This is a genomic window from Staphylococcus shinii (assembly GCF_017583065.1).
Taxonomy (GTDB): Bacteria; Bacillota; Bacilli; order Staphylococcales; family Staphylococcaceae; genus Staphylococcus; species Staphylococcus shinii.
Window position 1 is genome coordinate 1 of record NZ_JAGEVL010000008.1, and the last position, 57,671, is coordinate 57,671.

Annotated in this window: 56 protein-coding genes, 2 tRNA genes and 1 pseudogene (1 of these 59 running past the window's edge); 49 read left to right on the forward strand and 10 right to left on the reverse strand. The window is 33.2% G+C overall.

Features of this window, described 5'->3' with window-relative positions; translation table 11 throughout:
• Nucleotides 1-76 precede the first annotated feature (76 nt).
• The 6 genes from J5E45_RS12270 (at nucleotide 77) to glmM (ending at nucleotide 5,006) form a co-directional block, all read left to right on the forward strand.
• Nucleotides 77-151, forward strand: a tRNA-Gln gene (locus J5E45_RS12270).
• A gap of 3 nt (nucleotides 152-154) precedes the next feature.
• Nucleotides 155-227, forward strand: a tRNA-Lys gene (locus J5E45_RS12275).
• A gap of 476 nt (nucleotides 228-703) precedes the next feature.
• Nucleotides 704-1,609 (forward strand): arginase, encoded by a 906-nt coding sequence (gene rocF, locus J5E45_RS12280; protein WP_069792549.1) that lies wholly within the window; start codon nucleotides 704-706, stop codon nucleotides 1,607-1,609.
• A 272-nt stretch (nucleotides 1,610-1,881) separates the two neighbouring features.
• Nucleotides 1,882-2,688 carry a diadenylate cyclase CdaA gene (gene cdaA, locus J5E45_RS12285; RefSeq protein WP_017722031.1) on the forward strand — a complete coding sequence of 269 codons (807 nt, stop codon included), beginning with the start codon at nucleotides 1,882-1,884 and terminating at the stop codon, nucleotides 2,686-2,688.
• 1 nt (nucleotide 2,689) lies between these two features.
• Entirely contained in the window at nucleotides 2,690-3,622 is a 933-nt protein-coding gene (locus tag J5E45_RS12290; RefSeq protein WP_039069127.1) for a CdaR family protein, read from the forward strand.
• 28 nt (nucleotides 3,623-3,650) lie between these two features.
• Nucleotides 3,651-5,006: a phosphoglucosamine mutase gene (glmM, locus tag J5E45_RS12295; protein ID WP_039069126.1), complete on the forward strand. Its 1,356-nt coding sequence runs from the start codon at nucleotides 3,651-3,653 to the stop codon at nucleotides 5,004-5,006.
• A 295-nt stretch (nucleotides 5,007-5,301) separates the two neighbouring features.
• On the opposite strand, the gene J5E45_RS12300 is transcribed toward glmM, so the two are convergent.
• Genes J5E45_RS12300 through J5E45_RS12315 form a run of 4 tightly spaced genes read right to left on the reverse strand, consistent with a single transcriptional unit; the run spans nucleotide 5,302 to nucleotide 10,456 of the window.
• On the reverse strand, nucleotides 5,302-6,405 hold the full coding sequence (locus J5E45_RS12300) for a mannitol-1-phosphate 5-dehydrogenase (RefSeq protein WP_101051239.1): 1,104 nt from the start codon (nucleotides 6,403-6,405) through the stop codon (nucleotides 5,302-5,304).
• Nucleotides 6,405-6,839: a PTS mannitol transporter subunit IIA gene (locus tag J5E45_RS12305; protein ID WP_039069124.1), complete on the reverse strand. Its 435-nt coding sequence runs from the start codon at nucleotides 6,837-6,839 to the stop codon at nucleotides 6,405-6,407. The genes J5E45_RS12300 and J5E45_RS12305 overlap by 1 nt, the downstream gene beginning before the upstream one ends.
• Before the next feature lie 6 nt (nucleotides 6,840-6,845).
• Nucleotides 6,846-8,876 carry a BglG family transcription antiterminator gene (locus tag J5E45_RS12310; RefSeq protein WP_101051240.1) on the reverse strand — a complete coding sequence of 677 codons (2,031 nt, stop codon included), beginning with the start codon at nucleotides 8,874-8,876 and terminating at the stop codon, nucleotides 6,846-6,848.
• Nucleotides 8,877-8,917: 41 nt separating this feature from the next.
• Nucleotides 8,918-10,456: a PTS mannitol transporter subunit IIBC gene (locus tag J5E45_RS12315; protein WP_039069122.1), complete on the reverse strand. Its 1,539-nt coding sequence runs from the start codon at nucleotides 10,454-10,456 to the stop codon at nucleotides 8,918-8,920.
• A 794-nt stretch (nucleotides 10,457-11,250) separates the two neighbouring features.
• Between J5E45_RS12315 and glmS the strand changes: the two genes are divergently transcribed.
• From glmS to J5E45_RS12340, 5 genes and pseudogenes are all read left to right on the forward strand, one after another.
• The gene (gene glmS / locus J5E45_RS12320) at nucleotides 11,251-13,056 is read left to right on the forward strand and encodes a glutamine--fructose-6-phosphate transaminase (isomerizing) (protein WP_208182293.1); all 1,806 of its coding nucleotides are present in this window, start codon (nucleotides 11,251-11,253) and stop codon (nucleotides 13,054-13,056) included.
• Nucleotides 13,057-13,585: 529 nt separating this feature from the next.
• Complete coding sequence (locus J5E45_RS14410) at nucleotides 13,586-13,789, forward strand: DUF2200 family protein (RefSeq protein ID WP_338061910.1); 204 nt, start codon at nucleotides 13,586-13,588, stop codon at nucleotides 13,787-13,789.
• 47 nt (nucleotides 13,790-13,836) lie between these two features.
• A complete protein-coding gene (locus J5E45_RS12330) occupies nucleotides 13,837-14,619 on the forward strand; it encodes an ABC transporter ATP-binding protein (protein WP_101051241.1) in 783 nt (260 codons plus the stop codon).
• A gap of 67 nt (nucleotides 14,620-14,686) precedes the next feature.
• A complete protein-coding gene (locus tag J5E45_RS12335; protein WP_039069116.1) occupies nucleotides 14,687-15,541 on the forward strand; it encodes an HAD family hydrolase in 855 nt (284 codons plus the stop codon).
• 270 nt (nucleotides 15,542-15,811) lie between these two features.
• Nucleotides 15,812-16,144 (forward strand): annotated as a pseudogene (locus tag J5E45_RS12340) (transposase); the annotation flags it as partial.
• 14 nt (nucleotides 16,145-16,158) lie between these two features.
• Here J5E45_RS12340 and J5E45_RS12345 read toward each other — a convergent pair.
• Entirely contained in the window at nucleotides 16,159-17,256 is a 1,098-nt protein-coding gene (locus J5E45_RS12345) for a hypothetical protein (RefSeq protein ID WP_069792542.1), read from the reverse strand.
• A 131-nt stretch (nucleotides 17,257-17,387) separates the two neighbouring features.
• Between J5E45_RS12345 and J5E45_RS12350 the strand changes: the two genes are divergently transcribed.
• Nucleotides 17,388-18,119: a metallophosphoesterase family protein gene (locus J5E45_RS12350; protein ID WP_039069112.1), complete on the forward strand. Its 732-nt coding sequence runs from the start codon at nucleotides 17,388-17,390 to the stop codon at nucleotides 18,117-18,119.
• A gap of 117 nt (nucleotides 18,120-18,236) precedes the next feature.
• Here J5E45_RS12350 and czrB read toward each other — a convergent pair whose 3' ends face one another.
• Both czrB and J5E45_RS12360 read right to left on the reverse strand, forming a co-directional pair.
• Entirely contained in the window at nucleotides 18,237-19,208 is a 972-nt protein-coding gene (gene czrB, locus J5E45_RS12355) for a CDF family zinc efflux transporter CzrB (RefSeq protein ID WP_039069111.1), read from the reverse strand.
• Nucleotides 19,209-19,228: 20 nt separating this feature from the next.
• Nucleotides 19,229-19,528 (reverse strand): ArsR/SmtB family transcription factor, encoded by a 300-nt coding sequence (locus tag J5E45_RS12360; RefSeq protein WP_017722050.1) that lies wholly within the window; start codon nucleotides 19,526-19,528, stop codon nucleotides 19,229-19,231.
• 155 nt (nucleotides 19,529-19,683) lie between these two features.
• Between J5E45_RS12360 and J5E45_RS12365 the strand changes: the two genes are divergently transcribed.
• From J5E45_RS12365 to J5E45_RS12405, 9 genes are all read left to right on the forward strand, one after another.
• On the forward strand, nucleotides 19,684-20,340 hold the full coding sequence (locus J5E45_RS12365; RefSeq protein WP_039069110.1) for an SDR family oxidoreductase: 657 nt from the start codon (nucleotides 19,684-19,686) through the stop codon (nucleotides 20,338-20,340).
• A 253-nt stretch (nucleotides 20,341-20,593) separates the two neighbouring features.
• Complete coding sequence (locus J5E45_RS12370; RefSeq protein WP_039069109.1) at nucleotides 20,594-21,289, forward strand: FadR/GntR family transcriptional regulator; 696 nt, start codon at nucleotides 20,594-20,596, stop codon at nucleotides 21,287-21,289.
• Between the two features lie 560 nt (nucleotides 21,290-21,849).
• Nucleotides 21,850-22,788 carry a type I phosphomannose isomerase catalytic subunit gene (locus J5E45_RS12375; protein ID WP_039069107.1) on the forward strand — a complete coding sequence of 313 codons (939 nt, stop codon included), beginning with the start codon at nucleotides 21,850-21,852 and terminating at the stop codon, nucleotides 22,786-22,788.
• A gap of 24 nt (nucleotides 22,789-22,812) precedes the next feature.
• Nucleotides 22,813-23,043, forward strand: a complete 231-nt coding sequence (locus J5E45_RS12380) for a hypothetical protein (protein ID WP_039069106.1) — start codon at nucleotides 22,813-22,815, stop codon at nucleotides 23,041-23,043.
• A 284-nt stretch (nucleotides 23,044-23,327) separates the two neighbouring features.
• Nucleotides 23,328-24,308, forward strand: coding sequence for a YeiH family protein (locus tag J5E45_RS12385; protein WP_069792538.1), 981 nt, complete (start codon nucleotides 23,328-23,330; stop codon nucleotides 24,306-24,308).
• A 72-nt stretch (nucleotides 24,309-24,380) separates the two neighbouring features.
• Nucleotides 24,381-25,748 (forward strand): EVE domain-containing protein, encoded by a 1,368-nt coding sequence (locus J5E45_RS12390; protein WP_039069104.1) that lies wholly within the window; start codon nucleotides 24,381-24,383, stop codon nucleotides 25,746-25,748.
• 371 nt (nucleotides 25,749-26,119) lie between these two features.
• Nucleotides 26,120-26,503 (forward strand): thiol-disulfide oxidoreductase DCC family protein, encoded by a 384-nt coding sequence (locus J5E45_RS12395; RefSeq protein ID WP_039069103.1) that lies wholly within the window; start codon nucleotides 26,120-26,122, stop codon nucleotides 26,501-26,503.
• A 33-nt stretch (nucleotides 26,504-26,536) separates the two neighbouring features.
• Nucleotides 26,537-27,400 (forward strand): ribokinase, encoded by an 864-nt coding sequence (rbsK, locus tag J5E45_RS12400; RefSeq protein ID WP_208182294.1) that lies wholly within the window; start codon nucleotides 26,537-26,539, stop codon nucleotides 27,398-27,400.
• A gap of 181 nt (nucleotides 27,401-27,581) precedes the next feature.
• Nucleotides 27,582-28,031: a Dps family protein gene (locus tag J5E45_RS12405; RefSeq protein ID WP_039069100.1), complete on the forward strand. Its 450-nt coding sequence runs from the start codon at nucleotides 27,582-27,584 to the stop codon at nucleotides 28,029-28,031.
• Nucleotides 28,032-28,182: 151 nt separating this feature from the next.
• On the opposite strand, the gene deoD is transcribed toward J5E45_RS12405, so the two are convergent.
• Complete coding sequence (gene deoD, locus J5E45_RS12410; protein ID WP_208182295.1) at nucleotides 28,183-28,893, reverse strand: purine-nucleoside phosphorylase; 711 nt, start codon at nucleotides 28,891-28,893, stop codon at nucleotides 28,183-28,185.
• A gap of 173 nt (nucleotides 28,894-29,066) precedes the next feature.
• On the opposite strand from deoD, the gene deoC reads away from it, so the two are divergent.
• From deoC to J5E45_RS12430, 4 genes are all read left to right on the forward strand, one after another.
• A complete protein-coding gene (deoC, locus tag J5E45_RS12415) occupies nucleotides 29,067-29,729 on the forward strand; it encodes a deoxyribose-phosphate aldolase (protein WP_039069097.1) in 663 nt (220 codons plus the stop codon).
• A gap of 65 nt (nucleotides 29,730-29,794) precedes the next feature.
• The gene (locus tag J5E45_RS12420) at nucleotides 29,795-31,096 is read left to right on the forward strand and encodes a pyrimidine-nucleoside phosphorylase (RefSeq protein ID WP_208182296.1); all 1,302 of its coding nucleotides are present in this window, start codon (nucleotides 29,795-29,797) and stop codon (nucleotides 31,094-31,096) included.
• 11 nt (nucleotides 31,097-31,107) lie between these two features.
• Nucleotides 31,108-32,295, forward strand: a complete 1,188-nt coding sequence (deoB, locus tag J5E45_RS12425) for a phosphopentomutase (protein WP_208182297.1) — start codon at nucleotides 31,108-31,110, stop codon at nucleotides 32,293-32,295.
• A complete protein-coding gene (locus J5E45_RS12430; protein ID WP_039069094.1) occupies nucleotides 32,292-32,645 on the forward strand; it encodes a DoxX family protein in 354 nt (117 codons plus the stop codon). The genes deoB and J5E45_RS12430 overlap by 4 nt, the downstream gene beginning before the upstream one ends.
• Before the next feature lie 238 nt (nucleotides 32,646-32,883).
• Here the strand turns inward: J5E45_RS12430 and J5E45_RS12435 are convergent, their stop codons facing one another.
• Nucleotides 32,884-33,354, reverse strand: coding sequence for an S-ribosylhomocysteine lyase (locus tag J5E45_RS12435; protein ID WP_208182298.1), 471 nt, complete (start codon nucleotides 33,352-33,354; stop codon nucleotides 32,884-32,886).
• A gap of 269 nt (nucleotides 33,355-33,623) precedes the next feature.
• On the opposite strand from J5E45_RS12435, the gene J5E45_RS12440 reads away from it, so the two are divergent.
• The 3 genes from J5E45_RS12440 to J5E45_RS12450 all read left to right on the forward strand — a co-directional run bounded on the left by J5E45_RS12440 (nucleotide 33,624) and on the right by J5E45_RS12450 (nucleotide 36,916).
• Nucleotides 33,624-34,808, forward strand: a complete 1,185-nt coding sequence (locus J5E45_RS12440; protein WP_101051247.1) for a M20 family metallopeptidase — start codon at nucleotides 33,624-33,626, stop codon at nucleotides 34,806-34,808.
• Entirely contained in the window at nucleotides 34,805-36,007 is a 1,203-nt protein-coding gene (gene ldmS / locus J5E45_RS12445) for an L-aspartate--L-methionine ligase LdmS (RefSeq protein ID WP_208182299.1), read from the forward strand. Before J5E45_RS12440 ends, ldmS begins: the two co-directional genes overlap by 4 nt.
• A 243-nt stretch (nucleotides 36,008-36,250) precedes the next feature.
• Entirely contained in the window at nucleotides 36,251-36,916 is a 666-nt protein-coding gene (locus J5E45_RS12450) for a DUF2750 domain-containing protein (RefSeq protein WP_101051249.1), read from the forward strand.
• Nucleotides 36,917-36,993: 77 nt separating this feature from the next.
• Here J5E45_RS12450 and coaW read toward each other — a convergent pair whose 3' ends face one another.
• A complete protein-coding gene (gene coaW / locus J5E45_RS12455; protein WP_101051250.1) occupies nucleotides 36,994-37,791 on the reverse strand; it encodes a type II pantothenate kinase in 798 nt (265 codons plus the stop codon).
• A gap of 300 nt (nucleotides 37,792-38,091) precedes the next feature.
• Between coaW and J5E45_RS12460 the strand changes: the two genes are divergently transcribed.
• From J5E45_RS12460 to atpE, 21 genes are all read left to right on the forward strand, one after another.
• The gene (locus J5E45_RS12460; protein ID WP_039069086.1) at nucleotides 38,092-38,952 is read left to right on the forward strand and encodes a GNAT family N-acetyltransferase; all 861 of its coding nucleotides are present in this window, start codon (nucleotides 38,092-38,094) and stop codon (nucleotides 38,950-38,952) included.
• 109 nt (nucleotides 38,953-39,061) lie between these two features.
• Nucleotides 39,062-39,613, forward strand: coding sequence for a DNA-directed RNA polymerase subunit delta (gene rpoE / locus J5E45_RS12465; protein ID WP_039069085.1), 552 nt, complete (start codon nucleotides 39,062-39,064; stop codon nucleotides 39,611-39,613).
• Nucleotides 39,614-39,928: 315 nt separating this feature from the next.
• Nucleotides 39,929-41,539: a CTP synthase gene (locus J5E45_RS12470; protein WP_039069083.1), complete on the forward strand. Its 1,611-nt coding sequence runs from the start codon at nucleotides 39,929-39,931 to the stop codon at nucleotides 41,537-41,539.
• A gap of 258 nt (nucleotides 41,540-41,797) precedes the next feature.
• Complete coding sequence (fdaB, locus tag J5E45_RS12475) at nucleotides 41,798-42,658, forward strand: class IIb fructose-bisphosphate aldolase FdaB (RefSeq protein ID WP_039069082.1); 861 nt, start codon at nucleotides 41,798-41,800, stop codon at nucleotides 42,656-42,658.
• Nucleotides 42,659-43,135: 477 nt separating this feature from the next.
• Nucleotides 43,136-44,395 (forward strand): UDP-N-acetylglucosamine 1-carboxyvinyltransferase, encoded by a 1,260-nt coding sequence (locus J5E45_RS12480; protein ID WP_039069081.1) that lies wholly within the window; start codon nucleotides 43,136-43,138, stop codon nucleotides 44,393-44,395.
• A gap of 87 nt (nucleotides 44,396-44,482) precedes the next feature.
• The gene (locus J5E45_RS12485; RefSeq protein ID WP_039069080.1) at nucleotides 44,483-44,806 is read left to right on the forward strand and encodes a winged helix-turn-helix transcriptional regulator; all 324 of its coding nucleotides are present in this window, start codon (nucleotides 44,483-44,485) and stop codon (nucleotides 44,804-44,806) included.
• A gap of 146 nt (nucleotides 44,807-44,952) precedes the next feature.
• Entirely contained in the window at nucleotides 44,953-46,380 is a 1,428-nt protein-coding gene (locus J5E45_RS12490) for an aldehyde dehydrogenase family protein (protein WP_039069079.1), read from the forward strand.
• Nucleotides 46,381-46,560: 180 nt separating this feature from the next.
• Entirely contained in the window at nucleotides 46,561-47,877 is a 1,317-nt protein-coding gene (gene rho, locus J5E45_RS12495) for a transcription termination factor Rho (RefSeq protein ID WP_039069078.1), read from the forward strand.
• 144 nt (nucleotides 47,878-48,021) lie between these two features.
• Entirely contained in the window at nucleotides 48,022-48,279 is a 258-nt protein-coding gene (locus J5E45_RS12500) for a type B 50S ribosomal protein L31 (protein ID WP_017722078.1), read from the forward strand.
• Between the two features lie 200 nt (nucleotides 48,280-48,479).
• Nucleotides 48,480-49,079: a thymidine kinase gene (locus J5E45_RS12505; RefSeq protein WP_039069076.1), complete on the forward strand. Its 600-nt coding sequence runs from the start codon at nucleotides 48,480-48,482 to the stop codon at nucleotides 49,077-49,079.
• Nucleotides 49,079-50,155 carry a peptide chain release factor 1 gene (gene prfA, locus J5E45_RS12510; RefSeq protein WP_039069074.1) on the forward strand — a complete coding sequence of 359 codons (1,077 nt, stop codon included), beginning with the start codon at nucleotides 49,079-49,081 and terminating at the stop codon, nucleotides 50,153-50,155. Before J5E45_RS12505 ends, prfA begins: the two co-directional genes overlap by 1 nt.
• The gene (gene prmC / locus J5E45_RS12515; RefSeq protein ID WP_039069073.1) at nucleotides 50,142-50,978 is read left to right on the forward strand and encodes a peptide chain release factor N(5)-glutamine methyltransferase; all 837 of its coding nucleotides are present in this window, start codon (nucleotides 50,142-50,144) and stop codon (nucleotides 50,976-50,978) included. The genes prfA and prmC overlap by 14 nt, the downstream gene beginning before the upstream one ends.
• Before the next feature lie 91 nt (nucleotides 50,979-51,069).
• On the forward strand, nucleotides 51,070-52,113 hold the full coding sequence (locus J5E45_RS12520; protein WP_039069072.1) for an L-threonylcarbamoyladenylate synthase: 1,044 nt from the start codon (nucleotides 51,070-51,072) through the stop codon (nucleotides 52,111-52,113).
• Nucleotides 52,110-52,526, forward strand: coding sequence for a low molecular weight protein arginine phosphatase (locus tag J5E45_RS12525; RefSeq protein WP_069793447.1), 417 nt, complete (start codon nucleotides 52,110-52,112; stop codon nucleotides 52,524-52,526). Before J5E45_RS12520 ends, J5E45_RS12525 begins: the two co-directional genes overlap by 4 nt.
• A gap of 152 nt (nucleotides 52,527-52,678) precedes the next feature.
• The gene (locus tag J5E45_RS12530; RefSeq protein WP_039069070.1) at nucleotides 52,679-53,203 is read left to right on the forward strand and encodes a TIGR01440 family protein; all 525 of its coding nucleotides are present in this window, start codon (nucleotides 52,679-52,681) and stop codon (nucleotides 53,201-53,203) included.
• A 23-nt stretch (nucleotides 53,204-53,226) separates the two neighbouring features.
• Nucleotides 53,227-54,465, forward strand: a complete 1,239-nt coding sequence (glyA, locus tag J5E45_RS12535) for a serine hydroxymethyltransferase (RefSeq protein ID WP_039069069.1) — start codon at nucleotides 53,227-53,229, stop codon at nucleotides 54,463-54,465.
• Nucleotides 54,466-54,483: 18 nt separating this feature from the next.
• Nucleotides 54,484-55,113, forward strand: a complete 630-nt coding sequence (upp, locus tag J5E45_RS12540; RefSeq protein ID WP_017722086.1) for a uracil phosphoribosyltransferase — start codon at nucleotides 54,484-54,486, stop codon at nucleotides 55,111-55,113.
• A 22-nt stretch (nucleotides 55,114-55,135) separates the two neighbouring features.
• Nucleotides 55,136-56,266, forward strand: a complete 1,131-nt coding sequence (wecB, locus tag J5E45_RS12545; RefSeq protein ID WP_039069068.1) for a non-hydrolyzing UDP-N-acetylglucosamine 2-epimerase — start codon at nucleotides 55,136-55,138, stop codon at nucleotides 56,264-56,266.
• Nucleotides 56,267-56,423: 157 nt separating this feature from the next.
• Nucleotides 56,424-56,774: an ATP synthase subunit I gene (locus J5E45_RS12550; protein ID WP_080750309.1), complete on the forward strand. Its 351-nt coding sequence runs from the start codon at nucleotides 56,424-56,426 to the stop codon at nucleotides 56,772-56,774.
• A gap of 27 nt (nucleotides 56,775-56,801) precedes the next feature.
• The gene (atpB, locus tag J5E45_RS12555; protein ID WP_017722088.1) at nucleotides 56,802-57,524 is read left to right on the forward strand and encodes a F0F1 ATP synthase subunit A; all 723 of its coding nucleotides are present in this window, start codon (nucleotides 56,802-56,804) and stop codon (nucleotides 57,522-57,524) included.
• 36 nt (nucleotides 57,525-57,560) lie between these two features.
• Nucleotides 57,561-57,671: the 5' portion of a F0F1 ATP synthase subunit C gene (gene atpE, locus J5E45_RS12560; RefSeq protein ID WP_002482721.1), read on the forward strand. It continues 96 nt past the right edge of the window; 111 of the gene's 207 nt are visible here — the first part of the coding sequence; the start codon lies at nucleotides 57,561-57,563; the stop codon falls past the right edge of the window.

The following is a 57,671-nucleotide window of genomic DNA, read 5'->3' on the forward strand; positions in this document are numbered from 1 at the left end:
AAGTGGCTAAACGCGGCGGACTGTAAATCCGCTCCTTCGGGTTCGGCAGTTCGAATCTGCCCCCCTCCACCATTTATGGGCTATAGCCAAGCGGTAAGGCAATGGACTTTGACTCCATCACGCGCTGGTTCGAATCCAGCTAGCCCAGCCATTAGAGCCATTAGCTCAGTTGGTAGAGCATCTGACTTTTAATCAGAGGGTCAGTGGTTCGAGCCCACTATGGCTCACTAGTAGCACTTCTCACAAGAGAAGTGCTTTTTTTGTATATAAGATAGAAATCACTTTTAAAAGGCTCTATACTAAACAGGACTGATATAAAAATCAGTCCTGTTTTTTGATACCAAAAAAGCGCAAAAATCTCTATAATTTAAATGTCCTACCAAATAAACTAAGGAGAGATTATGCGCCTATGAATTATTTTATATCAAAAACACTTGGAATTGAAGACCCTAATGTTATTTTCGACAATAAATTTGTTATAGTTAGAAAATTGAATAAAGTATGCTTTTTTATTTATACACTTTACTGTTTTATAAATTAACAAACGTCGATACTGAAAGGGTTTGTTTTGAATGATAAATCACTATATTGATTTTATATGTAAAAAGGGTGATTTGAATGGAAAATGCTGTTTTACCAACGCTTGAAATGTTAAAGTCTTTAGATTATTCTAGAAACAAACGATAACAAAGGGGTTTTAAAAATGAATAAAACAGTAGAAATTATTGGGGCGCCTGCAACATTTGGGCAAAGGAAACTAGGAGTAAATCTTGGTCCAGATGCGATTCGATACGCTGGCATTGAAAAGCGTATTAAAGCTATAGGAATACCTGTTAAAGATTCTGGTAATATAGCTGTTCCTAAATTAGATTTGGAAAAATTTAATTCAGAGCAAGAAGGGTTACGTAATATAGAGGAAATCATAGAAACATCAAACATATTAAGTGATGCAGTATCAACTAGTATAGAACATAATCATTTCCCGCTTGTGCTAGGAGGAGACCATTCGATTGCAATTGGTTCTATATCAGGTATTAGTAAGCATTATAACAACCTAGGCGTTATTTGGTACGACGCACATGGTGATTTAAATGTACCTGAAGAATCACCTTCTGGAAATATTCATGGTATGCCGTTACGTGTACTTGCAGGTGATGGTGATGAGCGTTTGGTGAACATTTCAGATTATTCACCAAAAGTTAAACCTGAAAATATCGTGCTTATCGGTATGAGAGATTTAGATGAGGGGGAAAGGCGTTATATAAAAGAGCATAATATTAAAACGTTTACGATGGCTGAAGTTGATCGAGTTGGTATTAAGCAAGTGATTGAAGAGACAATTAATTATTTAAAATCTAAAACAGACGGTGTTCATTTATCACTTGATGTTGATGCATTAGATCCTGTCGAAACACCAGGTACAGGTACTAGAGTGCTTGGAGGTTTAACATATAGAGAGAGTCATTTTGCATTAGAGTTGTTACATAATTCTAATCTCATTACTTCTATGGATTTAGTAGAGGTTAATCCGCTTATTGATCACAACAATGATACAGCGGAGCAAGCAGTGGGCTTAGTAGGTAGTTTCTTTGGAGAGACATTATTATAATTCACTTAAAATTATGTAGAAAACACTGAGTAATAAACGATTGACTCATTTATAATATAATATTGGAACTGTTGGCTGATATTAGAATATATTTGTTTTGATGTTTCAATGTCAGTCAGTTTTGCTGGGGCGAGATAATGAAATCTTATAAAAACGAGATTTCTAGGGTCGCTCCTTTTTTGATTTTACTAAAATTTGAATACTAAATATGACAGTTAGTGTTATGATTGGTATAATATATAACATGGGAACAGATAACCGGAGGAGATGTTATGGAATTATCCAACTTTTTTGATAACTGGAGTACAGTTAAAATAATTGCAAGTGTACTCGACTTACTCATAGTATGGTATGTACTTTATCTTCTCATTACAGTTTTTAAAGGTACCAAAGCCATTCAACTATTAAAAGGTATTGTTGTAATAGTAATTGGTCAACAATTGAGTAAAATGCTGAACTTAACAGCTACATCCCGTCTTTTTGATTTAGTTATTCAATGGGGGGTATTAGCTCTAATCGTGATATTCCAACCAGAAATTCGACGTGCCTTGGAACAGCTTGGTAGAGGTAGTTTATTTAAACGTTATTCAACTAATTTAAATAGTGATGAAGGCAAGTTAATATCTTCTGTGTCAAAAGCAGTACAATATATGGCTAAACGACGTATAGGCGCATTGATTGTATTTGAAAATGAAACAGGATTACAAGACTATATTGAAACAGGCATTGCAATGAATTCAGAAATATCACAAGAACTATTAACAAATGTTTTCATACCAAATACACCATTACATGATGGTGCGATGATTATTCAAGAAAATAAAATAGCTAGTGCTGCGAGTTATTTACCTTTATCTGATAGTGCTAAAATCGCTAAAAGTTTAGGAACAAGACATAGAGCTGCAGTAGGTATATCGGAAGTATCGGATGCCTTTACTGTGATCGTTTCAGAAGAAACAGGGTCTATTTCTGTTACTTTTGATGGTAAATTAAGAAAAGATATTTCAAATGAAGCATTTGAAGAATTGTTAGCTGAACATTGGTTTGGTACACACTTTCATGAGAAAGGTGTGAAATAATATGTTAGAAAGTAAATGGGGATTAAGATTAATCGCTCTCGTATTAGCACTTGTGTTCTTCCTATCAGTTAACAATATGTTTGGAAATATTTTTAATGCTGATAACTTAGGCCAAAAGTCGTCTGAAACGATTCAAGAAGTTCCGGTACAAGTTAAGTATAATAATAAATCATTATATGCTAGTGAAGTACCTGATAAAGTTGATGTTGAAATTTCAGGTCCTCAGTCACAAGTTTTAAAAGCTGAGAATGGTGAAAATATTAAAGCAGTCCTAGATTTAAGTGGTGAAAAAGCAGGAAAACATACGACGCAATTTCAAGTCAATGGTTTGAATAAGGACATTGATTATAGCGTGAAACCGAAAGAGGCCACTGTGAATCTTGAAGAACGTGTGAGTAAAACATTAAAAGTAGAGCCAGATGTAAGTAATAATGACTTGGATTCAGATTATAAAATTAGCGAACAAAGTGTTTCACCTGAGACTGTTAAAGTGACTGGCGGACAAGACCAAATTGATAAAATTGCATATTTAAAAGCAACATATAAAAACAAAAGTAAAATTGCTAAAAACACTACAGATGTAGCAAAAATTACTGCATTTGATAGAAATCTTAATAAAATTGACGTTTCAATTCAACCGAATGAGGTGAATTTGAGCGTTAAGGTAGAAGATTATAGTAAAAAAGTAAAAGTAAAAACAAAAGCAGTAGGGTCGTTATCTAATGGGCGTGAATTAGACAATATAAATTTAGAAGATGAAGAAGTAGAAATTTATGGTAATAAGGATGACTTAGAAGATATTGATGAAATTACTGCAAATGTAAATTTAGATAACATCTCGGATACGACTGAAAAAAATGTGAAGTTTAAAGTACCTGAAGATGTGACAAAAGTTAATCCGAGTGGTACTACAGCTAAAATTACGGTTAAATAGATTTGTATAAATAAAGGAGATATAAATAATGGCAAAATATTTTGGTACAGATGGCGTAAGGGGAGTAGCAAATAAAGAATTAACACCTGAACTTGCGTTTAAACTAGGGCGCTATGGCGGCTATGTTTTAGCCCATAATAAAGGTGAGAAGCACCCTAAAGTACTAGTTGGTAGAGATACTCGTGTTTCAGGAGAGATGTTAGAATCTGCATTAATTGCAGGACTAATTTCCATCGGCGCGGAAGTTATGCGTTTAGGCGTTATTTCAACACCAGGTGTAGCTTATTTAACACGAGAAATGGAAGCCGAATTAGGTGTCATGATATCTGCTTCTCATAACCCAGTTCCAGACAATGGTATTAAATTCTTTGGTTCTGATGGCTTCAAATTATCAGATGATCAAGAACAGGAAATAGAAGAGTTATTAGATCAAGAAAACCCTGATTTACCTAGACCTGTAGGTGAAGATATTGTACATTACTCTGATTATTTTGAAGGTGCACAAAAATACATTAGCTATTTAAAATCAACTGTTGACGTGAATTTAGATGGAATGAAGATTGCATTAGATGGGGCAAATGGTTCTACATCTTCTTTAGCACCGTTTTTATTCGGTGATTTAGAAGCTGATACAGTGACAGTTGGCTGTAAACCAAATGGTTATAATATTAATAAAGATGTTGGTTCTACACATCCTGAAACATTAGCTAAAGAAGTTGTCGAATCAGAATGTGACTTTGGTTTAGCTTTTGATGGTGATGGTGATAGACTAATCGCAGTAGACGAAAAAGGTAATATTGTAGATGGCGATCAAATCATGTTTATTATTGGTCAGGCAATGAGCAAAAACCATGAGTTAAATAATAATATGATTGTTTCTACAGTAATGAGTAACTTAGGTTTCTATAAAGCCTTAGATAATGAAGGTATTCAATCTAACAAAACTAAAGTTGGAGATCGCTATGTTGTAGAAGAAATGAGAAGAGGTAACTACAATTTAGGTGGTGAACAGTCAGGTCATATTGTATTAATGGATTATAATACCACTGGAGACGGTTTATTAACAGGTGTTCAATTAGCGAGTATTATAAAAATGACAGGTAAAAGTTTAAGCCAACTTGCCAGTCAAATGAAAAAATACCCACAATCTTTAGTTAATGTTCGTGTAACAGATAAATATCGTGTGGAAGAAAATATTGATGTGCAAGAAATAATGACTAAAGTAGAAGTTGAAATGAATGGGGAAGGTCGTATTTTAGTAAGACCTTCTGGAACAGAACCATTAGTGCGAGTAATGGTTGAAGCAGCGACTGATGAAGACGCGCAGCGTTTTGCCAATACAATTGCTGATGTAGTTCAAGATAAAATGGGATTAGATAAATAATTATTATTTAAATTTAACCAAAATCTAAATATTTAATTTAAGTAGCCCAGCACATCAGGAGCAAGCCCAAATCACTGCCATATTATACTAAAAAGATTATAATATATAAATTAAACATTGCTGGTGTTTATTATGTTGAATAAATCAATTGATAAAAGAGGCAACTTTGCTCTGAAAGACCCATGTTATTTTGAAAAATAAATATACAAATATAAATAAACCTTAGGTGAACTATCGCCTAAGGTTTGTATACGTTCTGAGCCGTTGCTATTTTAATAGCAACGGCTTCTTACATTTATAATACATTGTATGCTTGAATGATTTCTTGAGTTAATTGTGCATCTGTTTTAGCAAATTCTTTTAAGAATGCTTCAAGACCATGTTCTTTAATATAATCATTTTTTTCTACTGTTTCTTGATCATTTGTATCATCATATTTTAATAATAAAGCAGCAGTTTTAACTAGTGCCTCATGTTTTAAATTATTTTGGTATAAGTAATTTAATGGCTTAATAATTCTATCTTGTGGTCCTATTTTACGTAATGTACCACGTCCAACACGTGTAACTTCATCAGATAAGTTTGGATTTTTAAAACGCTCAATAATTTTTTCAACATATTGTGTTTGTTCGCTTTCATTAAAACCAAACTGATTCGTAATGTATTGGCTTGTTTCTTCAAGGACACGTTCTAAATCATGCTTAATATCTGAATCATTAACAGCATCTAAGATGGTTGGTTGACCAAAATATCTACCTGCATAAGCCAGATACGCGTGTCCTGTATTGACTGTAAGTAATTTACGCTCAATGTAAGGAGTTAAATTATCTACGTATTTAATGTGATTGAGTTTTGGACCAAACCAAGCATCTTTCTCAATTACCCATTCATAAAAAGGTTCAACCACAACATCTAAAAGGTTATCATTGGTTTGTAATGGAACAATACGATCAACTGCAGCATTAGCAAAGTGGATGTGATCAGGTAGTGGCCCCGTAATATCTAAAATTGCTTTTTCTAATGTATTTGTTGCCATAATTGCATTTTCACATGCAACAATATTAACAGGTGTTTCTTTTTCTGTTAAATAGGGAGCAAATGATTTTGCTATTATAGGTAAGATATTTACACCAACCGCAGTTGTAATTAAATCAGCTTCTAATACTGCTTGTTTTAAACTTTCTGAAGGCTCACCAGAATTGATTGCATCTACATTATGCACACGTGTTGTTGTTTTTGCTTCATCAGCTAAAATGACGTCATATTCATGGTGTTCATCCAAAGCATTAATTATTTCAGCGTTAACATCTGCAAAAGTCACTTTTATATCATTATCAGCGAGAATATAACCGATAAATCCTCTACCTATATTTCCAGCACCGAAATGTAAGGCTTTCATTATGCATCAGCCTCCTCAAAGACTTGTTTGATTTCTTCTGCTGATGATGCTTGAATAATACGTTCTACATTTTCTTCTTCACTAAACGTAATTGCTATTTTGGAAAGTAAGTCTAAATGCTCACCATCTTTACCTGCAATACCTACGACAACTTTAACAACTTCGCCGTCCCAGTCAACGCCTTCAGGGATTTGAATTAAAGTTAAACCTGATTTTAAAACACTATTTTTAGCTTCGTCAGTGCCGTGAGGGATAGCTAAGCCATTACCCATAAATGTTGTTACTACTTGCTCGCGATCTTTCATTGCTTGAATATATGCTTCTGTTACAGCACCACTTGATACTAAAGCTTGACCAGCTTTTTCAATTGCTTCGTTTTGATCTTTAATTGATTGGTTGATAAAAATATTTTCATTGCTAAATAATTCGCTCATTTTTCTTCACTCCATATTTAATAATTTTTGTAATTGCATAAGGTAACTTTGCTTAAGTAACGATTGAAGCTGTTCTGGTTGTTCCATAAATCCATCAATATTGTCTAGATGCTCGACCAATTTTCCTGAGATATCGCTTATGAGTTGTGCCATTGTATCATCAGGGGGAACGAACATACTTAACAAATATCTCACGGAAAGATTGTCATTTTGATTACTATTAAGCAAAATAGGTTCATTTAAAATGGTTATTAATATGAAAGGTTTTTTAATAATCTCACTTTTTAAATGAGGGATTGCGATGGGATAAGGATCTAAGACAAACCCTTGTCGATCCATGTGTTGCTTAATCAGTTCAGCGAATGACTGACCTTCCGTGATGATTTGATGTTCTATTAATGTGTTGGTTAAATAAGTTGTCCAGTTCGAAACTGAAGTATAATCTACATTTACAGAATCAATTATTTCTAGTCCTTTTCTGATGTATGTTAATTTTTCTTCAGGATTTAAAATGTTACTATTATTCGTTTCATATGTTTGAACCTTTGGTTGTTTGTGCTGTGTGTTTAAAAAGGCTGATACGTGATTTATATCTGCGTCAGGGAGTAAAGGATTCACCGTAATATATGGTAAGGCGATATCTAAATCTACAGTGGAAATAATCGCATCAAATTGTGTAGCGTCAATATCATTTAAATCCCCAACTGATGCTTGAGTAGTATTTTGTATGTCACTAAATGTTTGTTGTAACCGTGTTGCCAGTAATCTACTGGTGCCAATACCACTACTACATACTACGAGCACATTGTAAAAGGCATTATTTTGATTTTGTAAAGCACCGCCAAAATGAAGCACAATAAATGCAATTTCACTATCTGGAAAATTAAAATTTGGCCATGTTTGTAATAAAGCACGATGAACACTTTCAAATAGTCTTGGGTACTTATGTTGAATCATTTCTGTTAATGGATTATAAGTTTCAATATTAGCGTTTAAACGGTTAATTGCTGGTATGATATGCAGCTTTAACCCTTCACTTAATGTTTCAAAATCTTCAAATGATTGTTGATAAAAATGTGAAACAGAATGAATAAATTTCTCTATCTTTGATTCGTCTTTACTATCTTTAAATACTTCGGCAGATTCTTTACGTTTCGCACCTCTAAGATGAATTGTGATAAAAGTTACTTCAGCTTGGTTAAACTGAACTCCATAGATATGTTCAAGGTGTAAGCCAAGTGCTTGTGCTACCTCGTGTTCAAAAGAATCTTTAACGCTGTCATAGATATCATCATTTAAAGTTACATATTGGTTATTAAGCATTCGCTCAATACTTAAGACGATGTGTACGGTCAATGTTAAATAACTTGATTCTGTTAAAGAGTAGGGGAGTTGATCTAAATGATCCATTAAAATACGTTCAATTTGAAATATCTTGTCCATATCAACCATTGCCAATTGTGACTGATTGATGGATTGATAAACAAAATGGTTTTCGATAACTGAATAGACACTAGTACTGTTTAGATTGTTGACCATCAGTTGACTCAATAGTTCACGTTTTTTTGATTCAGCACCATGTAATTGAATACCTTCGCCACGTTTTTTTTGTAATGCTAATTGGTATTGATCAAGTTCTCTATCTAATTCATCTAGAAGCTTTGTCATAGTTTGATTAGAGACACCAATTTCTTGTGCTAAAACGTATTGCTTAATAGGTGCATTCGTTTGAATCAAGGCATATAAAATAATTACTTTTTGTTCTTCTTGTGATAGATCTATGGTATTTTCATTTAATAACGCGTGCTTTAGCGAATTTAGCTCCAACTCCGTCGTTTTCAGTTGTATCCCTTTTTTTGTAACTCTTTCAAGGTCAATATCAAATGTAGATAAAAAAGATTCAATAGATTTTAATTCCCTATGAATAGTACGAGAGGATACAGCTAAGTGTTGAGCAATGTCGTAAATAGTGACATATTGACCGTGATATTTAATTAACATTTCGATAATTTCCTTTTCACGTGTACTCAAAAACATAGCCATACCCTCCAGTATTGTTCTATATAGTGGTTGTTTAATTATTTAAGATTTTCAAGTAATTCATCATATCTAGGTGAATTTAAGAAATTATCTACTGAGATATGAATTGCGTTTGGTACTTGTTTAATTGCTCTATCAGTAAGTTTTTTTTGTGTAATAACAAGTTGCGCATCACTTGGCAACTGGTTAATCGCAGTATTTGTTACATCTACGTCTTGTATATTAGCTTTTTTAAATTTATTACGTAGCATGCTTGCTCCCATAGCACTTGATCCCATACCAGCATCACAAGCGAATATTACATGATTTACTTTACTATAATCATGAGCATCTACATTTTCAGTATCGTAATTGTCTAGTAATTCTTCCTCAGACTGTGCGTCTTTATTGTCTGAAGTGGCAGTTGTTGCGCCTGCAGAACTAGCAGCTGTAGTCGCTTTATTATCTTCATTCCCTTTTAACTTAGAAGATACACTTGATTTTTTCCCTTTTGAAGCTTCCATTTTCTCTGTAGCAGCTTCTAGGTCTTCTTCTGGTTCTTTTGTGAATTTTAAAATGATTGCAGCAACGATAAAGGAAACTAGTGCTGCTAGTAGTACACCTATTACCATGTGTAAGAACTCGCCTTTAGGTGCGTTCAACATATATACGATAAATGATCCTGGTGAAGCTGGGCTCTTGAAACCAAAATCAAGTAGAGAATATGTTGCTACGCCTGTCATTCCACCTAAAATTACAGCTACGAATAATAATGGACGCATTAATACATACGGGAAGTAAATTTCGTGAATTCCGCCTAAGAAGTGGATGATACCAGCACCATATGATGTAGCTTTAGCTGTCCCTGTACCGAAAATCATATAAGCAACTAATATTCCTAAACCTGGGCCAGGGTTAGATTCGATTGTATATAATATTGACTGTCCTGCAGAAGATGCTTGATCCGCACCAAGTGGTGTGAAGACACCATGATTAATTGCATTATTTAAGAATACAATTTTAGCAGGTTCTACAATAATACTTACTAATGGCAGTAAATGTGCATGTACTAAAGCTTCTACAGCTAAAGATAAAATATGCATAATAAATTCCATAATTGGAGCTAAGATTTTAAAACCAACAATCGTCATTATGAAACCTAAAATACCAGCTGAGAAATTATTGAATAACATTTCAAATCCTTGTGGTGTTCTTGGTTGAATAAATTCATCCGTTTTCTTCATTAACCAACCAACGAGTGGTCCCATAATCATGGCACCAAGTAGCATTGGAGTGTCTGGTAGAGCAACAATAACCCCCATAGTTGCTACAGCTGCGATAATACCCCCGCGCATCTCATGTAATAAACGTCCACCACTATAAGCAATCAGTAATGGTATTAAATATGAAATCATAGGGCCAGCTAATTGGCTTAAATCTTTATTTGGCCACCAACCGCCATCTATAAATATTGCAGCGATGAACCCCCATGCGATAAAAGCTCCGATGTTCGGCATAATCATACTACTTAAAAATGATCCGAAAGCCTGTACTTTGCGACCAATCCCATTGTTTTCTTTAGTATCTGTTTGTGACATATTATTGCACCTCTTTTTCTCTTTTTATTTATAACTTAATTGTAGGTGGTACTTATGAATTAGACAATATAAACTAATTTCAAATTTGTCACACTGTCTTTGACAATTATGACAATATAGTATAATTACTGCTTAGTGTTTTGAAGCCAGAGTTAAAAGGCTATCAATGCTCAAATTTTTCTATAAATACGAGTCGGTTATTGTATAAAATATAGTTAATATAAGTGTTTAAAATTTAGCCATTACACTTAGTAAGTGTTAATAATATTATTCGTGGTATAAGTCTTTAACTTATAGCCAACTTTATTTTTGTGTTTGTAAATATATTGTTAATAAATTGTTTGCATTACAGATGAATAACATTGTACAATTAATGTTATTGAGAGGAAGGAGGAAAGTTAGAGTTTTAGTCAATTATAGCGCCTGTACAAGCGATGAGGTTACGTATTAACAATTTAAGTTTTAAAACAGAAAGCTTAATAGGTATGTTAATCGAAGCTTGTAGACGAGGAGGATAGTTATCGAACCATCGGCGGATGCTATCCCGGATGTGGCTCATTCGTGAACTTATTAAGGAAAACATTAGGGCAACCTAGTGCACAAAGTTAATAAGATAGCCAAAATTAAATAACTATTATTATAAGGTAATTGAGATAACTATTATTATCAGAAGACCTATTATTATTGATTTAAATAGGGATTAGTCTGTCTATAAGGGTGTTAAATACATTGAACAAGTTCATATGCGCTAAACGTTCAATTATCTCATTACCATTACATTGGAGGAAATTTATATGTGTGGAATTGTCGGCTATATTGGTCAAGATAATGCGAAAGAGTTATTATTAAAAGGTTTAGAAAAATTAGAGTACAGAGGTTATGACTCAGCAGGTGTTGCAATCGTTAATAATGAGGGCACATCAGTATTCAAATCAAAAGGTCGTATTGCAGAATTAAGAAAAGTTGCAGATGGCGAAGATACTGACGGTAATGTGGGAATTGGTCATACACGTTGGGCAACACATGGTGTACCTAATCATGAAAACTCACACCCACATCAGTCTGCAACTGAACGCTTTACATTAGTTCATAATGGAGTAATTGAAAACTATGAAGAACTAAAAAATGAATACTTAAGTGATATCACTTTTATTTCAGAGACAGATACAGAAGTGATTGTGCAATTAGTTGAATACTTTTCAAATACCGGTCTAACTAGTGAAGAAGCATTTACAAAAGTTGTATCTTTATTAGATGGTTCATATGCTTTAGGACTGATTGATAATGAAGATAGAGATACAATTTATGTTGCTAAAAACAAATCACCGTTATTAATTGGAGTTGGTGATGGTTTCAATGTAATTGCGTCAGATGCAATTGCAATGTTACAAGCTACTAATCGTTATAAAGAAATACATGACCATGAAATTGTTATTGTTAAACGCGATGAAGTAATCATCAAAGATCAAGAAGGCAATGTTCAAGAAAGAGAAGCTTATACAGCACAAATTGACGCAGCAGATGCTGAAAAAGGCGTATACGATCACTATATGTTAAAAGAAATTCATGAACAACCAGCAGTTATGCGCCGTATCATCCAAGAGTACCAAGACGAAGAAGGTAACTTGAAGATGGATCCAGAAGTAATTAAAGATGTAGCTGAAGCTGATCGTATTTATATTATTGCAGCAGGTACAAGTTATCACGCCGGGCTTGTTGGTAAAGAGTTTATTGAAAAATGGGCTGGCGTACCAACAGAAGTACATGTTTCTTCAGAATTTGTATACAATACACCGTTACTTTCTGAAAAACCATTATTTATCTATATTTCTCAATCAGGTGAAACAGCAGACAGTCGCGCAGTATTAGTTGAAACAAATCGTTTAGGGCACAAGTCTTTAACTATTACTAACGTACCAGGTTCTACGTTATCACGTGAATCTAATCATACGTTATTGTTACACGCTGGTCCCGAAATTGCAGTAGCATCTACAAAAGCTTATACAGCACAAATTGCAGTGTTATCTATTCTGTCACAAATCGTTGCGAGAGAACATGGTAGAGATGTAGAAGTGAGTTTATTACGTGAATTAGCAAAAGTTACAACTGCTATCGAATCAATTGTTGATGATGCAGATATTATGGAACAAATTGCTACAGATTTCTTAAGAACTACACGTAATGCATTCTTTATTGGTCGTACAGGAGACTATAATGTAAGTTTAGAAGGTGCATTAAAACTTAAAGAAATTTCATATATCCAAGCTGAAGGTTTTGCTGGTGGAGAATTGAAACACGGAACAATTGCATTAATTGAAGAAGGTACACCTATTATTGCCTTAGCTACGCAAGAAAAAGTAAACTTATCTATCCGTGGTAATGTAAAAGAGGTTGTTGCACGTGGTGCAAATCCATGTATTATTTCAATGGATGGCTTGAATAAAGATGGTGATTCATATGTGATTCCTAACGTACATGAATTATTAACGCCACTTGTTTCAGTAGTAGCATTACAGTTAATCTCATATTACGCCGCATTACACAGAGACTTAGATGTAGATAAACCACGTAACTTAGCAAAATCAGTTACAGTTGAATAAAGTAATTTAAATTAAATGTGGCAAACTTAGCATATTGTCATTAATATATATGGACTTATCATTAGTATTTATCACTATTGATAAGTCCTTTTTTTAATTTATAACTTCTCCTTATATGTTATAGCGATAGTACAGCAATTTAATTATAAAAATATCACTTATAAAAAACAGATGAATAATGAAGGATCAACGATATTGGATAAATTAGCAGAGAAAATTATAATGAAATGAATTTATTATAAAAAATAAGTGGATATCAGGTGCAATCATTTGAACATGATTCTAATCAAAATATTTTCAAATGTGTAGTGACTTTATTATGCTAAATAAGACGGTTATAGTGACTTACAGTAAAAGGAAGGATATATTTATGACAAAGACTAAAATTTATAGAATTCGATTTGTTTCGATTTATCCATAGTTAATAAAAAGTAGAGAAAAAAGGCCAAGCAATAGAGGGAACGGATGAAATCATTCGTTAGATAATAGATTATTTCTAAATACAAATAGTTCAATTAATCACTGATGAATAGATTACGAATCATTTATTAATCAGTCCTCCAAATTAAATACTGATAGAACTAAGATAACAGGTAGAATTTATAGTGCTCGTGTTAAAGAAATGAAAATTTCAGTGATGGAAGAACTTAGGTATTTAGATAAAATAATTGATGAGTTAACAAAAGGAAAATCTTTGAATAAAATATTTAGAAAAAGACAGTCAGTGTACTAATATGAAGAATAGTTTATATATTATTACGTATCGGAAAGGAGCAACATATGCTTATTGATCTAAAAAATATCGCACGTAGAAAACAAGGGAAAGAAATAATTAAAAATATAAGTTGGTGTATCAACGAAGGTGAGAAATGGATGCTTTATGGACTTAATGGTGCAGGGAAAACTACATTACTTAATATCTTAAATGCTTATGAACCGAATACATCTGGAGAATTAACACTTTTTGGTATGCAACCTGGTAAAATTGGATATTCTGCAGACAAAGTACGTAATCAGATTGGCTTTGTATCTAGTAGTTTAATGGAACGTTTTCAAGATGGAGAAATCGTACGTGATGTAGTAATTAGTGGGATTTTTAAATCAATTGGTATATTTAAAGAAGTAGAAGACCGCCATGTTGAAATGGCACGCCATTATTTAACGCAGATGGGTATGAGTGAATTTGAATCTCAATATTATGGTTATCTTTCTACAGGTGAGCGTCAAAAAGTATTGATTGCTCGAGCGTTAATGGGGAACCCTAAGTTGCTTATTTTAGATGAACCTGCTTCTGGCTTAGATTTTATTGCGCGTGAGGACTTATTAGATGCGCTTGAACAATTATATCAGCGACAACCTGAATTATCAGTTATATATGTTACGCATTTTGTAGAAGAAATTACAAAAGATATACAAAGAGGTTTTTTGTTAAAAGACGGAACCTGTTATAAACAAGGCCAGATACAAAATGTATTAAACAGTGACACATTAAGTGATTTTTTTAACCGTAGGGTAAGTGTATTATATCAAAATGAACGGTATTCATTATTTTTAAAGCGTTAGTAGATTGCTTAAAACTATAGATAATGACATAATTTAAGATGAAAACATGTAATGGAGGCTTTTATAAATGAAAAATGTTAAAGCGATATTTTTAGATATGGATGGTACAATTTTACATAAAGACAACCAAGTGGATATGGAAACGACCGAGGTTATACAACAATTAAGAACAAAGGGATATAAAATATTTTTAGCTACCGGACGTGCTCATAATGAAATTCATTATTTAGTTCCAGCATCATTTGAGGTTGATGGTATTATTAGTTCGAATGGTACGTTAGGAATGATTAATGATGAAACGTTATTTACCCATAGCTTATCTTTTAATACAGTGAAAGATATTGTGAAACGTGCTCAACAGCAAGAAATTTATTACGAAGTATTTCCATTTGAAGGTAATCGTATTGTACTTGAAGAAGATCAATCATGGGCCACTGCGCTATTTGAAGCAGAAACACCACCAGGAAATGTGGGTGTTTCAGAATGGACTTCTAGAAAAGCCTCACTCAAAGACAAAGTAAATTGGGCATCTGAAATTCCTGATACGACTTTTTCAAAAATATATTTATTTTCGCCAAATTATGACAAAATTACAAATTTTCGCGATCAGTTGATTGGTGAACAACAAGATTTAAAAATTAGTGTATCCAATTCATCTCGTTATAATGCAGAGACGATGGCTTATCAAATTGATAAAGGTACAGGTATTAAAGAAATGATAGAACATTTCGGTATCAATCAAGAAGAAACACTAGTTATTGGTGATAGTGATAATGATAGAGCGATGTTTGCTTTTGGTCATTATACGATAGCTATGAAAAATGCAAGGCCAGAAATTAAAGAGCTGACTATGGATGTTACAACATATACAAATGAAGAAAATGGTGCAGCACAGTACTTAAGAGAACATTTTTTAAAGTAAGTTTTTAATATCTTTTGCCTAACTATCCATACAAATAAATTTTTAAAGACAAAAAGGAAGAGCCTAGGACATAAATCCCAGAAAAATAGCACTCAGACGATTTATTCAATTCATCTGAGTGCTTCTTTTTGTTAATTCAATACTTCGTATTGTTGGCTCGCTTTCATAGGGGACAGCTTCAGCCTATAGTCTTCGGCTTGTCCTGTTCCCTCAAGATTCTCGTCAAAACACGTCATACTTATATGTAATTTTACATTAAGATACTTTTAAAAAATAAAGAGAAATTATAACTGAGAATATTTCAAAGTTTAGATTAATCAAAAGTTTTCGGAACCAGAAACAAAAGGAATCTGCAATCAAAGAAAAAATTGATATAAAACATGTTTTTGGATTTATGAAGGCTATTTTGGGTTACACTCGAATGTCGGTTCGAGGTATAAATAAAGTCAAAATAGCACTTGGCATTCTATTAATGGCACTTAATATAAGGAAAGTAGTAGTAACCATAATCAAAACAATAATGAAAAAAGCAATTTCTATATTGTTTCAATAGAAATTGCTTTTGTTCATTTGTCCAAGAACTTTATGTCCCGGACGCTTTAATTTTGTATGAAAAGTTATTTATCAGATTGATTTAAATTGTTTTTTAAATTTTTTGTTTCATCATTTGCTTTATCTTGAAGTTGATCTGATTTTTGGTCTATATTTGATTTTGCTTTTTCAGTAGTATTAGTTACGCTACTATTTACTTTTGAATCTTGATTATCTGTAATATTTGCGTTCTTTTTCTTATCTTTTTTTGATTTATTATGATTAGACGGTTCGCCATTACGGTTAAAGTATTGAATAATGGCTAAAATATTCACATAATAAACAGCTAATCTAACAATGATAACAATAACATGGACAATATAAATTAAAATCGTAGCCATATTTTGAGAAATACCGCCAGTTAAAATAGAAATTAATTGGCTGATTGGACTAGCTAAGATAATAACGATTAAATTTAATAGTAATAAACCAATGTAGAATTTGAACCATGTTTTTTGACCATTTTTAATGCCTTTAAAACCACGTTTCACTGAATTCCAAGCACCATTTTTAGGTTCTTTGATAAATGCTACAGTATAGTTAATGATAATTATAGCTAACAGCCAATAAACAAATGATTTAATGAAAAGTGTTAACGTACCTGCAATCATTTGGAACGCTAGTGAATAGCCAATCGCGTGGTCTGAATTACTTAGTGGACCTTGTATTGCTTGGAATAATTGAATGATTCCTAATTGAAGCAATTGTGCGATTACTTCACCTAACACCAATGCGATAATGATAAACAATACCGTGATTAATGAAAGTTTTATTGCTTTTAGATATTTACCTTTTGCAAAGACTGAAAATAAATCTTTAAAATTAACCTTGTCTTTATTTAAAGCTTTGTCTATAGTGTATATAGTCCCAGCTATTAAGGGATAGCCTACAAATAAAAATACTAAGATAGGTACAAGTATTGCAAGGACTATTCCAAAAATAGGACCAGCCACTGATTGTTGCATAGCCATTGACATCATTAATTTATATATAGCTGGTTGTAATGGCATAAACGTTAAAATAGTTAAAGCGAATAGTATTATAAAACTTACGATTGTAAACAGTAATACTTTAGCATTTTGGGGTTTTGCATTTTGTAATGCTAATTTATGGAAATTAAACAAATTTTAAGCACTCCTTTTTCGTCATAAGCATACGATATCAAAAATTTTAAGATTTTAAAATAAATAGGTAACAAAATCGATATAAAATGTTAAAATGTCCTAATGAGAAAAAGTTGAAAGGAGATATCATCATGAAATTTGCAATTATAACTGATGTCCATGGTAATTTTGATGCATTAGAAACTGTTCTGGATGATATTGATAGAAGAGAAGATATCAATAAAATATATAATCTAGGTGATAATATTGGTGTTGGACATGAAACGAATAAAGTACTTGATGAAATCTTTGATAGAGATGATATTGAAATCATTGCAGGTAATCATGATGAAGCAGTAATGTCAATTGTAAACGGTACACCTTATCCTGAAGACTTAAAAGATAAATTCTATGAACATCATCAATGGATAGAGAGTCATTTAGATGAAGATTACTATGACAGACTAAATGAGTTACCTCGTGTTATTGAGAAAACATTCTGTCATAAAAAAGTATTATTTATTCATTACGAAATTCCTAATGATCAATTAACAACACCAATTGATGGACAGCCATTCAGTCCTATTGTTGAACCGAATGAAGAGAACATGAAAACACTTTTTGGGGATAAAGACGCAGATTTAATTGTATTTGGGCATAATCATACCGTGCACCTATTTGATGATAAATCAACAATTTATTTCAATCCGGGTTCTGTAGGTTTGAATAATGGTGCATATGCAGTTTATGGAATTGTAACTATAGATGAAAATGAATTTTCGTTTGAACGCGTGAAAGTACCATACGATAATGAAGAATTCATTAGAGGATTTGATGAGAAACAAGTTCCTGCCAAAAAGCTTATTTTTGATAAATTTTTATAAATAAAATGTAAAAAAGCTGATAGCCATATCCTAAGTACGCACCCACTAAAGTCTTAACTTTAAAAGGGAAGGTAACTTATGGAGGCTATCAGCTTTTTAGTGTTATGCATTTAATAGTTAATGGCTATGAGCATGATGATGGTGATGAGACTTTTGTATATCATTGGCTGAACATAGTGTATCACTGTCATGTTTATGATTGTTGGTTTCTAATTGGATAGTCATATGTTGAATATTCAAATGCTGAAGTTTGTGTTCTAATTTATTAAGTAGATTCTCACATTGTTTGACGGACATATCACTAGGGACAACGGCATGACAACTTAACGCGTTCATTTCATTAGAAATAGTCCATATATGGCAGTCATGGACATTTTCAATTTCATTTTCTTCAGTAATTGTAGAAATGACTTCGTTCATATTAATGTCAGTTGGTGTGCCTTCCATTAATATATTTAAAGAAGATTTTGTTATACCTAAACTACTTTTTATTATAAGTATAGAAACGATAATACTGGCGATAGGGTCTGCAATCGTTAAGTTTAAAGTCCATATGAGTATGGCAGCAATGATTGCGCCTACGGAACCTAATAAATCACCCATAACATGTAGGAAGGCGCCACGCATATTAATATTATTGGAAGTGTCGCCGCCTTTGAACATAAATAAAGCGACAATGATATTAACAATAAGTCCAATTACGCTTATAACGAACATCTCTGTTGACTTAACATCTTCTGGGTTGAAGAAGCGGCCAATGGCTTCTACGATGATAACAATGCCGATAATAAAGAGTGTTACACCGTTAAATAACGCTGCCAGTATCTCAAATCTTTTATAGCCAAAAGTTTTACTTTTAGTAGCATTTTTTTCAGCATAGATAAAAGCTAGCAAAGCTACGCCTAAAGATATTGTATCGCTAAACATGTGTAAACCATCAGATAATAGCGCCAAACTATTTGAAACAAATCCTCCGATTATTTCTACAATCATAAAGATTCCAATAATTAAAAAACTAATGAGTAATATTTTTTTATTATTTGTGTGTACATGACCATGTGAATGATCATGACCGTGATGTCCAGACATAATTAGTGCCCACCTTTCAATTATTGTTTATGACTAGCATGATGAATTGCTTGTTTAAGTAATGTAGTAACATGTGTATCATCGATTGTATAAATCATAGATTGTCCATCTCGATTCCCTTTGACCAAGTGGGCTTGTTTAAGTATACGTAATTGATGAGAAACGTTAGATTGACTTAAGTCTAATACATGAGCAATATGACCCACGCTACTTTCTCCTTGAATTAATAGATGCATTATACGTAAGCGATTGCCGTCACTAAGCGCTTTGAAAATATCAGTTACCTGTTCAATCGTTTGTTCATTAAATGATTCTTCCAAAGTAAGCCCTCATTTCTAATATTGATTTAATATATGAATATATGTTCATATATTAATGTATTTTTTAGAAAATGTCAAAGTTAAACAGATTTCGTTTCAAAATAAAACAAAAGTGGTAAAGTCTAATTAATAATTTTTTAAGGAGGCTATAAAATATGAGTACATTAGTTATTGGAGCAAACGGTGGTGTAGGCCAATATTTAGTTAAACAATTAAAAGAGCGTGGAGAGTCATTTACAGCAGGTGTTAGAAAAGAATCTCAAGTTGAAGCGTTAGCTTCAGAAGGTGTTGATGCGATTTTAATCGATGTCGAAGCAGACGATATAGACACTTTAACACAAAAAATTAATGGCTTTGATAAAGTTGTATTTTCAGTCGGATCTGGCGGTAGCACTGGTGCGGACAAGACGATTAGTGTTGATTTAGATGGCGCAATTAAAACAATTAAAGCAAGTGAGACAAACAATGTTAAACAATATGTCATGGTCTCAACTTATGATTCAAGAAGATTAGCATTTGATGCAAGTGGTGATTTGAAACCTTACACGATTGCAAAACACTACGCTGATGAATACTTGAAGCAGGCTGATGTTAACTATACGATTGTACATCCTGGTGGCTTAACAGATGAAGCTGCCACAGATAAAATAGAAGTTGGTGCGTTCTTCGAAGGAAGAGGAACGATACCACGTGAAGATGTGGCTTCCGTTATTAGAGAAGTATTAAATAGTGATAATCTTTTAAATTCAGAATTTCAAATCGTTAGTGGAGATATCTCCATATCTGATGCATTAACTAAATTTAATCAATAATTATGATTAAAATAATGAGTCAATTGGACATAACTAAAGCTAAAGTGTATTTAATATAAAAAAGCAGTAGAAGGAAGATTGTTAAAGACAATTATTCCGACCTTTTTAACTTTTTATAGCGTGTGTTAACGAAATCCTATGTTAAAAGATTAGGTTTCGTTGACACACGCTTTTTTTAGAGCTTTTTGTAGCCCTTTTATAGTATCTTTTAGCGAAAATTTGATACAATGATAGATATCGTTTGGAGGTAATTATGAAAATTTCAAACACGAAAATCTATGAGCAGGTCGCAGATATTATTTTAGAGCAAATTAAAGCTGGCGATTACCAAGTGGGTGACAAACTCCCTTCTATACAAAAGCTTGGAAAGCAATACGGCGTTAGTGTAGCTTCGGTAAGAGAGGCTTTAAATGCTTTGAGAACCATAGGGATTATTGAAATGAAACAAGGTTATGGCACATTTATTAAACAAACAGAGCCTACCTTTTTTGAACTTGGTGACAAATTCACGTCGCTAAGTCAAATCAAAGAATTGTTAGAATTACGGGAAATTGTTGAAAGTGCTACTGTAGAAAAAGCTGCCTTATATCGAACTGAGGAAGATTTGGTGCAACTCAAGCAAGCACTAGTTGAAATGGGTAAAGCTGTAACAGATGGTACTTCTGGTGAAGAAGCTGATTTAGAGTTTCACCTCTCAATTGCAAAAGCAGCCAAAAATACATTATTAGTTGAGCTATTAAATAATATTTCTGAACTAATGCGAAATTCTATGGAAGAAACAAGGAAGATTTTTATTTATAGCAAGCAAAAAACAATGAATAAACTATTAGAGGAGCATGATGTAATATATCAAGCAATTCTAAAGCAAGATGGTGTCAGAGCCGCAGATGCGATGCGTGCACATTTATTAGAGGTAAAAGAAACGATATTAGCTAATTTCAAAGCATAATCGCGAAAAGTGAATCTTAAAGAATAACTCCAAAATGGTTACGCTAAAAAATTTTAGTAGTGTTAGTAAAAGACACAAATTAATTTGCATAAAATAAAAGCCCAAACTTTTCCGAAGTTTGGACTTTATCGCAAATTAAATGTGTTGAAAAAGTAATCAACAATTTCAACTAAATCATAATTAATACATTACCTTATATGTAAAAAACAGATAGAGCACATTACTGTAGCTCCACTATTAATTATAAAATTAATCATGATCAATTAGCAAGCGTTAATTGATTAAAAACTTGAAAGATAAAATAACCGTTCAATAAAATGTCATAAAATGTTATTGAACAAAATATAATAGACTACCTAATTTCATAAAGCATTGATATAATTAAAAGTGGCTTCAAAGTGCTAGTATTGTGAGTTAAGCGTTTATTCTAAGGGGATGAATATGATACAATCACAATGGTTCTGAAAATTTTGAAATGATACGCATATGACAATCATGCAAAAGTATATAAGATAAATATAATAATTAAATTACAACTTAAGAATTTGGAGGTGTGATATATGCCGTTATTTTTAAAGCCAGTATTTCATGAGAAAATTTGGGGAGGCAATCGTTTAAAAGATTATGGATATGATTTACCCAGCGATTATGTAGGAGAAGTATGGGGGATATCAGCACATCCAAATGGTAAGTGTGAAATATTGAATGGTCCATATCAAGGACAAACGTTAGATCAAGTCTGGATTGAGCATCGAGAATTATTTGGCGACTTTCCAAGTCAAGAGTTTCCATTAATGACCAAAATAGTAGATGCGAGAGAATCTTTATCGGTTCATGTTCATCCAGATGACGCCTATGCATATGAAAATGAAAAAGGGCAATATGGTAAATCAGAATGTTGGTATATTATTGATGCTGTAGAAGGTGCAGAAATTATCTATGGATTAAATACAGAATCAAAAGATCTCGCAATAGATAAAATTGAAGAAGAAGATTGTGAAGCATTGTTAAATAAGGTGAAAGTTAAGCCGGGCGAGTTTTATTTTATACCTGCTGGAACAATTCATTCTATTGGAGAAGGTATACTTGTTTATGAAACGATGCAATCTTCAGATGTTACATACAGGGTTTATGATTATGAGCGCACTCATGAGACAGGGGACAAACGTGCGTTAAATAAAGATAAAGCGAAAGACGTAATTGAACTTTCTAATGATAATATTAATATTCCGACAGACACAGAAATTATTGAAAACCATAAAAGAACACAACTTGTGTCTAGTGACTTTTTTACCATTGTAAAATGGAAAATTTCTGGCACTTTAAATTATATGAAACCGAGAGAGTTCGTATTAGTATCTGTACTTAAAGGAGAAGGACAAGTCATTATAGATGGAGAGGTTTATACTTTAAATCAAGGACAGAATTTTATCCTAACTTCCGATGATTTAGATACTATATTTGAGGGTGACTATGAACTAATAGTAAGTTATCTATAGTTAAAACAGTGGGAGAGTATGCACATGTATAAATTTTTATATGTTTCCTTAATTTGTGGCCTATTAGCTGGCGCCGGTACGTTTCTGAAAATACCTATCTTTCCCTCAATGGCTTTTCCAATTATAATCGGTGCGCTTGGTATTATTTCAGCATTAATTACGCTTCCAGATAAAGAGATAAGCGGTATGTTGAAATTTGGCGGTGTATTAATTAATTTGATGCCTATTATGGGGGCGCTAACTTTAGCGCAATGATTTATAATTTTGAGGCTGAGACATAAATTTATGTCTCAGCCTCAAATATTCTGTCATATATATAATTAGATAATATGAAATAGATACATTATTTTATTTCAAATTAACTATTCATATCTATCGTATAAGTATGTGAAATTAATAAATATATATGCCAATTAAATGATGATTTGACTTTTTGATACCTTTTTATAAACTGCTAAAAATTACTTAAACCATTTGAACTTTAAAAGTTTACGATGGATAAATATGTTAAAATAGAATTTAAATTGGGGGTGACAAGATTGGATAAAGTAAGAGGAGTTGTTATGACATTAGTTATCGCGATGGTAGCCACAATCATGGGCAGTAAATTCCCCATAATTGGAAGTGCTATTTTTGCCATAATACTTGGTATAATAATTAATAATGTAATCTTAATTCCCAAAAAATATGAAGCAGGTATTAAATTCAGTAGTAAGAAAATACTGCATTATAGTATTGTAGTATTAGGGTTTACACTAAGCTTTCAATCCATAGGCGTCATTGGATGGAAATCATTACCAATTATTATTGTTACATTATGTGCTGCGTTTTTGGCAGTATTCTTATTGATGAAAATACTTAAAATAAATGAGCATCTCAGTATATTAATTGGTGTTGGTACAGCGATATGTGGTGGTTCTGCTATCGCAGCAACGAGCCCAGTTATCAAGGCGAGAGAAAGCGAAGTTGCTTTTGCAATTTCAACTATTTTCTTATTTAATTTATTGGCTGTTTTTATCTTTCCACCTTTAGGTCACATTATGCATATGAGTCAAAGCGCGTTTGGCTATTTTGGTGGAACGGCTATTAATGATACTTCAAGTGTGATTGCAGCAACATCAAATTATGGTAAAACAGCGTTAGAAACTGGTGCAGTTGTAAAATTAACACGCACATTAATGATTATCCCAGTGGTATTATTTTTTACATATAGAACGATACGTAAAGAAAGAGAAGCACAGACGGATACATCAATTGCTAAAATATTCCCATGGTTTATTGTATGGTTTGTTGTAGCTTCCTTAATTAGTACTATTTTCAATTTTTCACCAATGGTCATTAGCTTTTTCCAACAAGTATCATTATTTTTAATTACAATGGCTATGGCAGGTATTGGTTTGAACGTTAACTTTAATCAATTTAAGCAGGCTGGTTTCAAACCAGTATTACTTGGTTTAGTTACATGGGTTGTAGTGATTGTAACAAGTTTGATTACAATGAAGTTAGTTAACTTACTATAATGTTTGTTCTAAATGATTTTTTTGAATATAATAGGAAAAATAGAATTTTTATATGAGATAAGGAGTATCTAAATGGTAGAGGAAACAAGTTATTTTTGGTTAAACTGCGGTTATAATCGCTGGAATCATAATGAACCAATGGTAGGACAAACGACATTATTTGAATCAGGTGCACAATTTAATCCTTCACAAGGTTTCCGATCCTTTAAACAAGCTAAAGTAGGAGATCGAGTTGTCTTCTATCAAGTACAGATGGATACTGGCTTATTAGGTTTTGGAGAAATTACAAGTGTTCAAACTGGCGCACAAAATAAAATTCGTGTTCATTTTCAGTTGCAAGAACAACTGAAGCCTTTAACAGCTGATTATTTAAAGAGAAGCGAACAATTAGAATTTAGAATGAGTAATATGAAAGAGACACTTTTTAATCAAATTACAAAAGAAGAATTTGAATTAATCGTTAGTTTAGGTAAAGGTGAAACTAAAATTCCTAGATACTTTTTTGTATCAGAAGCACAAGAGTTTGAACCAAAATCATATAATACAATTTATACACATACCTATAACGGGATTAAACGCAATGGTTACCATTTTTATACGCAACTTGAAATCGGTGATAAACTTGTTTTTTATAATAAAAAACGAGACCAATCTGTTATTGGTATAGGTGAAGTCAGTAAACATATACATGAAAAGGCGCCGATACCCGGTAGAACCAATAGTACTGCTATTGAAATTTATTTTGAAAAGGAAATTGAACCTGTATCACTTGGTACATTGAACAAGCATCCTAAATTAAAAAACATTTACTTTTTACAGGAAAATGCTAAACAAGCTATTGCTAGTTTGTCTCAAGTACAATACGAGGCAATACTTGATATGAGCGCAAATGATGGACTGAAATCACAATTTGAGTCCGTTCCTACTGAAAATGTTATTGATAAAGCGCAAGAAGAGTTGAAGCCATTCATTCTACTTGTTGTAGATAAAGGCGAAGGTCTAAAAGCGGCAGAAGACTTGTTACAGAAGACAAACGCGAATCCTGTAATAACAATAGGTCACCCTGATTTTTCTGAAGATATGCTTTATGGTAAATACTTACCAAATGAAACAGGTGCATTATATTATAGAGAAGGATTTATTACTAATCTCATGCCACGTAAAGATAAAAGTTATTTAGTGATAGATAACTTTAATCGAATTGATCCAGATGTATTTCAAGCTTATATCAATGTATTAGAAGGTTATGAAGTAACATTACCGCGATATAATAAAGATGGCACAATGGTAAAATGGTCTAGAAAGAAAGATTCATATTACCACTTTAACCCTAATTGGCATATTGTGGGTGTGACTTATGATAATTTAAATGATATTAAACAAAAGTATACCGAACAATTTTTAAAATACACTAGAATTGTGAAAGTAAATCAAGACTAATGTAAATGACCATCACTTATCACTAAGAGGATACGATGAATTTTTTAACCCTCTGTATACTTCGGAGCATATTAACTGCTGTCATAGTCTTGTCTTTAAAAGCGTTTGAATTATATTAACAACAGTTTAATATTAAGTTGGAATTTTAGATATTTGTATATTTTTTAATCGTGTAATTTAGCTTACAATCGTCTTATTTAAAGACGAGGTAAGCTTTTTTTATTGTGTTCATTTCATAAAATGAACAATATATCATTTATAGTGAATAACGGTATGATTTATTCTATGTAATTTAGGTTATAATAAATATAGGAGAATTTTAATTTATGAATAATTAACTATAAAGTTATATAATATAAGGAGTGGTGAATATGCCAATAGTTTATTATGATAGTAATTGTGTTTATTGTTATAATTATGCAATATGGTTGATACAAAAAGGTTTATCTAGACGGTACCAATTTGCGTCATTGCAAGGTGATACAGCACAGAACCTATTATCAAACTATCCTGAAACTCAACAATATGATAGCGTGATATTGCAAGAAGGAGATCACTTAGAATATAAATCAGATGCAATTACAACATTGATAACTTCATTGACTAATTATAAGTGGTTAGGGGTATTATTACATTTAACTCCTAAATTCATTAGAGATTTAGGTTATCAGTTATTTGCTGACAATAGAAATCATATGTGGAAAACACATTGGCATCAACCAAATGATTACGAAAAATCATTTTTTATTGATTAATGAATTTTAGCTGAAACTACGGAGGATACAATCATGGGGAAAATTATAGTGATAGGTAGCGCATCAATTGATTTGGTAGTACAAACAGAAATCTTACCTGAAGCCGGAGAGACAGTAATGGGGAGCTCTTTTTTTACAAACCCAGGAGGTAAAGGGGCAAACCAAGCAGTCGCAGCAGCTAGACTAAGTAATGAAGTCTATATGATTGGCGCTGTTGGTGACGATGATAATGGCAAACATATTCTATCAAATTTAGAACAGAATAATGTCAATACAACTTATATGGATATTATCGAAAATGAAAAGTCTGGTACTGCACATATCACTTTGTTTGATGATGATAACCGTATCATTGTTGTACCTGCATCAAATAATTATGTGACAGCAGAAAGTGTGCTGCCGAAACTTAAAAATTTTAGTGCTGGAGACATTATTGTAATGCAACACGAAATACCAGAGTCAACGATACAAGCTGTTGTTGATTATGCTATTGACCATGGTATGAAGGTTATATTAAATCCAGCGCCATATCGAAAGTTGGATAAAGCAATAATCGATAAAGTAACGTGGCTAACACCTAATGAAACTGAAAGTGAATTACTATTTGATTATCAAGTTGATGATGCATTAAAAGCATATCCACATAAATTGATTGTTACTAAGGGCGCTTCAGGAGCAATGTATTACAGTGATTCTCAACAGTTAGTCGAGGGATACAAAAAGCAAGTGATTGATACTACTGGTGCTGGTGATACATTTAATGGTGCATTAGCCGTTGCTCTAATTGAGAATAAGCCATTAGAACAAGCAGTTGCTTTTGCTAATTTAGCAGGTAGCTATTCAGTAACTGGATTAGGAGCTCAAGGTGCAATGCCGTACAGAAAAGACTTAGAATGAACAAGGTTTATTTATTCTATGGTAAAGGGCTATTGTCATCGATATATAGATTGAAATAATTCTAATTTAAACACGATAAATTCTTTACAAATTATAATGATTATAATATAATAATAGTTGTAATTAAGAAATTGTATTATCATTCTATGGAGATTATGAATTTTAAAAGGAGAGATTTTTTATGGCAAAAAATAATGAAGAAGTAGTAAAAGTATTAAACCAACAAGTAGCGAACTGGACAGTAGCATTCACTAAATTACACAATTTTCATTGGTACGTAAAAGGGCCTAATTTCTTCTCATTACACACTAAATTTGAAGAATTATATGATGAAGCAAGTCAATATATTGATGATTTAGCTGAACGTATTTTAGCAGCAGGAGGTAATCCAGTAGCAACCTTAAAAGAAAGTTTAGAACTTTCAATTATCGAAGAAGCTGGAAAAGGTTATAAAGCCGAAGAAATGGTTGAAGAACTTTCAAAAGATTTCGAGAATATATCTGAACAGTTAGAACAAGCGATTGAAGTTGCTTCAAATGCAGACGACGATGTAACTGAAGATATGTTCATCGGTATGCAAACAAACATTGATAAACATAATTGGATGTTAAAATCTTACTTAGGTAGATAAGTAAGTTATTATAAACTATAAATAAATATAAAAAGAAGCTTTTCAGATATTTTTGTACTGAAAAGCTTCTTTTTTATTTATCTCTGAAATTAATAGCTATACTGTTAGTTTTCTGCCACAGTGAAGATTAACAGTAATATTCAATCTTTAATTATTCGGCGATTTCTAACGCAATTTCCATCATTTGAGTAAATGAGTTTTGGCGTTCTTCGGCTGTTGTAGCTTCATCGCGTAAGATATGATCACTTACTGTGAAGATACCTAAAGCTTTTTTATTTGCATAAGTAGCATTTAAGTATAATGCTGCTGATTCCATTTCAATACCTAAGACACCCATACGTTGCCATCTCTCATTGAATGTTTCGTCAGCATTATAGAATGTGTCAGACGATAGGATATTACCAACATGAGTTGTTGCATCAATATCATCTGCTTTTTGTTTTGCTTTCAATATTAAGTCAAAATCTGCCAACGGTGCAAAGTGGCCTGGAATGTTGTATTGCTCAACATAACTAGAATTTGTTGAAGCACCTTGAGCAATGATAACGTCATAAAGGTTTACATTCTCTTGTAATGCACCACAAGAGCCGATGCGAATAATCGTTTCAACATCAAAGAAATTATAAAGTTCATAAGAATAGATACCAATACTTGGTACACCCATTCCGGAGCCCATTACTGATACTTCCTTACCATTGTATGTACCTGTATAGCCGAACATATTACGTACTTCGTTAAACTGTTCAACATTTTCTAAATAATTATCAGCAATATATTTTGCTCGAAGCGGATCGCCTGGCATTAATACAGTTTTAGCGATTTTAGTCCCATTAGGTTGAATATGAGGTGTTGCTTTTGTCATAGTCATCTTCTCCTTTAAATTCTTTATCAAATTAAAGATAACATTTGTTTATTATTTTTGCTAATTTTTGTAATATAGAGATAAAGAAAAGTTGTTTATTAAGGATATGTTATTAATTTTGCTTTATAATTATGAGTGGTATGAAAACATATAGATAATTAGGAGGATTTAATATGAATTACGCAAAATATATAGATCACACATTACTTAAACCTGAGTCTACGAGAGCTCAAATTGATAAAATTATTGAGGAAGCTAAGTCATTTAGCTTTAAATCAGTTTGTATCAATCCTACACATGTTAAATATGCTGCAGAACAACTTAAAGGTTCTGATGTATTAGTATGTACGGTTATCGGGTTTCCTTTAGGTGCATCTACAACAGAAACAAAGATGTTTGAAGTTGAAGATGCGATTAAAAATGGCGCGTCTGAAGTAGATATGGTCATCAATATTGGGGCATTAAAAGACGGTCGTTTCGATGAAGTACAAAAAGATATTGAAGGCGTAGTAGGCGCTGCAAATGGAAAAACAGTTAAAGTTATTATTGAAACATGCCTATTAACAGATGAAGAGAAAGTTAAAGCATCAGAATTAAGTAAAGCAGCTGGTGCAGATTTTGTTAAAACTTCAACAGGATTTGCTGGCGGAGGAGCTACTCCGGAAGATGTGAAATTAATGAAAGATACTGTAGGAGACGATTTAGAAGTTAAAGCATCAGGTGGTGTAAGAAACTTAGAAGACTTTAACCAAATGCTTGAAGCGGGCGCAACGCGAATTGGTGCAAGTGCAGGTGTTCAAATCGTTCAAGGTTTAGAAAGTAATTCTGATTATTAATTAATCATTTAACATGGGAATATCAATGTTTTTACGTCTTTATTTGAAAAGGGAGGCCAACTCATATGAGAATGGTAGATATTATTGAAAAAAAACGTGATGGACAAATATTAACTAAACAGGAAATTGAGTATTTTATTAATGAATATACCAATGATAATATTCCAGATTATCAAGCATCAAGTTTAGCTATGGCGATATATTTTCAAGATATGAATGATGACGAACGTGCAGCATTAACAATGGCTATGGTAAATTCTGGTGACGTCATAGATTTATCTGATATCGAAGGGATTAAAGTAGATAAACATTCAACTGGCGGTGTGGGCGATACAACTACATTAGTATTAGCGCCTTTAGTTGCATCAGTAGGTGTGCCTGTAGCAAAAATGAGCGGGCGTGGATTAGGGCATACTGGTGGAACGATTGATAAATTAGAATCTGTCGAAGGGTTCCACGTAGAAATCAGCGAAGATAAATTTGTTAAGTTAGTTAATGAAGCGAAAGTCGCTGTTATAGGTCAAAGTGGTAACCTCACACCAGCAGATAAAAAGTTATATGGGCTTCGTGATGTTACAGGAACTGTAAATTCAATTCCATTAATTGCTTCATCAATCATGAGTAAAAAAATTGCCGCAGGTGCAGATGCCATTGTGTTAGACGTGAAAACAGGTAATGGTGCATTTATGAAGACAATTGAAGAGGCTGAAGCGTTAGCGCATGCAATGGTTCGTATTGGTAACAATGTAGGTAGAAATACGATGGCTATCATTTCTGACATGGGCCAACCGTTAGGTAATGCTATTGGAAATGCTTTAGAAGTTAAAGAAGCAATTGAAACTTTACAAGGTAAAGGGCCAAAAGACCTTACAGAATTAGTTATGACATTAGGCTCACAAATGATTGTCGTAGGTGGTAAAGCTAAGGATTTGGGTGAAGCACGTCAATTGTTAGAAAATGCAATTCAAAATGGTTCAGCACTAGAAACATTTAGAACGTTTTTAGAAAATCAAGATGGAGACGGTTCAGTTGTAGATGATGTTGAAAAATTACCACAAGCTAAGTATCAAATTGAATTACTAGCGCCAAAATCTGGCATTGTAACTGAAATTGTTGCCAATGAAATAGGAGTTGCTTCCATGATGTTAGGTGCAGGAAGACAAACAAAAGAAGATGATATTGATTTAAGTGTTGGTCTCATACTACATAAAAAAGTGGGAGACAAGGTGAATGAAGGAGAAGCATTATTAACCATTCATAGTAATAAAGAACAAATTGATGACGTTAAAGATAAACTCAATCAAAATATCACAATAAGTCAAACTGGTACTGAACCGACATTGATTCACGAAATTATTACTGAATAGGAGTGAACGTCATGACTACACCGTTTAAACGTGTACATTTAATCGTTATGGATTCAGTTGGCATTGGAGAAGGACCGGATGCCAAAGCTTTTAACGATGAAGGTAGCCATACATTAAAACACACATTAGAAGGTTTTAATCAAACCTTACCAAACTTACAAAAGCTTGGTTTAGGTAATATTGATCCATTACCGATTATTGGACAAGAATCCCAGCCACAAGCTTTTTACACTAAAATGAGTGAAGCTTCAGTGGGTAAAGACACAATGACTGGTCATTGGGAAATTATGGGCTTAAATATAATGCAACCTTTTAAAGTATACCCAGAAGGCTTTCCTGAAGAACTTGTCAGTGAAATAGAATCATTAACTGGTCGTAAAGTTGTGGCTAATCGTCCTGCTTCTGGAACGCAGATTATTGATGAATGGGGCGAGCATCAAATGAAAACAGGTGATTTGATAGTTTATACTTCAGCGGACCCTGTACTTCAAATTGCTGCACATGAAGACATTATACCCTTGGAAGAATTGTATGATATCTGTGAGAAGGTTAGAGAGTTAACTAAAGTCCCAAAATACTTGATAGGTAGAATTATTGCTAGACCTTATATAGGCGAGCCTGGTGCATTTACAAGAACTTCAAATAGACATGACTATGCTTTAAAACCATTCGGTAGAACAGTGATGAATGAATTAAAAGACAATGGTTATGATGTGATTGCTTTAGGCAAAATCAATGATATTTTTGATGGTGAAGGTGTGACTGAATCAATTCGTACCAAAGATAATATGGATGGTATGGATAAATTAGTTGAAACTGTACAAAGAGACTTTAATGGGATGAGTTTCTTAAACCTTGTTGATTTTGACGCGTTATATGGCCATCGTCGTGATAAAGGTGGTTATGCGCAAGCGCTTAAAGAGTTTGATGAGCGTCTACCAGAACTTATTAATCATTTACAGGAAGACGATCTTGTGATTATTACAGCCGACCATGGGAATGACCCGACTGCAGATGGCACAGACCATACAAGAGAGTTTATACCAGTATTGATGTTTAGCCCAAAAATTAAAGATTATCATGAATTAACAGTTGATAATACATTTAGTTCTTTAGGAGCAACGATTGCGGATAACTTTGGCGTGAAATTACCAGAGTTTGGTAGAAGTTACTTAAAAGAAATGGGTGTTGAAAAATGAATAAAATAGCAAGAGTAGTTTTTGGAATTGTTTTTAGCGTTGCTGGTGTCTTGCATTTTAAAGATGAACAAAAATTTAGAGCAATCGTACCGTCATATCTTCCGTTCAGAAAAGCAGCAGTGTTAATTACTGGTGTGTTTGAAGTTATTTTTGGTTTATTATTACTAACTCGCAAACCGTCACCATGCTTGAAAAAGTCTATCATTGCGTTTTTATGGGCTGTGTTTCCAGCCAATATTTACATGGCGCGTAACAATATGCCTTTAGGCGGCAAAGAACTACCAAAGTGGGCGTTGTATGGTAGGCTTCCGTTACAGTTTGTTATGATAAAGATGATAAGCAAACTATAAATTATGGTTTGAATAATACAGAAACGCTTCAGAGTGAACATTGATAAATGTATACTTTGAAGCGTTTTTTATTTAAGGGTAAGGTTACTATATATGATTTAAATAGTTCTAAATATAACACTTACGTTTGATAAAAAAGATGAAGTTAAGCATAGATTTTTAAGCTTAACTTCATCTTTTTATTAATAACAAATAATTATTTATGTTCTATTTTCATTGTAAAGACTTTAGTTTAAAGTTACTTATTATCGCCATAAATATCATGCCATTCATCTTTTTTATCTAAAAATGTTTGCGCGATGTCTTTTGCGCCTTCTAATGAATGACTCTCTGCCCAACCACATTGTACTTCATTACAAGCGGGTACTTCTGTAGCATTTAATACGTCTTGAATTGTTTTTTCGATGATTTGTAGTACATCTCCATAATCATCATGGTTAATGAATGAAACGTAAAAGCCAGTCTGACAACCCATTGGACTAATATCAACGACTTTATCTGAATGGTTACGGATATTTTCAGCCATAAGATGTTCTAGTGAGTGTAATCCAGGCATATCCATATGTTCTTTATTTGGCTGTTTGAAGCGGATGTCATATTTATGAATAACATCTCCGTTTGCGCCTTCCATTTTCCCTGCAAGTCTTAAAAATGGCGCAGATACGATTGTGTGATCTAAATTGAAGCTTTCAACATTCATTTTTGGCATGGTACGGCCCTCCTAATATTTTACCTAAGGTAATTGTAACAAGACCAAACAGTATTTACAATTTCTGTATTTGGGTAAACCCATAGAACAACTATCAGTTATTATAAATTTCAGAAAATTAATGACAGAATCCAATAAACCCGATAGAATAAGTAATAATTAAAACAAGTTTTGTACGTTATAAATTGTGTTATTAAATAAATTACTTATTGCGTTTCACTTTAGTGTTAATCGCTATAAAGGCAATATTAGGAGGGCGTATTTATACTATGGAAAACAAACAAATTATTTTAGATTACATAGAAAATGATAAATATAAATTTTTAGAAATGAGTCATCAAATACACCAAAGACCTGAATTAGGGAACGAAGAAATTTTTGCTTCTAGATCATTAATTGAAATGTTAATTGCAAATGATTTTGGAGTTGAAACGAATATTGCTGGTCATGCTACTGGTTTTATAGCTAGGTACGAATCAGATTTACCAGGTCCTACAATAGGATTTTTAGCAGAGTATGACGCTTTACCAGGTTTAGGTCATGCTTGTGGTCATAATATTATTGGAACAGCAAGCACTTTTGCAGGTATTGCGTTGAAGCAACTTATAAATAAAATAGGTGGGAAGGTTATTGTGCTTGGATGTCCAGCTGAAGAAGGTGGGGAAAATGGGAGCGCTAAAGCAACTTATGTTAAAGAAGGCGTAATTGATGAATTAGATATTGCATTAATGGTGCATCCTGGAAACGAAACTTATAGAACGATTGATACTTTAGCGGTAGATGTTTTAGATATCAAATTTTATGGTAAAAGTACACATGCTTCTGAAAATGCTGATGAAGCTAGAAATGCGTTGGACGCAATGATTTCTTATTTTAATGGTGTAGCGCAATTGAGACAACATATTAAAAATGGACAACGTGTACATGGTGTCATATTAGACGGTGGTAAAGCGGCCAATATAATTCCAGATTATACACATGCGCGTTTTTATACAAGAGCAACTTCACGTCAAGAATTAGATATATTAACAGAACGTGTAGGACATATTGCAAAAGGTGCAGCCATTCAAACTGGTTGTGATTATGAATTTGGCCCAATACAAAACGGCGTAAATGAATTTATAAAATCTTCTAAGTTAGACGATTTATTTGCGAAATACGCAACTGAAATGGGAGAAGCCGTTATAGATGACGATTTCGGATATGGGTCTACAGATACAGGGAATGTAAGCCACATCGTACCTACAATACATCCGCATATTAAAATAGGATCTCGCAATTTGGTTGGCCACACGCATAGATTTCGTGAAGCTGCAATAAGTACACACGGTGATAATGCCTTAATCAGAGGCACGAAGATTCTTGCCTTAATGGGCTTAGAATTAATCACTAATAAAGCGTTGTTTGATGAAATTATTGAGCAACACCGATATATAAAGGAGCATAAAAAATGAATAATCGAAGCTCTCTGCACCCTCAATTAACACTTAGTGATCTTTATGATTCTAGTATTGTCTATACTTCAAGGCCATCATACGTTTCAAATCCTTGGTTAGAGCCTGAAGAACATCAATCTAATTTTCTAACTGGTAGAGAGCTCATCATCGCTAACCAAATGCCTGTAATAGTACATGAGGCATGTGTTACAAATAAATTGGAAATATTGTTTGAAGCAGTGGGTAAAGTTATCCCTTCAAATATTATTCAATTTAATGATCAAAGAAGTTATGAACAGGTGATTCAAGATTTAGCAATAAATGACAATAAAAAAATATATTTTCAATATATTCACGGTGAAGATATTGTAAACAAAGCGCATTATGCGTTAAATAAAGATGTTTTTATGGCTTTAAATAATAAAGCACGGATTCCAGAATGGACTAATTACAAATATTTACCTAAAAGAGAAGTTGTAGGGATTGATGATTTTAGTGATGCGGTTTCTTTTTGGGCATTTCCATTTGTTTTAAAACCTGGTGATGACTTACCGACAGCAGGTGGATATGGTGTTATGATTTGTAATAATGAAAGGGATTTAGAGCAAGCTAAAATCCGAATTGAAAAAGCAAAAAATGAAACAGATACAATTATTATAGAGCAAAAAGTAGAAATAGTTACGAATTATTGTGTACAATTTGCATATTCTAAAGATACAGGTATTCAATACATTGGTACATCCGACCAGATTACAGATAATTATGGTTCTTACAAAGGGAACCAAAATACACATGATGTTCCACAATCAGTGATTCAAGCTGGCAGAGAAATAATGGAAATAGGCGTAGCAGAAGGGTACTTTGGTATCGCTGGGTTTGATTTGCTATTAGATAAACATGGAGAAGTATTTGCCATAGATTTAAATTTCAGACAAAATGGTTCAACGAGTATGTTATTGCTAGAACCTGAATTGCAAGGTAGATATCATAAATTCTTTAGTTATTTAGCACCAGATAATTGTGATAACGAACATTTCTTCGATACAATTGAAAAATATATAAATAAAGGTGTCTTATTCCCATTATCATATTATGACGGTGATTGGTATAAGAATGAAACTGTTAAATCAAGGTTTGGTTGTATTTGGCACGGAGAAAGTAAAGTGTTAGTGGAAGCAATGGAGCAACAGTTTTTAAAAGAACTGAAAAAAGGCTGATATAATCTATAGAACCTATTAAAAGATGAATGTAGGTAATTTTCTCAGTATCGTATAGAAAGTTGATATGCCTATGACAGTAAGCATAAGGCTCTTTCACAGTAACAGCTGTTTGCTGTCAAACTTTTATCATGAATATAAGTTGTATGTCTTCTCGTTTATTATCGGCGATTGACTAGAACCATGCAGTCCTTTATATTCTTAATATAGGTAATTTATTATGAATGGATTGAAGGTGTTTTGATGTCTTATAAAGAAAACTCATTTTTTAAAGAAATATTAATTAATGAAGTATTTTATGTTGCAACGGAAGCAAAAGAATTAATCAGACAAGAAGTAGATGATAACAAGGTCGTATGTACATGGTCTGATAAAGAGACTGCTGAAGCTTACTTGAAAAAGCAAAAAATTGATTACGATAAAATTAAGAAGATAGATATCGATCGCTTTGTAACTTATGAAATCGATAATGTCTTTGAAGATAACGAACAAGTATTGATGAATCCTACTTCTGAAAAAGACGGTGAACTTATACCTATCGCAGAAGCTACGAATGAATTAATGTCTGATTTAGATAACATTCGTTTGAAAGAATTTGTTAAAGATGTTGCAAAAGAAGACGCAGTATTCGGTTTGACAAATAAAAGCGTTAAACAATTTCTTATGATTAGTGATGAATCACATCAAAGACCTAATATCATGCCTGTATGGAGTATCAAAAACAGAGCTGAGAAGGTAAGAGATGAAGATTTTGAAGAGTGCGACATCATAGAAGTAGAAGGCGAAGTATTTGCTGAATGGTTAGATAACCTAAGAGATGATGATAACGCAGTTGCAATTGATTTGAAACCAGGCGTTTTAGGTAGTGTAGTACCTGCACAAAAAGTATTGGATCAGCTTCCTTTTTAAATTAAAAGGGCTCTAAGACATGAAAATATGTCTCGGAGTCCTTTTATCTTTACAGGCAGTAAATAATTGGATTTTGTTTATAAATGAATAGCACCTAGTGCCCCTGAAAAGGCGCCATGTTCAATATAATACGGTTTGAAGCCTCTTAACACGGTATAGTCTTTAACGACTTCTTTCAATAATTCATTGTTATGGAATGATGAACCGATATATGCAACATTTTCTGTGCTATGTTCTCTAGCTACAGTGATAGACATCGTAGTGATAACTTCACCGACGACACCTATGACAGAAGCCAATTTATCAGAATCTGTAAAGTTAGTATCTAAATTATGTAAGACATTACCAAAGTTTGCTGCTGTTAAATCACCAGATATGGGTGGCTCACTATCTTTATATATGTGTTTTACTTTCAAGTCAATAATATCTCTATTACCGTTTTGAGCAGTATCGGTTAATTTTTTATAGTCTTTTATTCCGGTTAATAGATAACCTAGGCCTTGTATCATACCGCCGCCAGTACCAACGCCACCGACACGCTGTTGACTATCTCCATTAGAAAAATGTATAGAAGTACCTGTACCTACATTTGTGAAAATGTAATCATCTAAAAAGTGTCCTTGTTCTTCAAGCAGTATTTCTAGCCCTTTGGCAGCTGCATCAAATTCAACAAATACACGTGCATCAAAATTTAATTTTTCATTTATGAGTGCAGCTTGACCGCCTGTCAAACTAATACTTTCACAGTCTTGTTGGCTCAACCATTTGATGACATCATCGATTTCCGTTGTTAATCTTGTATTATATTCACGTTTACCGGCATAATCTTGAACAATTTTAATAAGCGTTCCACCAGCATCGATGCCAATTTTCATCTTTGAATTCCTCCTAAAAAATTTCCATTTTAACTAATAGTATAATAAAATTTAAGAAAATCAACTAAGAATTTACTAGAGTAGCAATTTCTTCACTTGAATTAAGATTAAATATGAAAATAAATGAGTGAAATATAGACTCACATATTTTATCTTTTGAGAGAATAATTAGAATAGGCAAAATATCAATAAGTAATAGAGCGATGAATATATTTTAAAATTAATTCTAGTTTTATAGATTATTTCATGTGTAATAGTGGTATTAATAATTACTACTACGTTTTTAATAGGGGATATTAAATGGTGATTAAGCAAAATTTTGAAAATATTATAGTACAACCGTTTGAAGAAAAGTATAGAAAAGCACTTTATAATTTTAATTTAAATGAACGTCAACAAATCTATTCTTCTTTACCGAAAGATGTATTAGACGATGCAATAAATGATGAGGACAGAATCCCTAACATCGCACTAAATGAAGCGGGAGATGTTATTGGTTTTTTTGTGTTACATCAATATTATCAACATGAAGGATATGATACACCAAGCCAAGTCATTTATGTTAGGTCTTTATCTGTAAATGAAGATTACCAAGGTTATGGCTATGGCACGAAGATGATGATGTATTTGCCTCAATATGTTCAAGATTTATTTCCAAATTTTAACCACTTATATCTTGTGGTTGACGCAGAAAATAAAGGTGCATGGAATGTATATGAACGTGCAGGGTTTATGCATGCTGCGACAAAAGAAGAAGGGCCTATTGGCAAAGAGCGATTATATTATTTAGATTTGGATTCTAAGCATGTCTCATCGTTAAAATTAAAGCCAAATACAGACGAACAACCTTTTAACATCCATATCATAGATTTAATTAAAGATGGTCAAAAAGTTGGTTTTATAGCTATTGAACGACATGATGGAAGAATGAATATTTCTAAGATTGAAGTTAATAAAGATAAAAGACATCACGGTATTGCAGAAAGCGCGTTGAGACAACTAGCAACATATGTCAGAAAACATTTTGATGATGTGGAACTTCTTACTATTACACTTTTTGGAGAGAATAATGAATTAAAATCATTATGTATAAATAGTAATTTTGTTGAAATTGAAGCAGCTGATGACTTTATTGTTTTTGAAAAATATATAAATTACTAAATGCGATTGCGAAATTAAGCATTGTCATTTATAATTTACATTTGTTATTATTACTTATGATGAACTTAGTACTGATTTGGATAAACGCCTTTGAAAGGAAGAATAAATAATGAGAATTCAAGATTATACAAAAGAAATGGTTGATGAGAAATCATTTATCGATATGGCTTATACATTATTAAACGAAAAAAATGATACGATGAATTTATATGATATCATTGATGAATTTAAAGCACTAGGCCACTATGAAGATGGGCAGATTGAAGATAGAATTGTTCAATTTTATACGGATTTAAACACAGATGGACGTTTTCTAAATGTTGGAGAAAATATTTGGGGGTTACGTGATTGGTATTCAGTTGCTGATATCGAAGAGAAAATTGCTCCAACAATTCAAAAATTCGACATTTTAGATGACGATGCTGAAGAAGATAAAAACTTAAAACTGCTTGGTGAAGATGAAACTGACGACGATGATGATATTCCAGCGGTAACTGATGACCAAGAAACACTAAACGATCCAGAAGACCCTGAAGAAGACGATGTAGATGAAGACCTAAATGAATCGGATATCGTTATCGATGAGGACGACGAAGATTTTGATGAAGAAGACGAAGAAGACGATGAAAATGAAGAAGAAGAAGAGGATTTTGAAGAATAATTCTTTGAGATTTAATTGACTTTTTCCAGGAACATGATAAAATTTTATTCGGGCTCCTTTAAATAGGACGACGTGTATAAATAATATACGCTCCCCCTTACAACCATGTGAGAGGGAGCGATTTTTTTATTTAAATTACTATATAAGCTTTATAATATTTTTAATTTAGGTGATTGTTTGTAAAGGCAATTCGTACATATAAATCATTTGCTATGTAAAAACTACCTCACAAATTAATTAACCACTGAATTGGAAATGTATTTGTCAATCATAGGTATTGAAGGAAATTACTGTTTTAATAATAGGAGGCAGAACATGACAAAATTTATTTTTGTAACTGGTGGAGTTGTTTCTTCATTGGGTAAAGGTATCACAGCAGCATCTTTAGGAAGATTATTAAAAGATAGAGGATTAAAAGTAACTATCCAAAAATTCGATCCCTATTTAAACGTAGATCCAGGTACGATGAGTCCTTATCAACATGGTGAGGTATTTGTAACGGATGACGGTGCAGAAACAGACCTAGACTTAGGACATTACGAAAGATTTATTGATATAAATTTAAATAAATATTCAAATGTAACTGCAGGTAAAGTCTATTCTCATGTATTGAAAAAAGAACGCCGTGGTGATTACTTAGGTGGTACTGTACAAGTTATTCCACATATTACAAATGAAATAAAAGAACGTTTACTTTTAGCAGGGGAAAGTACAAATGCAGATGTTGTTATTACTGAAATCGGTGGTACGACTGGTGATATTGAATCATTACCATTCATTGAAGCAATTAGACAAATTCGTAGTGACTTAGGGCGTGAAAATGTAATGTATGTACATTGTACGTTACTACCTTATATTAAAGCAGCCGGCGAAATGAAAACAAAACCAACACAACACAGTGTAAAAGAATTACGTGGACTTGGTATACAACCAGACTTAATTGTAGTTAGAACAGAATATGAATTAACACAAGACTTAAAAGATAAAATTGCCTTATTCTGTGATATTGATAAAGCAAGTGTTATCGAGTGTCGCGACGCTGACTCACTATACGAAATCCCATTACAATTAAGTAACCAAGATATGGATGATATTGTAATAAAACGTTTAGAATTGAACGCGAAATATGAAACACAATTAGATGAATGGCAATATTTATTAGATACTGTAAATAGTTTAGATGGAAAAATAACAATTGGTTTAGTAGGTAAGTATGTAAGCTTACAAGACGCTTATCTTTCAGTTGTAGAATCATTAAAACACGCGGGATATCCATTGAAAAAAGATATCGAAGTAAGATGGATTGATTCTAGTGAAGTAACAGATGACAACGTCTCAGAAGTCTTAGCTGATGTAGACGGTATCTTAGTACCGGGTGGATTTGGCTTCCGTGCGAGTGAAGGGAAAATTTCTGCAATTAAATATGCGCGCGAAAATAATGTACCTTACTTTGGTATATGTTTAGGTATGCAACTTGCAACTGTTGAGTTCGCTAGAAATGTAATCGGTCTTGACGGTGCACATTCTGCTGAGTTAGATCCTAGTACGCCACATCCAATTATCGATTTATTACCTGAACAAAAAGATATTGAAGACTTAGGTGGTACATTACGTTTAGGATTATATCCTTGCCATATTCAAGAAGGTACTTTAGCTCACGATATTTATAACGAAACAAATATTGAAGAAAGACATCGTCATCGTTATGAATTCAATAACGATTATAGAGAACAACTTGAAGCAAACGGCATGGTCTTTTCTGGTACTAGTCCAGATGGCCGTTTAATTGAAATGGTAGAGATTCCTGAAAATGACTTCTTCATTGCTTGTCAATTCCATCCAGAATTTTTATCAAGACCTAACCGTCCACAACAGATTTTTAAAGCATTTATTGAAGCATCTTTAAAACATCAACAAAGTAAATAATATATAGATTAAACGTGATATCAGAAAGTTAGTATTTAACTTATTTCTAATATCGCGTTTTTTATAGGTGTATAAAAATATAAAATTTAAATTGTTGTATTTATTTAAAAAATGGTATAAATTATAAGGTTTTCTCTTTTTGAATAAAAAATGTAAAATAAAAACGCTTACAATTATATAGAAGAATGCAAAAATGATAGGACTTTGATATAATTAGATTGTAAAAATATGTGCTTAAAGCACCAAGGAGGAACTTTCATGCCTTTAGTTTCAATGAAAGAAATGTTAATAGACGCAAAAGAAAATGGTTACGCAGTTGGTCAATACAACTTAAATAACTTAGAGTTTACACAAGCGATTTTAGAAGCTTCTCAAGAAGAGAACGCTCCAGTAATCCTAGGTGTATCTGAAGGTGCTGCTCGTTACATGGGTGGTTTCTACACAGTTGTTAAAATGGTTGAAGGATTAATGCACGACAAAGAAATCACTATTCCTGTAGCAATTCACTTAGACCATGGTTCAAGCTTTGAAAAATGTAAAGAAGCAATCGATGCTGGTTTTACTTCAGTAATGATTGATGCTTCTCACGGTTCATTTGAAGACAATGTTGAAATCACTTCAAAAGTTGTTGAATATGCGCATGAACACGGCGTTTCAGTTGAAGCGGAATTAGGAACTGTTGGTGGACAAGAAGATGATGTTGTTGCTGAAGGTGTTATCTATGCAGATCCTAAAGAATGTCAAGAACTTGTTGAAAGAACAGGTATTGATACATTAGCTCCAGCCTTAGGTTCAGTACACGGACCTTACAAAGGTGAACCTAAATTAGGATTCAAAGAAATGGAAGAAATTGGTGCTTCTACTGGTTTACCTCTAGTATTGCATGGTGGTACAGGTATCCCTACTAAAGATATCCAAAAAGCAATCCCGTTTGGTACAGCTAAAATTAATGTAAATACTGAAAACCAAATTGCTTCTGCTAAAGCTGTTCGTGAAGCGTTAGATAATGACAAAGAAGTTTATGATCCTCGTAAATATTTAGGACCAGCTCGCGAAGCAATTAAAGCTACAGTAATTGGTAAAATTAAAGAGTTTGGTACATCTAACAAAGCTAAATAATTTAACTATTATATAGCAAACGTTGACTAGGTTATAATTGTTATAATGACATTCTACACTACTGCTAAGTGGCTTAAATCATAAGCACTGCGATTGTCTAATTATTAAATAAGCTTCTAATGAGCTTTTAGATCTCTAGTCATCTTCTGGGGCGAGAATATGAAATCAAAATTGAATTTTTGATTTCTGTTTCGTCCCATTTTTTATGTTATAATTTGTTAGGCTTTGAAAGCTGATAAATAGAATTACAGTGCTTTACATAATTTTTATAAATAAATCTTAAAAAAGTGATTTAAATTGTGAAATATTGGGAAATAGAAATTATAATGAAAAATTATATGCATTATACAGCACTTAATTAAATTTGAAATAGATTTTATGAAACTGTTGTGCTTTGCAAACTGTAATCATTTAATTTATAATGCAAATGATATATTGGAACAGAATATCGATTGAAAGGCAAAGGAGAACAAGCGAATGGTTCAAGAAGTGATTAAAATTAGAGGTGGTCAAACACTTAAAGGTGAAGTGAATATCCACGGTGCTAAAAACAGTGCAGTAGCAATTATACCAGCAGCGATTTTGGCTGAAGATAAAGTAACAATTGAAGGCCTTCCAGAAATCTCTGATGTAGAGACTTTAGTAAGTTTACTTGGAGATTTAAACATTGAAACGGAATTAGAAGGCATGACATTACATGTTGACCCTGAAAATATTGAAAATGCACCATTACCAAATAATAAAGTAGAATCATTACGTGCTTCTTATTATATGATGGGAGCAATGTTGGGAAGATTTAAAAAGTGTGTCATTGGTTTACCTGGCGGCTGCCCCTTAGGGCCAAGACCGATTGATCAACATATTAAGGGATTTAAAGCATTAGGCGCAAAAGTTGATGAATCAAGTAGCACTTCAATGAAGATTGAAGCAGATAGATTGGTTGGCGCAAATATATTTTTAGACATAGTAAGTGTAGGCGCTACGATTAATATCATGTTGGCAGCGGTACGCGCTGAAGGTCAGACAATTATTGAAAATGCAGCAAAAGAACCAGAAGTGGTAGATGTAGCGAATTTCTTAATGAGCCTTGGAGCTGATATTAAAGGTGCAGGCACAAGTACAATTAAAATTAATGGTGTAGAACGTTTGCATGGTTCACATCATCAAGTAATCCCAGATAGAATTGAAGCGGGTACATATATGTGTATAGCAGCTGCTTGTGGTGAAAATATCAGAATTAATAATATTATTCCAACGCATGTAGAACCACTTACAGTTAAGCTTAAAGAATTAGGTGTAGACATACAAGTTGATGATGACAGCGTACTTATTAAACGCAACACGCCTTATATTAGTGTCGATATTAAAACATTAGTATACCCAGGGTTTGCCACTGACTTACAACAACCAATAACACCATTACTATTTATGGCTGATGGTGTGTCGTTTGTTACTGAAACAATCTACCCAGCTCGTTTTAAACATGTAGATGAACTGAAAAATATGGGTGCAAACATTTCAGCAGACAATGGTACAGCAACTATAAAACCATCAAAATTAACTGGCGCAGAGGTTTATGCTAGTGATTTACGTGCAGGCGCTTGTCTGATTGTAGCTGGATTGCTAGCTGAAGATGTTACGACTATTTATAACGTCAAACATATTTATCGTGGTTATACAAATATCGTTAAAACTCTAAAATCACTTGGTGCAGATATTTGGACTGAAGAAGTTTGAAAAATGTGGTATACTAAATATACTAAGTGAAAATTGTGTATTTAGTGATATGTGTTTTAGAATAAAATCAATAATGAGGTGATGGCCATGGAGGTTTGCCCTTATCTAGAAGAAACCTTTAAAATTGTAGGTAGAAGCTGGAATGGTCTTATTATTAATTATTTATCAAGATGTACGGAAAAATCTGCTCACTTTTCTGATATGAAGCGTGATTTGAAGACGATAACGCCACGTGCACTTAGTATTAAATTAACAGACCTTACTGAATGGGGTCTAGTAGAGAAAAATATAGTATCTACAAGCCCAATGAATATTCTGTATCAGCTCACGGATAAAGGTGATGCTTTAGCGGCAGCGTTAGTACCGATGGAAGAATGGGCGCAAGAGTATATAGAACTTGAAAACAAATAGCTAAGTGCCTTATAATTTCGAGCCTTAGACATCAATATGGTGTCTAAGGCTTTTTTATGAGTTAGTAGTTATGAGCAGTTATGTTTAAAAATTTTCAATCTCGGTTAGAATATAATTATCAACATAACTTAAGGAGTGAATATATAATGAGAAATTTCACTAAACAATATATCAACGGTGAATGGGTTGAAAGTACAAGCGGAGAAACAATAGAAGTAATCAACCCTGCAACAGAAGAAGTAGCGGGTACTATCGCGAAAGGTAACAAAGAAGATGTTGATAAAGCAGTGGATGCAGCAGAAAATGTGTATTTTGAATTTAGACACAGTTCAGTTCAAGAAAGAAAAGAACTATTAGATAAAATTGTACAAGAGTATAAAAATAGAAAAGAAGATCTTATAGAAGCTATTACTGATGAATTAGGTGCGCCATTAGATGTATCAGAAAATGTTCATTATCAAATGGGATTAGATCATTTCGAAGCAGCACGCGATGCGTTAGATAATTTTGAATTTGAAGAACGTCGCGGTGACGACCTAGTTGTCAAAGAAGCTATTGGTGTAGCTGGTTTAATCACACCGTGGAACTTCCCAACAAACCAAACATCTCTTAAATTATCAGCGGCATTTGCAGCAGGTAGTCCAGTGGTTTTAAAACCATCTGAAGAGACGCCGTTTGCAGCAATTATTTTAGCTGAAATTTTTGATAAAGTAGGCGTACCGAAGGGTGTGTTTAATTTAGTAAATGGTGATGGCCAAGGTGTAGGAAATCCATTAAGTGAACATCCTAAGGTTAGAATGATGTCGTTTACTGGTTCTGGTCCAACGGGCTCAAGCATTATGAAAAAAGCTGCGGAGGATTTCAAAAAAGTATCACTTGAATTAGGTGGTAAATCACCATATATAATCTTAGATGATGTAGATATAAATGAAGCAGCAAGCGCAGCAACCGGCAAAGTTGTTACAAATACTGGTCAAGTATGTACAGCAGGTACTAGAACTCTTGTGCCTGAAAGTATTAAAGAAGAATTTTTAACTGCTGTAAAAGAAAAATTCAGTCAAGTTAAAGTAGGCGACCCACGTGCAGAAGGTACTGAAGTTGGTCCTATCATTAGTAAAAAACAATTTGACCAAGTACAATCATACATTGATAAAGGTGTAGAAGAAGGTGCAGAGTTATTTTATGGTGGACCTGGTAAACCAGAAGGTTTAGATAAAGGATACTTTGCACGTCCAACTATCTTTAATAATGTTGATAATGATATGACAATTGCTCGAGAAGAGATATTTGGTCCAGTAATGTCAATTATCACTTATAACGATGTAGACGAAGCCATTAAAATCGCAAATGATACAGAATATGGTTTAGCTTCATATGTGTATGGTAAAGATCAAGACACATTACACAAAATAGCACGTTCATTAGAAGCTGGTACAGTTGAAATTAATGAAGCAGGACGCAAGCCAGATTTACCATTCGGTGGCTATAAACAATCAGGTATTGGTCGTGAATGGGGAGACTATGGTATTGAAGAATTCCTAGAAGTTAAATCTATTGCAGGTTACTATAAATAATAAATTTTAAAAGTAAAATTGTTTAAAGGTGAGGCATATAACTTATGCTTCATCTTTTTTATAATTTTTAAAAATTGAAATACGTTTTGTAATTAAAAAGGAAATTTGCTATAGTTATAAAAGTAAGTAGCGTAGCTATTACGTTATTTAAAAACTTATTTATGAAATGGGTGCAAGATAATGCCTGAAAAAGTACGAACATCACCTCAGTATGAATCGTTCCACGAATTGTACAAAAATTACACTACAAAAGATCTCACTCAAAAAGCAAAATCTCTAAAACTAACAAATTATAGTAAATTGAATAAAAAAGAGCTTGTTCTTGCCATTATGGAAGCACAAATGGAAAAAGATGGAAATTATTATATGGAGGGTATTTTAGATGATATCCAACAGGATGGTTATGGTTTCCTAAGAACAGTTAATTATTCTAAAGGTGAAAAAGATATTTATATTTCTGCTAGTCAAATTCGTCGTTTTGAAATTAAACGCGGGGATAAAGTGACTGGTAAAGTAAGAAAGCCTAAAGATAATGAAAAATACTATGGTTTATTACAAGTTGATTTCGTAAATGGTGAGAATGCAGAAGAAGTTAAGAAGCGTCCGCATTTCCAAGCATTGACACCGTTATATCCTGAAGAGCGCATTTTATTAGAGACAACTAAACAAAACTTCTCTACGCGTATAATGGATTTAGTGACACCTATTGGTTTAGGGCAACGTGGTTTAATTGTTGCTCCGCCAAAAGCTGGTAAAACATCATTGCTCAAGGAAATTGCAAATGCAATTGCGATAAATAAGCCAGATGCAGAGCTATTTGTGTTACTTGTTGGTGAAAGGCCTGAAGAGGTTACAGATTTAGAAAGATCAGTTGAATCTGCAGAAGTAGTACATTCTACATTTGATGAACCACCACAACATCACGTGAAAGTTGCAGAATTATTATTAGAACGTGCAAAGCGTCTAGTAGAAATTGGTAAAGATGTGATCATATTAATGGATTCAATTACAAGGTTAGCTCGGGCTTATAATCTTGTAATACCGCCTAGTGGTCGCACACTGTCCGGTGGTTTAGACCCTGCATCCTTACACAAACCTAAAGCTTTCTTTGGGGCTGCCAGAAACATCGAAGCAGGTGGTAGTATGACTATATTAGCTACTGCTTTAGTAGATACTGGGTCTCGAATGGATGATATGATTTATGAGGAATTTAAAGGAACGGGAAATATGGAATTACATCTAGATCGTAAGTTAGCTGAACGTCGTGTGTTCCCAGCAATCGATATAGGTCGTAGTTCTACTCGTAAAGAAGAATTACTTATAGATCCAAAAGAACTTGAGTCATTATGGCAATTGCGTAATATGTTCACAGATTCTACAGATTTTACAGAAAGATTTGTACGTAAATTGAAGCGTACAGAAAATAACAAAGAATTCTTTGAGCAGTTGCAAAAAGCTGCTAAAGAAAGCACTAAAACAGGTAAACCAATTATTTAATCTGAAATAATTTGGTATATAAGAAAGCAATATTTGATTTAGGGTTGCGTTTTATATTTAAAGCCATTATAATTATCAAGTATTGGGTAAAAACTCACAAAAAACTCTGTGCCAGATGGTTCAGGGCAAAGGAGCTGAAAAGTAATGAGACAAAATATTCATCCTGAATATCATAAGGTTATCTTTTTAGATACTACTACGGATTTTAAATTCCTAAGTGGTTCAACTAAATCTTCATCAGAAACTATGACATGGGAAGATGGTAATGAATACCCAGTTATTCGTTTAGACATTTCATCTGATTCACACCCATTCTATACAGGACGTCAAAAATTCGCTGCTGCGGATGGTCGTGTGGAACGTTTCAACAAAAAATTCGGATTCAAATCAAGCAACGAATAATTGTTGTTTTAAAGCATTCTCATTTTATGAGAATGCTTTTTTACTTTTACATAAATTTTAATTAAAAATGACATAATGGCAAGACGGTATTAAAGAAACTCAGACATAATTAAACGCAATAACTTGAAGATATATCATATTTTAACTTAAAAAATATGATATAATAAACCGATTATGTTTTGAAAAAGGTGGAACGCATAATGTATGAAACTTATCATTCCGGGTGGATTGAATGTATTACTGGAAGTATGTTTAGTGGTAAATCCGAAGAGCTAATACGTCGATTAAGACGTGGTCTTTATGCTAAACAAAAAGTAGTTGTATTTAAACCAGCTATAGATGACCGTTATCATAAAGACAAAATTGTTTCTCATAATGGTAACGCGATAGAAGCAATTAATATATCAACAGCAGCAGAGATTTTTAAACACGATTTATCAGATGTAGATGTAATCGGTATAGATGAAGTACAATTTTTTGAAAATGGTATTGTGCATATAGCTGAGCAATTAGCTGAAAAAGGACATAGAGTTATTACGGCTGGATTAGATATGGATTTTAGAGGCGAACCTTTTGAACCAATACCAGAGTTATTAGCAGTGAGTGAAGATGTAACAAAATTACAAGCTGTTTGCGCAGTTTGTGGTGCATCTTCAAGTCGTACACAAAGGTTAATAGATGGTAACCCAGCCAAAATAGATGATCCAGTTATATTAGTTGGTGCCAATGAAAGTTACGAACCAAGATGTAGGGCACATCACATTGTCGCACCGAGTAATGATGAGAAGGAGGAAATGTAGTGTTTGATCAATTAGATATTGTAGAAGAGAGATACGAACAATTAAATGAATTATTAAGTGATCCAGATGTAGTGAGCAACCCAGATAATTTACGTAATTATTCAAAAGAACAAGCAGATTTACAAAAAACAGTAGAAGTATATCGCGACTATAAACAAACAAAAGAAGATTTAACAGAAGTTGAAGAAATGTTACGCGATACAAAAGATAGTGAAGAAATTGAAATGCTAAAAGAAGAGCATCAGACGCTCCAAAATAAAGTTCCTAAATTAGAAGAAGAACTTAAATTTTTACTGATTCCTAAAGACCCTAATGATGAGAAAGATGTTATCGTAGAAATTCGTGCTGCTGCAGGTGGAGATGAAGCTGCTATTTTTGCAGGCGATTTATTTAGAATGTACTCTAAATACGCTGAAGCGCTCAATTATAAGACAGATATCGTAGAAATTACAGAGAGTGATCATGGCGGGTATAAAGAAATTAGTTTCTCAGTTTCTGGTAGTGGTGCATTTAGTAAATTAAAATACGAGAATGGCGCACACCGTGTGCAACGTGTCCCAGAAACAGAATCTGGTGGCCGTATTCATACTTCAACAGCTACTGTGGCTGTTCTACCAGAAGTAGAAGATGTAGAAATTGAAGTGCGTAATGAAGACTTGAAAATTGATACTTATCGTTCTAGTGGTGCAGGTGGACAGCACGTTAATACGACAGATTCAGCAGTACGTATTACACACATTCCAACTGGTATTATTGCGACTTCATCAGAAAAATCTCAAATTCAAAACCGTGAAAAAGCATTAAAAGTTTTAAAAGCACGTTTATTTGATATGAAACTGCAAGAAGAACAGCAAAAATATGCAGCACAACGTAAATCTGCAGTCGGTACAGGAGATCGTTCAGAACGTATTAGAACATATAATTATCCTCAAAGTCGTGTAACTGACCACAGAATTGGTTTGACATTACAAAAGTTAGATCAAATTATGGAAGGTAAATTGGATGAAATTATTGATGCTTTAACATTAGCTGAACAAACTGATAAACTGAAAGAACTTAACAATGGTGAATTATAAAACTGTTTTAAACAACGCTAAAGAAAAGTGTGTCGAACAACATATTGAGACGGCTCGAGCTGAATGGTTGATGCTTGATTTGTTTGAATGGTCTAAGGCAGATTATTTAATGCACATGAATGATGAAATGTCAGCATCACATTTAAAAACATTTGCTAAAGCTGAACATAGGATGCTAAATGGTGAACCAATACAGTACATTACGGGTAAACAAACTTTTTATGGTGAAATTTTTAATGTAAACAAAAACTGTTTGATTCCTAGGCCTGAAACAGAAGAAGTTATGTTACATTTTTATCATCAGCTCGAAAAAGGTGACACTGTAGTAGATATAGGTACAGGAAGCGGTAATATTCCAATTGTACTTAAAAAGCTAGATAGCACACTCGATGTGTATGCAACGGATTTATATGAAAACGCACTAACAGTAGCTGAGACAAATGCTCAGCAACATCAAGTTGAGATTAAATTCTTGCAAGGAGACGGTTTAAAACCACTTATAGCTCAGGGTATAAAAGTGAATGGGTTAATTTCTAACCCACCGTATATTGATGATAAGGAAGCAGTGATGATGGAAGACACCGTGCTGAAATACGAACCACATTCTGCACTATTTGCAGCAGATAATGGTTACAAAGTATACGATGCAATTTTGGATCAATTACCAGAAGTATTGCTACCAAATGCCAAAGTAGTATTTGAAATAGGGTTTGCACAAGGTACCAAATTAAAAGAAAAGATTATCACTAAATATCCAACATTAGATGTTCAAATTATAAAAGACATTAATAATAACGATCGCATAGTTGCTTTCGTATGGTAAAAAAGTTATGCACTGAACATGAATAATCATGAAAGTGCATAACTTTTTATTTTGCTTTAAAATGAATAATAACATGAAAGGATGTGCCTAAATGAAAACGCATATATGGGATTTACGTCAATATGAACGCAACTTAACTTCTTATGATGGAATTGAAGATATAAAATCAATTTTTGAAAAAGGCGGATTGATCGCAATTCCAACTGAAACTGTTTATGGATTAGGTGGAGATGCACGTAATAATCAAGCGATTGAAAAAATTTATGAAGCTAAAGGTAGGCCTTCGGATAATCCGTTAATTGTTCATATACATGAGCTCGATCAATTAAAGGCATTTACTGACGAGTTAACAAAAGAAATTAAACTATTGATGAATGCCTTCTGGCCAGGCCCTATATCCTTTATTTTACCACTAAGAAAAGGGTATTTATGTGATCGTGTAAGCGGTGGATTAAATTCAATAGCTGTGCGAATGCCTAGCCATCCTATAGGTAGGCAGTTACTTCAATTAATAGATATTCCTATTGCTGCGCCTAGTGCAAATTTAAGTGGTAGACCTTCGCCAACGACCTTTGACCACGTATACCATGATTTAGATGGTCGTATAGATGGGATTGTTAATGGTGATCAAAGTGAAGAAGGATTGGAAAGTACGGTCTTAGACTGTACACAATACCCATATAGAATAGCGAGACCTGGATCAATTACAAAATCTATGATTGAAGCAGTGTTACCAAACAGCGTGGTGACAAAGACACCATTAAATACTGATAAACCAATTGCGCCGGGGATGAAATATAAACACTATTCACCGGATACACCTATAAAAATATTAGAAAATTTTCATACAAAACCTTCATCAAACGAAAATTGGAGTAAGGTTGCTTTTATAGTTCCACAAAGTCATCGCGAAATTGTTCCAGATCAAGCGAAATTTATACCATTATGTAAAGATGAAAATGATATTAAAGGTGCAAATCACAACTTGTATCATATATTACATCGATTAGACCAAGATTATGATATAGAGCATGCCTATATCTTTAGTTTTTCATTGAATGATAATACTACTGCGATTATGAATAGAATGATGAAAGCAGCTAACCAAAATGTTGTAAAAGGAGACGAATTATGAGAATTGTTTTTGTATGTACAGGCAATACATGTAGAAGCCCCTTAGCAGAAAGTATAGCAAAAGCAAAATTCCCTAATCATACTATAGTATCAAGAGGTATTTATGCTATGGATGGTCAACCTATCTCTAAACATTCATTAAATATAATAGAAGAAAAAGGGCTTCCTGTGCCAGAGCATGCGATGTCATTTACGCATGAAGATTTAAATGCAGATTTGATTTTGACGATGAGTCAGTCACATAAATTAGTTATTCAACAAATGGGTCATGGTACAGCAAATGTATTTACATTAAACGAATACGCTGAAATACATGGCGAAGTCTCAGACCCGTTTGGTGGTAATAAAGATGAGTATATTAAAATATATAATGAATTAAATATACTGATAGATAGTTTAAAAAATAAAATATAAAAAAATTAAATTTGTGAAATGAGTATGAGAGCGTTCATAAATACGTTATAATGATAACGTGTAGCAAATTTGCTGTCAGTCAATTTTGTATGTTGTTAAAGCACCTTCGTATTTACATACTTTTATTCAACTTATTTAAAAGGGGTGGAAGAATGGAAGACTTAAAGTTACTGTTAAACGAGTTAAAAGCACAATCATTCTTTAAAGATGATGAATTATGCGTTATTGGTTGTTCTACGTCAGAAGTAATTGGTGAACGTATCGGTAGTATTGGATCAATGGAGATTGCTGAAGAAATATTTGAAGCATTAAAAGAAATTGAAAATGAAACTGGCGTGTCGTTTGTATTCCAAGGTTGTGAACATATTAATCGTGCAGTGACCATTGAGAAATCAAACTTTAACCCTTATACAATGGAAGAAGTTACAGTTGTGCCAGATATTCATGCTGGTGGAAGCTTAGCAACTTATGCGTATCAACATATGGTTGATCCAATGGTTGTTGAGCATATTTCTGTACCTAAAGGTATCGATATCGGACAGACTTTGATTGGAATGCATATTAAACATGTAGCTATTCCAGAGCGTACAAGTATCAAGCAAATTGGTGAAGCAATTGTTACAATCGCTTCTTCAAGACCAAAAAAAATTGGTGGCGAAAGAGCAAAATACAACTAATACAGAAACGAGGGAATTACCAAATGTCATTTATTCAAGAGCAAGATAAGGAAATATATGAAGTGATTCAAAATGAATTTAACCGTCAAAATAACAATATCGAGCTGATTGCTTCAGAAAACTTCGTGTCAGAAGCAGTTATGGAAGCGCAAGGTTCAGTATTAACTAACAAATATGCTGAAGGCTACCCAAACAGAAGATACTATGGTGGTTGTGAATTTGTGGACGTTTCAGAAGCTTTAGCAATTGATCGCGCCAAAAAATTATTTGGTGCAGAGCATGTTAACGTTCAACCACACTCAGGTTCTCAAGCAAATATGGCTGTTTATCTCGTAGCATTAGAACACGGTGATACTGTATTAGGTATGAATTTAAGCCATGGTGGACACTTAACACACGGCGCGCCTGTTAACTTTAGTGGTCAATTTTACAACTTTGTTGAATATGGTGTAGACGAAGAAAATGAACAAATTGACTATGATGAAGTATTAAGAGTAGCCAAAGAACATCAACCTAAATTAATCGTTGCAGGTGCTTCTGCGTATTCAAGAACAATTGATTTTAAACGTTTTAAAGAAATAGCAGATGAAATAGGCGCAAAATTAATGGTAGATATGGCTCATATTGCAGGTTTAGTAGCAGTTGGTTTACATCCAAATCCTGTAGAACATGCTGATTTTGTAACGACTACAACTCATAAAACATTACGCGGACCTCGTGGTGGAATGATTTTATGTAAAGAAGAATATAAAAAGCAAATCGATAAAACAATCTTCCCAGGAATTCAAGGTGGTCCTTTAGAACACGTTATTGCTGCCAAAGCTGTGGCATTTGGTGAAGCATTGCAAGACGATTTTAAAGCGTATCAACAGCAAGTAATTAACAATGCTAAGACTTTAGCAAATACATTGACTGACGAAGGATTTAGAGTTGTTTCAGGTGGTACTGATAATCATCTCGTCTCTGTAGATGTCAAAGGTTCAGTAGGCATAACTGGTAAAGTTGCTGAAGAAACATTAGACGCTATAGGTATTACATGTAATAAAAATACAATTCCATTTGACCAAGAAAAACCATTTGTGACAAGTGGAGTTCGTTTAGGTACACCTGCAGCAACGACACGTGGATTTGATGAAACTGCTTTTGAAGAAGTAGCAAAAATCATTAGCTTAGTTTTAAAAGATCCAGAAAATGAAAAAGCGTTAGAAGAAGGAAAAGAAAGAGTTAAAGCTTTAACAAATAAACATCCTTTATATAACTAAAATTGGAGGAAATAAATTATGGGCAAAGTACATGTTTTTGACCACCCACTTATTCAACACAAATTAAGTTACATTCGAGACGTACATACTGGGACTAAAGAATTTAGAGAGTTAGTAGATGAAGTTGGTATGTTAATGGCATACGAAGTAACAAGAGATTTAGAATTACAAGATGTAGAAATAGAGACACCTGTTACTAAAATGATAGCTAAACGTTTAACAGGCAAAAAATTAGCTTTCGTACCAATTTTAAGAGCTGGTTTAGGTATGACTCAAGGTATATTGAACTTGGTGCCAGCAGCTAGAATTGGGCATGTGGGACTTTATAGAGATCCTGAAACACTTGAAGCGGTAGAATACTTTGTAAAATTACCGCAAGACATCGAGGAGAGAGAAATTGTAGTTGTTGACCCGATGTTAGCAACTGGAGCATCAGCTATAGAAGCAATTAATTCACTTAAAAAACGTGGAGCAAAAAATATTCGTTTTATGTGTTTAATTGCAGCGCCTGAAGGTGTAGAAAAATTACAAGAAGCTCACGAAGATGTAGACATTTTCATCGCAGCATTAGACGAAAAATTAGATGAACATGCTTATATAACACCAGGCTTAGGTGATGCAGGAGACCGTTTATTCGGTACAAAATAGTTTCGCCTAGGAGTGGAATAAAATGAAAAAAATAATGGCTGTATTTGGGACCCGTCCTGAAGCAGTAAAAATGGCGCCTCTTGTACAAGCACTGAAAAATGATGATGAGCTAGAACCGATTGTGGTAGTTACTGCTCAACATAGAGAAATGCTTGACTCAGTATTGGAAAGCTTTCATATCACGCCTGATTATGACTTGAATATTATGAAGCAAGGGCAATCTTTATCAGAGATTACATCTCGTATTTTACAAAGGTTAGAACATGTCATCCAAGAAGTGAAACCAGATATGATATTGGTTCATGGTGATACCATGACAACTTTTGCTGGAAGTTTAGCGGCTTTATATAACCAAGTACCTATTGGTCATGTTGAGGCCGGATTACGTACATGGGATAAATATGCGCCGTTTCCTGAAGAAATGAACCGGCAAATGGTAGGAGTAATGGCAGATTTAAACTTCGCCCCTACTAATAATGCTGCGAATAACCTTATTGCAGAAAACAAACCACTGGATTCTATAGTAGTAACTGGTAACACAGCGATTGATGCAATGAAGACAACAATTCACGAAAATTATCAATCTGATATTATTTCAAAGCATAAAGGTAAACGTATCATCTTATTGACTGCGCATAGACGCGAAAATATTGGTGAACCTATGTCACATATTTTTAAAGCTGTAAGAGATATTGTAGATACTTATGAAGATGTGGTTGTTGTTTATCCTATGCATAAAAATCCTCAAGTACGAGAAATTGCAGGTATTTATTTATCAGGGCATAACCGTATAGAATTAGTCGAACCATTGGAAGTGGTTGATTTCCATAATTTTGCCCACCAAGCGTATTTAATTTTAACTGATTCTGGGGGAGTACAAGAAGAAGCGCCATCATTAGGTAAGCCAGTTTTAGTTTTAAGAGATACGACTGAAAGACCAGAAGGTGTAGAAGCCGGCACACTTAAAATAGTAGGCACAAATGAACAAACAATATTTGAGGCTACAAAACAATTACTTGAAAATCAACAAGTATATGAAACGATGAGTAGTGCCCGCAACCCTTATGGTGATGGTAATGCATCATTACGAATATGTGAGAATATTAAGTATTATTTTCATATAATTTCTAATAAGCCAGAATCATTCAAATAATAAAAGGTGTTAATGTGTCATTTTTGTGACAACTATGTAAAAAATTAAACTACATTTTGAATAGAATTGACACGTTAACTACCCTATATTATTATTAAAATTGTATGATTGAAATGGTTTTCATAATTGAACGAAAAAGACGAAGCGAGGCACAGTCATGAAACGTTTCAACATCTTTTTTAATAGTTACATTAAATACTATTTTTATGGTATAATTGTGCTATTAATTGTGTTTATTTTCACATACTCATCATTTGTTTTGGGACTTATAATAGGTACACTCGGATCACTTATTAACACCTTTACTTTCGAATATTATTTAGAGAAAGCAAAAGAAAAAGATAATATACATATATCAACGGGCAACGTTTGGAGATATTTAATAGTGATACTTTCGTGTTGTATTTGGTATTTTTATAAGGATCAAATTAATATCATTGGTGTAGTCATTGGTTTAATGATTTCGTATGTTTTGATTGTTTTCAAACCATTTATACACAAGAAATAAATTTAATTATGAAAGAGGTGAGAAAGCATGAAGCATAAAGACCCTCTTGTCAGTTGGGATGTATTCGGTATAGACATCGTGTTTAACCTATCATCAATTTTGATGTTGATTATTACATCGGTTATTGTTTTTGTCATAGCTATTATTTGTACACGCAACCTCAAGAAGCGTCCAACTGGTAAGCAAAATTTTATCGAGTGGGTTTTTGACTTTGTACGAGGAATTATTGAAAGTAACATGGCTTGGTCCAAGGGCGGACAATTCCATTTCTTAGCTGTTACATTGATATTTTTCATATTTGTAAGTAATATGCTAGGGCTACCATTTCAATTAATTTCGGGCCATACACTGTGGTGGAAATCACCAACAGCTGATGCCACAGTAACATTAACACTATCAACATTGGTCATCCTGTTGACTCATTATTATGGTGTGAAGATGACAGGTACTAAAGGCTATTTCCAAAACTATACCAAACCTATCTTCTTATTACCGATTAACATCTTTGAAGAATTCACTTCAACGTTAACACTTGGTTTACGTTTGTACGGTAATATATTTGCAGGTGAGTTATTACTTGGATTATTGTCAGGTTTAGTATTTAGTTTCCCTGCCTGGGGATGGATCATTGGATTACCTGGACTAGTAGTTTGGCAAGGTTTTTCAATATTCATAGGAACAATTCAAGCATACATTTTTGTAATGCTTTCAATGGTTTATATGTCCCATAAAGTTCAGGACAGTCATTAAATAAAATTAAAAGAAAAAATTAGGAGGATTTTATAAATGAATTTAATCGCAGCAGCAATCGCAATCGGTTTATCAGCATTAGGTGCAGGTATTGGTAACGGTCTTATCGTTTCAAGAACAGTAGAAGGTGTAGCACGTCAACCAGAA

Excerpts from the sequence above, each read along its gene's own strand:
- rocF (WP_069792549.1), top strand. The coding sequence starts at position 704 with ATGAATAAAACAGTAGAAATTATTGGGGCGCCTGCAACATTTGGGCAA.
- cdaA (WP_017722031.1), top strand. The coding sequence starts at position 1,882 with ATGGAATTATCCAACTTTTTTGATAACTGGAGTACAGTTAAAATAATT.
- J5E45_RS12290 (WP_039069127.1), top strand. The coding sequence starts at position 2,690 with ATGTTAGAAAGTAAATGGGGATTAAGATTAATCGCTCTCGTATTAGCA.
- glmM (WP_039069126.1), top strand. The coding sequence starts at position 3,651 with ATGGCAAAATATTTTGGTACAGATGGCGTAAGGGGAGTAGCAAATAAA.
- J5E45_RS12300 (WP_101051239.1), bottom strand. The coding sequence starts at position 6,405 with ATGAAAGCCTTACATTTCGGTGCTGGAAATATAGGTAGAGGATTTATC.
- J5E45_RS12305 (WP_039069124.1), bottom strand. The coding sequence starts at position 6,839 with ATGAGCGAATTATTTAGCAATGAAAATATTTTTATCAACCAATCAATT.
- J5E45_RS12310 (WP_101051240.1), bottom strand. The coding sequence starts at position 8,876 with ATGTTTTTGAGTACACGTGAAAAGGAAATTATCGAAATGTTAATTAAA.
- J5E45_RS12315 (WP_039069122.1), bottom strand. The coding sequence starts at position 10,456 with ATGTCACAAACAGATACTAAAGAAAACAATGGGATTGGTCGCAAAGTA.
- glmS (WP_208182293.1), top strand. The coding sequence starts at position 11,251 with ATGTGTGGAATTGTCGGCTATATTGGTCAAGATAATGCGAAAGAGTTA.
- J5E45_RS12330 (WP_101051241.1), top strand. The coding sequence starts at position 13,837 with ATGCTTATTGATCTAAAAAATATCGCACGTAGAAAACAAGGGAAAGAA.
- J5E45_RS12335 (WP_039069116.1), top strand. The coding sequence starts at position 14,687 with ATGAAAAATGTTAAAGCGATATTTTTAGATATGGATGGTACAATTTTA.
- J5E45_RS12350 (WP_039069112.1), top strand. The coding sequence starts at position 17,388 with ATGAAATTTGCAATTATAACTGATGTCCATGGTAATTTTGATGCATTA.
- czrB (WP_039069111.1), bottom strand. The coding sequence starts at position 19,208 with ATGTCTGGACATCACGGTCATGATCATTCACATGGTCATGTACACACA.
- J5E45_RS12365 (WP_039069110.1), top strand. The coding sequence starts at position 19,684 with ATGAGTACATTAGTTATTGGAGCAAACGGTGGTGTAGGCCAATATTTA.
- J5E45_RS12370 (WP_039069109.1), top strand. The coding sequence starts at position 20,594 with ATGAAAATTTCAAACACGAAAATCTATGAGCAGGTCGCAGATATTATT.
- J5E45_RS12375 (WP_039069107.1), top strand. The coding sequence starts at position 21,850 with ATGCCGTTATTTTTAAAGCCAGTATTTCATGAGAAAATTTGGGGAGGC.
- J5E45_RS12380 (WP_039069106.1), top strand. The coding sequence starts at position 22,813 with ATGTATAAATTTTTATATGTTTCCTTAATTTGTGGCCTATTAGCTGGC.
- J5E45_RS12390 (WP_039069104.1), top strand. The coding sequence starts at position 24,381 with ATGGTAGAGGAAACAAGTTATTTTTGGTTAAACTGCGGTTATAATCGC.
- J5E45_RS12395 (WP_039069103.1), top strand. The coding sequence starts at position 26,120 with ATGCCAATAGTTTATTATGATAGTAATTGTGTTTATTGTTATAATTAT.
- rbsK (WP_208182294.1), top strand. The coding sequence starts at position 26,537 with ATGGGGAAAATTATAGTGATAGGTAGCGCATCAATTGATTTGGTAGTA.
- J5E45_RS12405 (WP_039069100.1), top strand. The coding sequence starts at position 27,582 with ATGGCAAAAAATAATGAAGAAGTAGTAAAAGTATTAAACCAACAAGTA.
- deoD (WP_208182295.1), bottom strand. The coding sequence starts at position 28,893 with ATGACAAAAGCAACACCTCATATTCAACCTAATGGGACTAAAATCGCT.
- deoC (WP_039069097.1), top strand. The coding sequence starts at position 29,067 with ATGAATTACGCAAAATATATAGATCACACATTACTTAAACCTGAGTCT.
- J5E45_RS12420 (WP_208182296.1), top strand. The coding sequence starts at position 29,795 with ATGAGAATGGTAGATATTATTGAAAAAAAACGTGATGGACAAATATTA.
- deoB (WP_208182297.1), top strand. The coding sequence starts at position 31,108 with ATGACTACACCGTTTAAACGTGTACATTTAATCGTTATGGATTCAGTT.
- J5E45_RS12430 (WP_039069094.1), top strand. The coding sequence starts at position 32,292 with ATGAATAAAATAGCAAGAGTAGTTTTTGGAATTGTTTTTAGCGTTGCT.
- J5E45_RS12435 (WP_208182298.1), bottom strand. The coding sequence starts at position 33,354 with ATGCCAAAAATGAATGTTGAAAGCTTCAATTTAGATCACACAATCGTA.
- J5E45_RS12440 (WP_101051247.1), top strand. The coding sequence starts at position 33,624 with ATGGAAAACAAACAAATTATTTTAGATTACATAGAAAATGATAAATAT.
- ldmS (WP_208182299.1), top strand. The coding sequence starts at position 34,805 with ATGAATAATCGAAGCTCTCTGCACCCTCAATTAACACTTAGTGATCTT.
- J5E45_RS12450 (WP_101051249.1), top strand. The coding sequence starts at position 36,251 with ATGTCTTATAAAGAAAACTCATTTTTTAAAGAAATATTAATTAATGAA.
- coaW (WP_101051250.1), bottom strand. The coding sequence starts at position 37,791 with ATGAAAATTGGCATCGATGCTGGTGGAACGCTTATTAAAATTGTTCAA.
- J5E45_RS12460 (WP_039069086.1), top strand. The coding sequence starts at position 38,092 with ATGGTGATTAAGCAAAATTTTGAAAATATTATAGTACAACCGTTTGAA.
- rpoE (WP_039069085.1), top strand. The coding sequence starts at position 39,062 with ATGAGAATTCAAGATTATACAAAAGAAATGGTTGATGAGAAATCATTT.
- J5E45_RS12470 (WP_039069083.1), top strand. The coding sequence starts at position 39,929 with ATGACAAAATTTATTTTTGTAACTGGTGGAGTTGTTTCTTCATTGGGT.
- fdaB (WP_039069082.1), top strand. The coding sequence starts at position 41,798 with ATGCCTTTAGTTTCAATGAAAGAAATGTTAATAGACGCAAAAGAAAAT.
- J5E45_RS12480 (WP_039069081.1), top strand. The coding sequence starts at position 43,136 with ATGGTTCAAGAAGTGATTAAAATTAGAGGTGGTCAAACACTTAAAGGT.
- J5E45_RS12485 (WP_039069080.1), top strand. The coding sequence starts at position 44,483 with ATGGAGGTTTGCCCTTATCTAGAAGAAACCTTTAAAATTGTAGGTAGA.
- J5E45_RS12490 (WP_039069079.1), top strand. The coding sequence starts at position 44,953 with ATGAGAAATTTCACTAAACAATATATCAACGGTGAATGGGTTGAAAGT.
- rho (WP_039069078.1), top strand. The coding sequence starts at position 46,561 with ATGCCTGAAAAAGTACGAACATCACCTCAGTATGAATCGTTCCACGAA.
- J5E45_RS12500 (WP_017722078.1), top strand. The coding sequence starts at position 48,022 with ATGAGACAAAATATTCATCCTGAATATCATAAGGTTATCTTTTTAGAT.
- J5E45_RS12505 (WP_039069076.1), top strand. The coding sequence starts at position 48,480 with ATGTATGAAACTTATCATTCCGGGTGGATTGAATGTATTACTGGAAGT.
- prmC (WP_039069073.1), top strand. The coding sequence starts at position 50,142 with ATGGTGAATTATAAAACTGTTTTAAACAACGCTAAAGAAAAGTGTGTC.
- J5E45_RS12520 (WP_039069072.1), top strand. The coding sequence starts at position 51,070 with ATGAAAACGCATATATGGGATTTACGTCAATATGAACGCAACTTAACT.
- J5E45_RS12525 (WP_069793447.1), top strand. The coding sequence starts at position 52,110 with ATGAGAATTGTTTTTGTATGTACAGGCAATACATGTAGAAGCCCCTTA.
- J5E45_RS12530 (WP_039069070.1), top strand. The coding sequence starts at position 52,679 with ATGGAAGACTTAAAGTTACTGTTAAACGAGTTAAAAGCACAATCATTC.
- glyA (WP_039069069.1), top strand. The coding sequence starts at position 53,227 with ATGTCATTTATTCAAGAGCAAGATAAGGAAATATATGAAGTGATTCAA.
- upp (WP_017722086.1), top strand. The coding sequence starts at position 54,484 with ATGGGCAAAGTACATGTTTTTGACCACCCACTTATTCAACACAAATTA.
- wecB (WP_039069068.1), top strand. The coding sequence starts at position 55,136 with ATGAAAAAAATAATGGCTGTATTTGGGACCCGTCCTGAAGCAGTAAAA.
- J5E45_RS12550 (WP_080750309.1), top strand. The coding sequence starts at position 56,424 with ATGAAACGTTTCAACATCTTTTTTAATAGTTACATTAAATACTATTTT.
- atpB (WP_017722088.1), top strand. The coding sequence starts at position 56,802 with ATGAAGCATAAAGACCCTCTTGTCAGTTGGGATGTATTCGGTATAGAC.